The sequence below is a fragment of the Pantoea sp. SYBGC1 genome (genome assembly GCF_057197005.1).
Window position 1 is genome coordinate 119,516 of record NZ_JBXUNM010000007.1, and the last position, 57,303, is coordinate 176,818.

Sequence of the window (57,303 nt, forward strand, 5' to 3'; positions counted from 1 at the left end):
GTCAAACAGAAACACCGAGAGCGGCATCGCCTGCTCCATGCGTGCTTCAAACGCTTCTTTTCCCTCTTTACGCACCAGCGTATCGGGATCTTCGCCATCAGGCAGAAACATAAAGCGTAGCTGACGCCCGTCATTCATGTAGGGCAGGGCGGTTTCCAGCGCGCGCCAGGCGGCTTCGCGACCGGCCCGGTCGCCGTCGTAACAGCAGATCACCGTGTCAGTCGAGCGGAACAGCAGCTGAATATGTTCAGCTGTGGTGGAGGTCCCCAGCGACGCCACGGCATAATCGATGCCGAACTGTGCCAGGGCGACCACATCCATATAGCCCTCTACCACCAGCAGGCGCGCCGGCTGAGGATGGTTTTTTTGTGCTTCATACAGGCCATAGAGCTGGCGGCCTTTATGGAAAATCGGTGTTTCCGGCGAGTTCAGATACTTAGGCGTATCGTTACCCAGCACGCGTCCGCCAAAGCCAATCACGCGACCACGCTTATCGCGGATCGGGAACATCACGCGATCGCGGAAGCGATCGTAGCTGCGGCCTTTATCGTTGGTGACCAGCATGCCCGCTTCCATCAGCGACTCGCGGTCTTCCTGCTGCTCTCCGAAACGCTTCAGCACGTTATCCCAGCCGGCGGGTGCATAGCCAATCGCAAAGTGATCGATCACCTGCTGGCTGAGCCCGCGCGAGCCTAAATAGCGCTGGGCCGCCTCCGCTCCCGGACTGCGGAAGCTTTGCTGATAGAAACCATCCAGTTTCTCCAGCAGCTGGTAAAGACTCTGACGCTGATGACGCTCAATCGGGCTGGGGCCGCTGCCTGTTTCGTACGGCACTTCAAGGCCGTGCTGGGTGGCAAGTTCCTCAACGCTTTCAACAAATTCCAGACGATCGTGATTCATCAGGAAGTCGATAGCGTTGCCTTTGGCACCACAGCCAAAGCAGTAGTAAAACTGCTTTTCACCGCTGACGGTAAAAGAGGGGGTTTTTTCGTTATGGAATGGACAGCACGCGTGATAGTTCTTACCCTGCTTTTTCAGCTTAACGCGGGCATCGATAAGATCCACGATATCCGTGCGGGCAAGTAAATCATTGATAAAAACGCGTGGAATTCGTCCAGCCATAAGCCCCGATTTTTTCAGCTCTTAAACGGCAACAAGCCGCGCTTCCTTTCGGAAAGCACGGCCTCTTACTTGACTCTGTCTGCATTTAACACGCGGCGGAAGCGAACTTCCGAAAGAAATTAGTACAGACGAGTGCGGCGTGCGTTTTCGCGAGCCAGTTTCTTGGCGTGACGCTTAACTGCTGACGCTTTAGCGCGCTTACGCTCGGTCGTTGGTTTTTCATAAAACTCACGACGACGAACTTCAGCCAGAACGCCTGCTTTCTCGCAGGAACGCTTGAAGCGACGCAGTGCTACGTCGAATGGCTCGTTTTCACGTACTTTAATTACCGGCATGTAACTCTCACCTCGATAAAATTCGGTTTTTGCTGCTGACTGCGGCGTCAGCACATTTCAAAATGGTGCAGCATTTTACTCCAGCCGGGGCCGGCTTGTAAAGCACCATGGACAATTTAGAACCAACAGGAGCGTTTGCCTGTGCGGCTGCCGGTTTTTTCAGGCCGTGGAGTATAGCGCACTCTTTGTGCGGCAGAAAAACACTTTTTCCCGTCAAAGTAGTCCGGCGGCAGATTTGCCTGTGCTACACTGCGTGCCGCAAGAAGAGGGTAATAAAGCTATGCGAGTTCTGGGTATTGAAACGTCCTGCGATGAAACCGGCATCGCGATTTATGACGATGCGTCCGGTCTGCTGGCGAATCAGCTGTATAGCCAGGTGAAGCTGCATGCTGACTACGGCGGCGTGGTGCCGGAACTGGCATCGCGCGACCACGTGCGTAAAACGGTGCCGCTGATACAGGCCGCGCTGAAAGAGGCCAACCTGCAGGCCAGCGATATCGATGCGGTCGCCTATACCGCTGGTCCGGGTCTGGTGGGTGCACTGCTGGTCGGCGCCACGATTGGCCGCGCGCTGGCGTTCGCCTGGAATGTGCCGGCGGTCCCGGTACATCATATGGAAGGCCATCTGCTGGCGCCGATGCTGGAGGAGAATCCGCCGGCGTTTCCGTTTGTCGCGCTGCTGGTCTCCGGCGGACATACGCAGCTTATCAGCGTCACCGGTATCGGCGAATATACGCTGCTGGGTGAGTCAATCGACGATGCGGCGGGTGAGGCGTTTGATAAAACGGCCAAGCTGCTGGGTCTGGACTATCCGGGCGGCCCCATGCTGTCGCGCATGGCGCAGCAGGGCGTTGTGAACCGCTTCCGCTTCCCGCGTCCGATGACCGATCGCCCGGGCCTCGATTTCAGCTTTTCAGGGCTGAAAACCTTTGCGGCAAATACCATTCGCGAGCATGACGGCGACGAACAGGCGCGGGCCGATATCGCCCGCGCATTTGAAGATGCGGTGGTGGATACGCTGATGATCAAGTGCAAACGCGCGCTGGAGCAAACCGGCTTTACGCGGCTGGTGATCGCCGGTGGCGTCAGCGCCAACCGCACGCTGCGCGCGCGAATGGCAGAGATGATGAGCGCACGCGGTGGCGAGGTGTTTTATGCCCGGCCTGAATTCTGCACCGATAACGGCGCGATGATCGCCTATGCCGGCATGGTGCGTCTGAAGGGCGGTACGCGGGGCGAGCTGGGCGTCAGCGTCCGTCCGCGCTGGCCGCTGGCGGAACTGCCCGCTATCTGAAAATAAAAAACCGGCGCGCAGCCGGTTTTTTTTATCCTTTCTTTTTTTTCCGTTTCCAGACGCGATTTTCCTGTCCGCGCCAGAGCCGCTGAATATTGTCATGATGCCGCAGCAGGATCAGGCAGGAGAGCATGGAAACCGGAAACGTAAACTGCGGCTTGAACCACCAGACGTAGAACGGTGCGATCAGCGCGCTGACAATGGCGCCCAGCGAGGAGTAGCCGCTCAGCAGCACGGTCAGCAGCCACGTTCCGGTCATCAGGCCGGTAAGATCCCAGCCAATCGGCGCAATCGCGCCAAACGCCGTCGCCACCCCTTTGCCACCGCGAAAGCGGAAAAAGATCGGATAGATATGACCCAGGCAGGCAGCTATTGCGGTCAGGCCAAGATACATAGGCGTTACGTGCAGCATCCAGGCGATCCAGACCGGAACCATCCCTTTGGCCACATCAAATATCAGTACCGCCGCTGCCGACGCTTTGCCGCCGATGCGCAGGACGTTTGTGGCGCCAGGATTACCGGAGCCTGAGGTACGCGGATCGGGCAAGCCTGCGAGTTTACAGACCAGAATCGCACTGGAAATCGAGCCGCAAAGATACGCGAAAATAATCATACCAAGCGCGATAGCACTCATAGCGTCGTACCGTTCCTTTTGGGTCGTTTTGTTGCCGGTAAGCGTGGATAATACGCATAATCCGCCGGAAGTGGTATCCGGCCTGGCCAAAAACAGAGAGTGACATCATGGATATCGTATTTATAGAACAACTCACCGTGTTCACCACCATTGGCGTATATGACTGGGAACAGGGGATGCAGCAGAAGCTGGTGCTCGATGTCGAAATGGCGTGGGATAACCGGCGTGCCGCGGCCAGCGACGATGTCAGCGACTGTCTGAGCTATGCCGATGTCACCGACGCTATCCTCGCGCATCTGCAGGGAAACCGGTTTGCTTTGGTTGAGCGCGTTGCGGAAGAAATCTGCGATCTGTTGATGAATCGTTTCAAAACGCCCGGTGTGCGTATCCGGGTAGGTAAGCCGGGTGCAGTAGCCCAGGCGGCGAGCGTTGGCGTGCGTATTGAGCGCGGGACAATTCCTAAATAAACCCCCTGTGATTGCCATCACAATGAAACCAAATCAAATTATGGTGTGTCTTAGCTGAGGCCGTTGCGTTAAGCGAAACGAAGTAGCAGAAAACCCTAAGGTTTTCTTCAGAACGACGCCGGCATAATTTCAGGCGGTAGCAGTTTGCGACCGCCTTTTTACTGTTTAAAACGGATAGGGGAAAATTTTGATGGCAGATATGCATCAGCTATGGGTCGCTGCGATCCTCGGGGTCGTCGAGGGGCTGACCGAGTTTCTGCCGGTCTCATCCACGGGCCATATGATTATTGTCGGGCACCTGCTGGGATTTGAGGGCGATAAAGCAGAGACGTTTGAAGTAGTGATTCAGCTCGGATCGATTCTGGCAGTGGTCGTGATGTTCTGGCGACGTCTGTTTGGCCTTATCGGTATCCATTTTGGTCAGGAGCGTCATGAAGGCACCGGCACCGGTAAGCTGACGCTGATCCACATCCTGCTCGGGATGATCCCGGCGGTGGTGATCGGTTTACTGCTGCACGATCAGATTAAAACGCTGTTTAATCCGATCAACGTCATGTATGCCCTGGTGGTAGGCGGTGTGCTGCTGCTGGCGGCGGAGTTCCTGAAGCCAAAACAGCCAAAAGCGGTCGGCGTGGATGATATCACCTATCGTCAGGCGTTTATGATTGGCTGCTTCCAGTGTCTGGCGCTGTGGCCGGGCTTTTCCCGCTCGGGTGCGACGATTTCGGGCGGTATGCTGATGGGCGTCAGCCGCTACGCAGCGTCGGAATTCTCTTTCATTCTCGCCGTGCCGATGATGATGGGCGCGACCGTGCTGGACCTCTACAAAAGCATGGGCTTCCTGACGATGCAGGATTTCCCGATGTTCGCAGTGGGCTTTATTACCGCGTTCATCGTGGCGCTGCTGGCCATCAAAGTCTTCCTTGAGCTGATCAAGCGTATTTCGTTTGTATCGTTCGCCATCTATCGCTTTATCGTTGCAGCAGCGGTTTATGCCGTGTTTATGTAACAGCGGCTGCGCGGCGGGTTATGCCGGCCGCGCACCAATCAGCGTCTCTTCAATAGCCGCAATCCGGCGCCTGCCCAGCTCTTCCCGCACCTCTGCTCCTTTAAAGCCTGCTGCAATCACCTGCTGCACCGGTACTGCCTGCGCGAGCGCAAACGCCTGACGCAGATAGTTACCCTGCGGATAGGGCATACTTTCGAGCGTAGCGCGTCCGCGCGCGTCCGCTTCACTGGTCAGCGCCATCTTTTCCACCCGCTCCGGCTTACGCCAGGCGTCGATGCGATCAAACAGCGCTACCAGCGCCGCCGCTGACTGCCGCTCAATGGTGTGCACGATGTCATGGAACTCTGTCACGATCAGCGCCAGATCGCGTACGTGATTAGGGACGCGCAGCCGCTGGCACAGGGCGGCGACAAGCGGGACACCCGCCGGGCCATGACCGTGATGCGACGGCCACTTTTCCGGGGGAGTCAGCGCCTTGCCGACATCGTGAAACAGCGTAGCGAAGCGCACGTCAAGCTCATCAGAGAGCGCGGCCGCCAGCGTCAGCGTCATCAGCGTATGCACACCGGTATCGATCTCAGGGTGCCACTTCGGCGGGGCAGGAATGCCGTACAGATTATCGATCTCCGGAAAGAGCACCTGCAGTGCGCCACAGTCGCGCAGTGCCTGGAAATAGACCTGCGGATTGCGCGTCAGCAGCGCGTTTTCCGTCTCTTTCCAGACGCGCTCTGCCGTCAGATGCGCCAGCTCGCCGCTGGCAGCCATCTCTGCCATCAGCGCCTGCGTTTCAGCGGCAATGCGAAAGCCAAGGTGGGCATAGCGGGCGGCAAACCGCGCCACGCGCAGCACGCGCAGCGGATCTTCACTGAACGCTGCCGAAACGTGACGCAGCGTGCGGCTGGCAAGATCGCGCTGGCCGTGGCAGGGATCGATCAGGCTGCCATCTTCCGCCTGCGCGATGGCGTTAATGGTCAGATCGCGTCGCTGCAGATCCTGCTCCAGCGTGACGTCGGGCGCAAAGTGCGTGATAAAGCCGGTGTAGCCGCTGCCCTGTTTGCGCTCGGTACGCGCCAGCGCATACTCTTCACGGCTGTGCGGATGTAAAAAGACCGGAAAATCGCGGCCTACCTGCTGATAGTTCTGCGCCAGCATCTCATCAGGCGTGGCGCCAACCACCACCCAGTCACGATCTTTTACCGGCAGCTGCAGCAAGGCATCACGCACTGCACCACCGACCAGAAAGGTTTTCACTCAACAACTCCAGAGGTATTCAGATAACTGCGCGTCAGGCGCCTGTTTCGTAATTGTTGCATACTTTGGCGGAAAAGCGGGCATGCGAAAGGGGGCATCTGGCGATCCCCCCGGACAAACGGCTGGCGTACGGCAGATTAATTCATCCAGCGATCTTTCTTTTTACGGCGCGGCACCATATGTGGCAGCAACAGCCCCAGCAGCAGGCCAACGCCCAGCACGCCGCCCCCGTACATAAACCACTGCATGATAATGGTGCGCTGTTTGTCATCCAGCTGTACGTTGGCTGCGCTCACTTTTTTCTGCGCCACGATCAGCTCATTTTTGAGCTTCTGGTTTTCCTGTTTCAGGCCATCAATCGTGCCGTCGCTGTTAGCGACTTTGTTCTGCATTTCTGACGTGCGCTGATTCCAGCTGTTGTCGATATTAGCCAGCTTATCAGTCAGATCTTTAACCTGCTGCTCCAGCTGCGGTACGCGGGTGCGCAGGCTCGGGGTCGCGCTGAGCTGCGACAGCGGGATCCAGTTGGTTTTGCCTTCTGCATCGCGGATTTGCGCATACTGCGCATCGCTGTTGGTCTGCAGTACGGTAACTTCTTCCCCGGCGTTCAGCTTACCGACCAGGCGATACTGATCGCCCGGACCGCTGCGTACCCAGGTTGATAACTCATCGGAGATATAACGCTTTTCATCGGCAGCGTGAGCGGGGGTGATGGCGCTGAAAGCCAGCAAAGAAAGGGCGGCAAGTGTAATTTTTTTCATTCGATGTCGTGTTTTCTTGATAGGCGTAAATTTACCGGCACAGTCTGGAGTTGCCTCGCATAAATCTGAATGAGAACTATCCTGGTCTCAATCCGGCGCGAAAAGGGGCGTAAAAGCACAAGAAAGCCGAGACAGCGTGCTTGTGGTGCATTACTCTCGCCAGATTAACCGTATAAGTGCCAGCAGCGTAGTAAATAAAAAATTATGACCACTGAAATCGAATTAAAGTTCATTGCCACCCCGCAGGCTGCCGCCACCCTGGCAGAGACACTGGCCGCCTGGCCGCATCAGCATGAAGCCGCTCGCGAGCTGACGAATATCTATTATGAAACCGACGACAACCAGCTGCGCCGCTGGGATATGGGGCTGCGCATCCGGGGGGTGGACAAGCGTTATGAGATGACGCTTAAGGCAGCGGGTCAGACGCTGGGCGGTCTGCATCAGCGCCCGGAATACAACGTGGACATAACGGCGCCACAGCTTGATATCGCCCGGCTGCCGGCAGAGATCTGGCCGCAGGGTACCGACATTGCCACCCTGCAGCAGCGGCTGCAGCCGCTATTCAGCACGCATTTCCGGCGCGAAACCTGGACGGTAGAGGCAGGTAACAGCACCATTGAAATTGCCTTCGATCAGGGCAGCGTGGCGGCCGGTGAACTTAGCGAACCGCTGTGTGAAGTTGAGCTGGAGCTTAAACAGGGCACGCCTGCCGATCTGCTCAGACTCGCGCAGACGCTGGCAGCGGGCGGCGGACTTCGTCCCGGCAGCCTGAGCAAAGCCGCGCGTGGCTATCAGCTGGCGCAGGGCGACGCGCTGCGTCCGGTTCGGGCGCTGCCGCTGCTGAAAGTGACGCCAAAAGCGACAGTAGAGCAGGGGATGATTGCCGCGCTCAGCGCCGCGCTGGATCACTGGCAGTATCATGAAGAGGTCTGGCTGCGCGGCAATCCGGCTGCGCGACACGCCGTGCTGGAGGCGCTGGAAACGCTGCGTCAGGCGTTTTCGCTGTTTGGTGCGCTGGTGCCGCGTAAGGCTAACAGCGAGCTGCGTCAGAAGCTGACCCGTCTTGAGGAGCTGCTGCAGGATGAGGCCATCAGTGCGGAAGCCCTCTGTTTCTCTGCCACTTCAGTCGAGGCGCAGATGGCGCTGACGTGCTGGCTGGCAGAAGCGCAGTGGCAGCCGTGGATCGACAGCAAAAACCAGATCAAGCTGCAGGGCTCTTATAAACGCTTTTGCGACATCATGCTAAGCCGCGTGGCAGCGGATCTGCGGGAAACCTTTACGGATGTAAAACTGGTCAGCGAGTTTCAGGACAAGGCCACGCGTCTGCAGCGGCAGCTGCTGGCTGTCTGTCTGCTGGCGGCGGCGTATCCGGCTGAAGAGGTATGTCAGTGGATGGCGGGATGGCAGGAGCTGCAGCTCGCCATCCGGGAAAAACAGCAGCACGGCCTGATTCAGCTCGCTAAGATGGCCATGCGCCAGCCGCCATTCTGGCTGAGCAGCGGCGTCAGGCGTTAACGACACTATGTAAAATTCAGGGAGAGAGGATGCAGTTACCGTTACCTTCGCTGATGCAGGCGCAGCTGGCCGGCATCGCAGAACGCCTGCAGCTGTCGCTGCCGGCGCTGACGTCTGAACAGGCTGGCGCGCTGGCCTTTAGTGACTTTATCGCAGATAACCTGCAGCAGCAGCCAGCATGGTGGCAGCAACTGCAGCAGCAGCCTCCTCAGCCTGATGAATGGCAGCACTATGCTCTGTGGCTGCAGCAGGCGCTGCAGCATGCGGATAGCGAGGCCGCGCTGATGCGTGAGCTGCGCCTGTTCCGCCGGCATATGCTGGTGCGTATCGCCTGGATGCAGGCGCTGCAGCACGCCACCACCGAACAGAGCCTGACGCAGCTTAGTGTACTGGCAGAAAGCCTGATCGCTGCCGCCCGCGATCGCGTGTGGCAGGATTGCTGTCGCGATTTCGGCACGCCCTGCAACGAGGCGGGCGAGCCGCAGCCGCTGCTGATCCTCGGCATGGGCAAGCTGGGTGGCGGAGAACTCAACTTCTCCTCTGATATCGATCTGATCTTTGCCTGGCCGGAGAGCGGCGTCACGCGCGGCGGACGACGCGAGCTGGATAACGCGCAGTTTTTTACCCGCATGGGGCAGCGCCTGATAAAAGTGCTGGATCAGCCTGGCGTCGATGGTTTTGTTTACCGCGTGGATATGCGACTGCGCCCGTTCGGCGATAGCGGTCCGCTGGTGATGAGCTTTGCGGCGCTGGAAGATTACTATCAGGAGCAGGGGCGTGACTGGGAGCGCTACGCCATGGTCAAAGCGCGTCTGATGGGCGACGATCGCGGCGAGTGGAGTCAGGCACTGCAGCAGATGCTGCGGCCGTTTGTCTATCGCCGCTATATCGATTTCAGCGTGATTCAGTCGCTGCGTAACATGAAAGGGATGATCGCGCGTGAAGTGCGCCGTCGCGGCCTGAAAGATAATATCAAGCTGGGCGCCGGCGGTATCCGCGAAATCGAATTTATTGTGCAGGTGTTTCAGCTGATTCGCGGTGGACGTGAGCGCTCACTTCAGTCGCGCTCACTGCTGCCGGTACTGCAGGCCATTGGTGAGCTGGAGCTGCTGCGTCCGCAGCAGGTCAGTCAGCTGCATGACGCCTACCTTTTTTTACGCCGGCTGGAGAATCTGCTGCAGAGCATCAATGATGAGCAGACGCAGACGCTGCCGCAGGATGCGCTCAACCGGGCGCGTCTGGCGTGGGCGATGAACTGCGCCGACTGGGAAGCGCTGACGGCACAGCTGACGGCGCACATGGCCGCCGTACGCGCGGTGTTTGATGAGCTGATTGGCGACGATGCGCCGGACGTTGATGACCAGCCGGAACTGGCGGAATTTGCGGCACTCTGGCAGGACACGCTGGAGGAGCATGAGCTGACGCCGGTGGTGCCGCAGCTGAATGAAACGCAGCGGCAGCGCTTTTTTTACGTGCTTAATGACTTCCGGCAGGATGCCAGCCGGCGCACAATCGGGCCGCGTGGCCGGCTGGCGCTCGACCAGCTGATGCCGCGCCTGCTGGGGGAGATCGCTTCGCGTGAGGATGCCGACAGCGTACTGGAGCGCCTGACGCCGCTGCTGCTGGGGGTGCTGACGCGCAGCACCTATCTCGAGCTGCTGACCGAGTATCACGGCGCGCTGCGTCACCTGATCCGCCTCTGTGCCGCCTCACCAATGATTGCCAGCCAGCTGGCGCGCTATCCGCTGCTGCTGGATGAGCTGCTCGACCCCGCCACGCTGTATCAGCCCACTGCCACTGACGCCTACCGTGACGAACTGCGGCAATATCTGCTGCGTATTCCGGCAGAGGATGAAGAGCAGCAGCTGGAGGCGGTGCGCCAGTTCAAACAGGCGCAGCTCTTGCGTATTGCCGCAGCAGATATCGCCGGAACGCTGCCGGTCATGAAAGTAAGCGATCACTTAACCTGGCTGGCAGAGGCGATGATCGAGTCGGTGGTGCAGCAGGCCTGGCAGATGATTGTACAGCGCTATGGGCGGCCATCACATCTGACGCGTGACGATGAGCGCGGCTTTGCCGTGGTCGGCTATGGCAAGCTGGGGGGCTGGGAGCTTGGCTACAGCTCCGATCTCGATCTGGTGTTTCTGCATGATTGTCCGGAGAGTGCAGAGACCGACGGTGAACGCGTCATCGACGGACGGCAGTTTTATCTGCGTCTGGCGCAGCGCATCATGCATCTTTTCAGCACCCGCACCGCCTCCGGTATTTTGTACGAGGTGGATGCGCGCCTGCGTCCTTCTGGCTCAGCAGGCATGCTGGTCAGCACCTTCGACGCCTTTGAAGCGTATCAGCGTAATGATGCCTGGACCTGGGAGCATCAGGCGCTGGTGCGTGCGCGTATTGTCTTTGGTGAGCCGGCGCTGATGGCGCGTTTTACGCAGATCCGCCACGCTATTCTCAGCCTGCCCCGTGCGACAGCACCGCTGCGGAATGAGGTACGTGAAATGCGCGAGAAGATGCGTGCGCACCTGAGCAACAAACATAAAGGGCGCTGGGAGATAAAAACAGATGCAGGCGGTATTACCGATATTGAATTCATTGCCCAGTATCTGGTCTTAGCGTCAGCGGCGGATCGGCCGGCCCTGACGCGCTGGTCAGATAACGTGCGCATTTTTGCTCTGATGGCGGAGCACGATATTATGCCTGGCCAGGAAGCGCAGGCGCTGACGCATGCTTACGTCACGCTGCGTGATGCGCTGCATCATCTGGCCCTGCAGGCGCTGCCGGGTCACGTGGCACCGGATCGTTTTGCCCGCGAGCGCGGCATTGTCAACGCCAGCTGGCAGCGCTGGCTGGGCACGGTTGAGCCAGACAGTTGAGGCGTGCGGCGGCATCTTACCCTGCGGCGGGTATATGGTATTATCCGCGCAATATTTTGAGCGTAGTCTGGAGTCTCTGAAATGAAAGTAACACTGCCCGCGTTTGGCAAGGCCACCGTACTGGTTGTTGGCGATGTGATGTTAGACCGCTACTGGTATGGCCCGACCAGCCGCATTTCACCCGAGGCGCCGGTGCCGGTCGTCAAAGTGGATACCATTGAGGAGCGTCCGGGCGGCGCGGCCAACGTGGCAATGAACATTGCCGCGCTGGGTGCCGCATCGCGTCTGATTGGGCTGACCGGTGAGGATGATGCCGCGCAGGTACTGAGCCGCACGCTGGAGCAGGTTAACGTCAGCTGTGACTTTGTGGCGCTGAAAACGCATCCCACCATCACCAAGCTGCGCGTGCTGTCGCGCAACCAGCAGCTGATCCGGCTGGACTTTGAAGAGGGCTTTGATCAGGTCGATCCGCAGCCCATCCACGATCGTATGCGTCAGTCGCTGTCACAGGCTGGCGCGCTGGTGCTGTCAGACTACGCTAAAGGCGCCCTGAGCAGCGTCCAGACCATGATCGGGCTGGCCCGCGAAGCGGGCGTACCGGTACTGATCGACCCGAAAGGCACCGACTTTGAGCGCTATCGCGGTGCAACCCTGCTGACGCCAAACCTGTCTGAATTTGAAGCCGTTGCCGGCAAATGTAAAACCGAAGCGGACATCGTCAGCCGGGGAATGCAGCTGATCGCTGACTATGCGCTCTCAGCGCTGCTGGTGACCCGTTCTGAAAACGGCATGACCCTGCTGCAGCCAGGTAAAGCGCCCCTGCATATGCCGACGCAGGCGCAGGAAGTCTATGACGTGACCGGTGCCGGTGATACGGTTATTGGCGTCCTGGCCGCGGTCCTCGCGGCGGGGGATACGCTGGAAAACGCCTGTTTCCTTGCCAACGCGGCGGCAGGCGTGGTGGTAGGCAAGCTGGGAACCTCCACCGTCAGTACGGTGGAGCTGGAGAACGCTATTCATGCACGTCCCGAAAGCGGCTTTGGCGTGATGACGGAGAGCGAGCTGAAAACCGCCGTGGCTCAGGCGCGTCAGCGCGGCGAGAAAGTGGTGATGACCAACGGCGTGTTTGACATCCTGCATGCAGGACACGTCTCTTATCTCGCCAATGCCCGCAAGCTGGGCGATCGGCTGATTGTGGCAGTGAACAGCGACGCGTCAACCCGACGACTCAAAGGCGAAACCCGACCGGTTAATCCGCAGGAGAACCGGATGATCGTGCTGAGCGCACTCGAAGCGGTAGACTGGGTCGTGCTGTTTGAAGAAGATACGCCGCAGCGTCTGATTGCCGATGTGCTGCCAGATTTGCTGGTGAAAGGCGGGGATTACAAGCCGGAAGAGATTGCAGGCAGTAAAGAAGTGTGGGCCAACGGCGGTGACGTACGCGTGCTTAACTTTGAAGATGGCATCTCCACCACCAACATCATTAAAACGATCCGCAGTCACTGAGCAGACAGCCGGGGGCAGCAGCCACCCGGCTGATAATATTTACTGTGGCGTATCGATTTTACCGGCCGGATCGGGCGTCACCACTGCTGGCGCCGGTGCCGCCGGGCTTTCACTCTCCAGTTTCGCCAGACGCTGCTCCAGGGCTGCCAGCTTTTCGCGGGTGCGCAGCAGGACCTGAGTCTGGACATCAAACTCTTCACGGTTAACCAGATCCATACGGGTCAGCTGCGCCTGCAGAACCTGCCGGATTTTCTTCTCCACGTCGTCGCCAAAGTCGCGGATGCCTTTCGGCATCGCTTCATGGACCTGGCGCGCCAGTTGTTCAATTTTTTTTGTGTCGATCATGGTTATTTCCTGATTGCGGTGGCTGTGAGCAGCACGTTTTCCGACGGTACAAGAAGTAAGTGTAATGCCAGAACCAAAAAGGTTAAACCCGAAATCCGCAACGCATGATGTGCAAAAGCAATTGCACTTTTGTCGATTGCCCGTCCCGGTGAATAACGCTATAGTGATTTTGCTTATTCTCAGGGCGGGGCGAAATTCCCCACCGGCGGTAAATCAGCTTCTGCTGAAAGCCCGCGAGCGCTTTTGCTACCGAGCAAAAGGACAGCAGATCCGGTGTGATTCCGGGGCCGACGGTTAAAGTCCGGATGGGAGAGGGTAACGACATCAGCCGGGTTTATGCCCGCGTCACGTTTTTGCCATGTGTATTTTTCACGCACTCCTAAGCTCGCCCTGGTTCTGGTAACTCATAATATTTTAAGGTTAATTACCATGAATCAGACGCTTCTTTCTGAATTTGGCACGCCGGAACAGCGTGTAGAACGTGCACTTGACGCACTGCGCAACGGTCGCGGTGTAATGGTTCTTGACGATGAAAATCGCGAGAACGAAGGCGACATGATTTTTGCCGCAGAGACCATGACCACAGAGCAGATGGCGCTGACTATCCGCCACGGCAGCGGTATTGTCTGCCTCTGCATCAATGAGGCCCGCCGCCAGCAGCTCGATCTGCCGATGATGGTAGAGAACAACACCAGCTCTTACGGCACCGGATTTACCGTTACGATCGAAGCCGCAGCGGGGGTGACCACCGGCGTCTCTGCAGCGGACCGCATCACCACTATCCGCGCCGCGATTGCTGATAACGCTAAACCAGCTGACCTGCACCGTCCGGGACACGTTTTCCCGCTGCGCGCGCGCGAAGGTGGCGTACTGACGCGCGGCGGTCATACCGAGGCCACGCTCGATCTGGTCACGCTTGCGGGTTTCAAACCGGCTGGCGTTCTGTGCGAGCTGACTAACGACGATGGCAGCATGGCGCGCGCCCCTGAAGCGATCGCGTTTGCGCAGCAGCATGATATGCCCGTGGTGACCATTGAAGATCTGGTGGCTTACCGCCGCCAGCGTGAAACCCGTCAGGCCAGCTAAGGCTGGCATACAAAAGCAGACCAGCCGGAGGGCGGGAAATCAGCCCGCGCCGGCGGTCTGCAGCAGCGTCAGACTCAGCCCCATCACCGTCATCCCACACAGCACGCCATAGCTCGGGTTATTGTGCGGATCGATTTCGCGCGCCAGCGGCATCAGTTCATCCACCGAAAGTGCGACCATAATCCCTGCGACCGCGGCCATAATGGCGGCAATCACTACCGGCGACAGCGCCGGACCGAGCAGCAGAAAGGCAATGACGCCGCCCAGGATCTCCGCCATACCGGAAATACAGGCCCAGAACAGCGCTTTAGCTTTGGAACCGGTCGCCGCGTACATCGGCCCGGCAACCGCCAGTCCTTCAGGAATATTGTGAATGGCCACGGCTAAAGCGATGCCCAGCCCCAGCTCCATATCGCTGCTGGCGGTAACAAAGGTGGCGACCCCTTCAGGAAAATTGTGCAGGCTGATGCCCAGCGTCAGCAGCACAGCGGTTCGCTTCAGGTTAACCGGACGACCCTGAGTCGCCATCAGATCCTGCGGATGCTGATGCGGCAGCAGGCGATCCATCGCGAAATAGCCGATCAGACCGAGCATAAACATACCGTATCCCAGCATCGGTGACATTCCCGCAGTATGCAGCGCCGCTGGCAGCATCTCCATCAGCGAAATCAGTAGCATAATGCCGGCGGCGAAGCCGAGCGCAAAGGCGAGCAGGCGGTTTGATGGTTTTTGACCGAGAATGCCAAACAGGGCGCCAATAAAGGTGGCACCACCGGCCAGAATAGTGAGCAGTAAAGGCACCGACATAACAAGCTCCACGATGATAATGATTACCAGTTACATTATAATTAACCTTATAAAATATCGAGTTATTAAGCGTAAAGTTATGTCGGCTGCACTTGTTCAAATTTGCTGACAGACATTATCACGCATCTCCGCGTTTAAGTGGCCAGGCAAGCGCGTATTGTGGCGCTCATGAAAGCAACAGCGATGAGGTGTGAAAATGCGTGATGGCCGTATGCCTGCTCTGTTTCTGGGTCATGGCAGCCCGATGAACGTGCTGGAAGAGAACCGTTATACCCGGGTATGGCAGCAGCTGGGCAGAGATCTGCCGCGCCCGCGCGCTATCCTCGCGATTTCCGCGCACTGGTACACGCGCGGAACGCGCGTCACAGCCATGGAACAGCCGCGCACTATTCACGATTTCGGCGGATTTCCGCAGGCGCTGTTTGACGTGCGTTACCCGGCACCCGGATCGCCTGCGCTGGCGCAGCGCGTAACGGAGCTGCTGCCGGCGGCAGAAAAAGATGAGAGCTGGGGGTTCGATCACGGCTCGTGGGGCCTGCTGGCTAAAATCTATCCTGAGGCGGATATTCCGCTGGTGCAGCTCAGCGTGGACAGTACCCGGCCCGCCGCATGGCATTTTGAGGCCGGACGTAAACTGGCTGCGCTGCGCGATGAGGGGATCCTGCTGGTGGCGAGCGGCAACGTGGTGCATAACCTGCGCAAGCTGCAGTGGCAGGGGAGTGCGCCGGCGTATCCGTGGGCCGAAGCGTTTAACCAGTATGTGCGCGATAACCTGCACAGCGACGCGCCGGCAGCCGATCATCCGCTGGTTAACTATCAGCAGCATCCGGGCGCGGCGCTTTCGCATCCGACGGCTGAACACTATCTGCCGCTGCTCTATATTCTGGGCGCACGCGCAGCGGGTGAGGCGGTCAGCGTGCCGGTTGAGGGCATGGAGATGGGCGCCATCAGTATGCTGTCAGCGCAGGTGGGATAACGGCCCGCGTTGTCGCAGGCCGGAAAGGGGCGCACCGGAACGCGCCACCAGGTTAGCCGATAAAAGTATGCGGATAGAAGCGCGACAGATCCTGGGTGATCAGCGCCCGATCTTCGCGTAAGCCAATCCCCGCCGGCTGATCGTCTATCAGCCAGCTGCCAATCAGCGTATAGCTGTCGCCAAATCGGGGCAGCGCGCAGAACTGCTGGATAATCATGCCCTCTTCGCCATAGGGACCGTCAGCGCGCGCAATTTCGTTGCCGTTTTCAATAATACGGATATTGGCACCCTCACGGGAAAACAGCGGCTTCACCACATATTTATCCATCTGCGGCGCCTGGCTGTCATCTGCAAACCAGGCGGGCAGCAGATTGGGATGATCCGGGAACATCTCCCACAGTAGCGGCAGCAGGGCTTTATTGGAGAGAATGCTTTTCCAGGCGGGTTCCAGCCAGCGTACGCCGGCATCGGCCAGCTTGGTCGAGAACACCTCGCGCAGCATGAACTCCCAGGGGTAGAGCTTGAACAGGTTGCTGATGACGCGATCGTGCTGGTCGGTAAACTGGCCTTTTTCGCCCAGTCCAATCTCGTCGATATAGAGAAACTCGCCGGGAAGCCCCGCTTCTGTGGCGCAATCCTGCAGATACTGTACCGTCGCGCGGTCCTCTTCCGTATCACGGCAGCAGGCAAAGTGCAGCCAGTTAAAGCCGTGCTGCTGCTGCAGGACCGCAAACCGCTCAATCAGCTTCTCCTGCAGGCTGTTGAACTGATCGCTGCCCGCCGGCAGATTGCCCGCTTTAAGCTGATCTTCGAGCCAGATCCACTGAAAAAAAGCGGCCTCATAGAGTGACGTCGGCGTGTCGGCATTGTTTTCCAGCAGCTTGATCTCACCGCTGCCATCCCACACCAGATCCAGACGGGAATAGAGCGAAGGCTGACGCTGAGCCCAGGATTCGCGGACAAATTCCCAGGTGTGTTTCGGAATACAGAAGCGGGTCAGCAGCGCATCGCTGTTAACCACTTTTTCCACCGCCTGCAGGCACATCTGATGCAGCTCTGCCGTAACGCTTTCCAGCGCCTCTACCTGTGCCAGCGTGAACTGATAATAGGCCTCTTCACACCAGTAAGGCTCACCATACATCGTGTGAAACTGAAAGCCATATTCAGTGGCTTTTGCGCGCCAGTCCGGGCGTTCGCTGATAGCAATACGTTGCATACGGCGCTTAGCCTCCCAGCGAGCGACTGCTGGTGCCGCTGGCGCTGCTGCGCTGCATACTGTTTTGCTTCGCGACCGTTTCGCCAAAGCCACCGCGGGTAATGGTCGAGGTCGTAGCCGGTTTAGGTGCCATGGCGGTTTTAGGCACGTTCATGGTGCGGCCAGAGGTCGCTGAGCCATAGTTTTTACCGGCGGCGTCTACGAACTGTCCGTTAGCCGGGCTGGCAGGGGTTTTAGGGGAAAACAGCGGCTGCTGAGCAAAACCGGCGCCGCCGCCCATCATACGTCCCATCATGTAGCCCGCCATCAGCGGCATCCAGAAGCCGCCGCTGTGCTGTGCTTCGGCATTGTTTGCGGTGGTGCCCGCACCCGCCTGAGCCGGTGCCTGCTGGCACTGATTTTCGCCAAATTCCGCCACGCAATCTTCGCGTGAGGCATATTTAGGCGCGGTGCGCTCCGCCTCTTTCAGCGCATTGTTATAAGCGGCTTTACACTGACCGCTCTGATCCGGATTGGCTTTCGCACAGTCGTCAGCATTCTGATAGAGCGAAACTGTTTCATCGCTCTGTTCACAGCCTGCCAGCATAAATACTGCGGTGACCGCCAGCGCGACGGGCGTAAGATGACGTGCCTGCCAGCCTTTACGAAAAGCGGCATGACGGATATTTTTTGTCCGTTTCATAATGATTATCCTGTACCCAGAGTTGCAGTCAGGATAGGTGATGCGAGGGGGGATTTAAAGCGCGAAGCCTGACAGGGCGCGGATCTTTACGTAGCTATACGTTCAAATGCGAAAGGGGCCGCAGGGGCCCCTTTCACTGTCAGCGGCTGAATGGATTGCCGCTGTTGCGCGCTGCCGGCTGAGCAGACGCCGCCGGAGCGGACGCTGCCGCCTGCGGTGCGCTGTCGGCCTGTGCAGTCTGCTGGCTGTTTTCCGGCGCGACGACTTCAGGTGAGGTCGTCACCTCTTTGCCCAGCGCGCTGTTCAGCTGCTGCAGGTCCTGTTCATTGAGGGTGCCCAGCGCATATTTGATATTCAGCTGGTTAATCAGATAGCTGTAACGCGCGTTAGAGAGCTGCTGCTTAGCGTTAAACAGCGTAGTGGTCGCGTCCAGTACATCAACAATCGTACGGGTACCCACCTGATAGCCCGCTTCAGAGGCGTCGAGTGAGCTTTGCGCAGAGATCACCGCCTGTTTGTACGCGTCGATGCTGCTGATTGACGCATTCACGTTGTTAAATGAGGAGCGCACGGTCTGCACCGCGCTGCGATGCGCGCCTTCCAGCTGTTCGCTGGCGGCGACAAAGTTGTACTGCGCCTGTTTCACCTGTGAGGTCACTGAACCGCCGCTGTAGAGCGGTAATGAGAAGCTCAGGCCCACCTGATTTGAACCCGAGATTGAGTCGTTGTTGGTGATGCTCTGATTCGCCCGGCTGCCGCTATATTTATTGTTAGACAGACCGGTCGACGCCGTCAGATCCAGCGTAGGCATATGGCCCGATTCAGCATAGCGGATCTGCTCACGTGCCAGATCCTGGCTCAGGCGCGCAGAGAGCAGGTTAAGGTTGCGGCTCTCAGCCTGCTTCAGCAGGCTGGCGACCGCATCAGGCCGGGCTGTTTTAAAGCGGTCAATGCTCAGCGATGCCAGGGAGAGGTAGTCCATCCCGGTGATCTGACGCAGCGATTCAACCGCATTATCCAGCGTGTTTCGTGCCGTTACTTCGTTCGCCAGCACGCTGTCATACTGTGCGCGGGCGTTCTGGACATCGGTAATCGCCACCAGGCCAACATTAAAGCGCTGCGTGGTTTGATCCAGCTCGCGATAGATGGATTGTTTCTGCGCTTCGGTATAGGAGAGCGTGTCAATCGCATTCAGCACGTTGAAATAGGCGGTAGCGGTATTGAGGATCAGATCCTGCTGCGCAACCTGGTAGGTGACATCCTGAATGCCGGCAGTTTTTTCCTGCAGCGTCAGGCTACGCCACTTTGACATATCAAAAATCGTCTGCGTTAATTGCAGCGAGGCGCTTTTAGTGGTGGTGTTCAGGCCGCTGCTATCACGATAGCCGTTGTTATAGGTGTAATCTGCACCCAAGCCCAGCTGCGGCAGTAACGGGCTGCGCGCTTCGTTGATCTTTTCAAACGCAGCGTCGCGATCGGCGGCAGAGGCACGCAGATCGGGATTGCTCAGGCGCGCCTGCTGATAAACCTGCAGCAGGTTTTCTGCCTGGCTGGCAAGGCTGAATCCGCCCAGGCTCAGTCCAATAAAAAATGGGAGCAGTTTTTTCATTTGCATTCCTTTTGTTGCAGCCTGTGACGTGAAAAGTGCTGCTGCTAAGCCAAAAAATAATCGCCGATTTTACAGAGGCGCTGTCAGAGATAGGTTGGCTGAACGTGCCTTCTTTCCCTAATTTACGTAAATAATTCATAAAGAACCACTCGGATGGAGCACAAGGGTTGGCTTTTCGATGCTCTATCCCAATCTGCATAAGGAACCAGACGATGGCGGGCGAAAAAAAATCCCCTGTGACTTTCACAAAAAACGATGTAGAAATTATTGCACGCGATACCCGTTATGACGGTTTTTTTTCCATCGTCAGCTATCGCTTTCGCCATCGCCTTTTTAATGGCGGAATGAGTGGTGAAGTGGTGCGTGAAGTTTTCGAGCGCGGACACGCCGCCGTGCTGCTACCCTATGATCCCCTGCGCGACGAAGTCGTCTTAATCGAACAGATCCGCATACCGGCTCTTGATTCCAGCGCCACACCCTGGCTGCTGGAGATGGTGGCAGGTATCATTGAGCCCGGAGAAACGCCGGAAGAGGTCGTACGACGCGAAGCACAGGAAGAAGCGGGCCTGAATGTCGGGCGCGTGAAACCGGTTATCAGTTATTTAGCCAGCCCCGGCGGCACCTCTGAACGGTTGTCGGTGCTGGTGGGTGAAGTGGATGCCAGCCTGGCAGAAGGGAACCATGGGCTGGAGGATGAGAATGAGGATATTCTCGTACATGTGGTGAGCCGCGAACAGGCTTATCGCTGGGTGGAAGAGGGGATTATTGATAACGCAGCTTCTGTCATTGCGCTGCAATGGCTGGCGTTGCACCATGAAACACTACGACGTGAGTGGAAGGTAAAATGAAACAGCGCTATACCCCTGATTTTCCCGAAATGATGCGCCTGTGCGAAACGAACTTCGCACAGCTGCGTCGCCTGCTGCCGCGCAGTGATGAAGCAGGCGCCTCGGTGCTCTATCAGGTCAACGGCGCCCGTTATCAGCTGACGATTGAAGAATCAACGCGTTATACCACGCTGGTTGAAATCCGGCAGGTGGCGCCGGCGGTAAGCTACTGGAGCCTGCCCGCGATGTCAGTGCGGCTCTATCATGATGCGATGGTCGCTGAAGTGTGTTCCACACAGCAGATCTATCGCTTTAAAGCACGCTATGATTATCCCAATAAAAAATTGCATCAGCGTGATGAAAAACATCAGATTAACCAGTTTCTGGCTGACTGGCTGCGCTACTGCCTGGCGCACGGTGCTCTGGCCGTGCCTGTTTGCTAAACGCGTCTGACGCATTGATGGCGTGGAGATTAAGGAAACGCTTTGGATAGCCTGCTCACATTTCCTGCGGCACCAGGATCCGCAATCCGGATCCTGCAGATCACTGATACCCATCTCTTCGCGGGGAAGCACCAATCTTTGCTGGGGGTTAACACCTGGGCGAGCTTTGATGCGGTGCTGGATGCCATCGCGGCACAGCAGCACGAATATGATCTGATTATCGCGACCGGCGATCTGGCGCAGGATCATACCGTGGAAGCGTACCAGCATTTTGTTGCCGGTATTGCCCGTCTGCAAAAGCCATGCGTCTGGCTGCCCGGTAATCACGATTTCCAGCCAGCCATGGTGAACACTCTTGCGGAAGCAGGAATAGCGGCAGATAAACACGTTCTGCTGGGGGAGCAGTGGCAGCTGCTGCTGCTCGATAGCCAGGTCTCTGGCGTGCCACACGGCATGCTGAGCGACTACCAGCTGGAGTGGCTGGCAGCGTCACTCACGCGGTTTCCTGAGCGGCACTCGCTCATCCTGCTGCACCATCATCCGGTGCCTTCCGGCTGTACCTGGCTCGATCAGCACAGCCTGCGCAATCCGCACCAGCTGGAAGCGGTGTTACAGGCTTTTCCGCAGGCGCAGCATCTGGTGTGTGGCCACATTCATCAGGAGCTCGATCTTCACTGGCAGGGGCGCCGGGTTCTGGCCTCGCCTTCTACCTGCGTCCAGTTCAAACCGCACTGCACCAGCTTCACCATTGACACGCTGGCCCCCGGCTGGCGCTGGCTGACATTAGCGGCAGATGGCTCACTGGAGACAGAAGTGAATCGTCTGCAGAGCGATATGTTTCGGCCGGACCTTGACTCAGATGGGTACTGATTGATGGCCACGCTGCTCTATCTGCACGGATTTAATAGCTCGCCGCAGTCAGCCAAAGCGACGCAGCTGCAGGCGTGGTGCGCCGCAGCGCAGCCGCATATAAATGTTCTGGTGCCTCAGCTGCCCGCTTTTCCGGAGGAGGCCGCCAGCCTGCTGGAAGAGTTAGTGATGCAGCATACCGGCGAACCGCTGGGGCTGGTTGGCTCATCGCTGGGCGGCTATTTCGCGACCTGGCTGTCGCAATGTTTTATGCTGCCAGCGGTGGTGGTGAATCCGGCGGTACGCCCGTTTGAGCTGCTGACGGATTATCTGGGCGAGAACCGTAATCCCTACACCGGCCAGCAATATGTGTTAGAGTCACGCCATATTTACGATCTGAAAGTGATGCAGATTGACCCGCTTGATGCGCCCGATCTGCTCTGGCTATTGCAGCAGACCGGCGATGAGATCCTCGACTATCGCCAGGCACTGAATTACTACAGCGCATGCCGGCAGACGGTTGAAGCGGGCGGCAATCACGCCTTTATCGGATTTGAACGCCATTTTACGCAGATAGTAGATTTTCTGGGTTTATCCCTCTCCTAAGCTGCGTCATGGGCTCCTTTTCCTCTTGTTCATCAGACAAATACAATGAGCCAATCAAACTATAATGCTGACGCAATTGAGGTCCTGACCGGCCTTGAGCCTGTGCGTCGCCGCCCGGGTATGTATACCGATACCACCCGGCCAAATCATCTGGGTCAGGAAGTTATCGATAACAGCGTCGATGAAGCGCTGGCGGGCCATGCCAGCCGGGTCGAGGTGATCCTGCACGCCGATCAGTCACTGGAAGTGATCGACGACGGACGCGGTATGCCGGTGGATATCCATCCGGAAGAGGGCGTACCGGCCGTTGAACTGATCCTGTGCCGGCTGCACGCAGGCGGTAAATTCTCCGGTAAAAACTATCAGTTTTCCGGTGGCCTGCACGGTGTGGGCATCTCGGTTGTCAACGCGCTCTCCACACGGGTGGAAGTGACCGTACGGCGTAATGGTGAAGTATATCGTATCGCTTTTGAGCATGGCGAAAAGGTTGAAGACCTGAAAGTGATAGGTACGGTCGCCAAACGTAACACGGGCACCAGCGTGCATTTCTGGCCTGACGTCAGTTTCTTCGACAGCCCGCGCTTTTCCGTATCGCGCCTGAAACATTTGCTCAAAGCGAAAGCGGTACTCTGTCCCGGCGTAGAAATTGTCTTTAAAGACAAAGTGAATAACAGCGAGCAGACCTGGCTCTATCAGGATGGTCTGACCGATTATCTGAGTGAGGCGGTCAACGGGCTGCACACGCTGCCGGAAACGCCGTTTACAGGCAGCTTTGCCGGCGACGTGGAAGCGGTAGACTGGGCGCTGCTGTGGTTACCGGAAGGGGGCGAGCTGCTGACGGAAAGCTACGTTAACCTGATCCCGACTATGCAGGGCGGAACGCACGTAAACGGTCTGCGCCAGGGACTGCTGGATGCCATGCGCGAATTCTGTGAATACCGCAATATTTTACCGCGCGGCGTTAAGCTGTCAGCGGAAGATATCTGGGATCGCTGCGCCTACGTATTATCAGTAAAAATGCAGGATCCGCAGTTTGCCGGTCAGACCAAAGAGCGTCTCTCCTCGCGCCAGTGCGCGGCCTTTGTGTCGGCGGTGGTGAAAGATGCGTTCAGCCTGTGGCTGAATCAGAACGTGCAGGCGGCAGAAATGCTGGCTGAGCTGGCGATCTCCAGCGCCCAGCGCCGTATGCGCGCGGCAAAAAAAGTAGTGCGTAAAAAACTCACCAGCGGGCCGGCGCTGCCGGGCAAGCTGGCAGACTGCACCGCCCAGGATCTGAATAAAACCGAGCTGTTCCTGGTAGAGGGTGACTCAGCGGGCGGTTCGGCTAAGCAGGCGCGCGATCGCGAATACCAGGCGATTATGCCGCTGAAGGGAAAGATCCTGAATACCTGGGAAGTCTCTTCTGATGAGGTGCTGGCGTCGCAGGAGGTGCATGACATTTCCGTGGCGATTGGTATCGACCCGGATAGCGAAGATCTGAGCCAGCTGCGCTACGGCAAAATCTGTATTCTGGCGGATGCGGACTCCGATGGTCTGCACATCGCCACGCTGCTGTGCGCGCTGTTTGTGAAGCACTTCCGTTCACTGGTGCAGCAGGGACACGTCTATGTTGCGATGCCGCCGCTCTATCGTATCGATCTCGGTAAAGAGGTCTATTATGCGCTGGATGAAGATGAAAAAGAGGGCGTGCTGGAGCAGCTGAAGCGGAAAAAAGGCAAGCCGAACGTACAGCGTTTTAAAGGGCTGGGTGAAATGAACCCGCTGCAGCTGCGCGAAACCACGCTCGATCCGAATACCCGGCGTCTGGTACAGCTGACCATTGCCGATGAGGATATTGAGCAGACTCTGCGCGTAATGGATATGCTGCTGGCGAAGAAGCGCTCCGAAGATCGCCGCAACTGGCTGCAGGAGAAAGGCGATCTCGCCGATCTTGACGTTTAATGACGGCAGCGCGCGCTGAGGATAACACGGTGAAAATTACTCTCGAAGAGCTGCGCGCCTGGGTGGCGGTGGTCGACAGCGGTTCAATCACCGCCGCTGCAGAACAGCTGGAGCAGACCACCTCCGGTATCAGCCGCGCGCTCAGCCGGCTGGAGAGTAAGTTGCAGACCACGCTGATGCACCGCACCACGCGCCGCCTGGCGCTGACCGATGAGGGCGCGGTTTTTCTTGAGCACGCCCGCCAGATCCTCACCTCCGTTGAGCGGGCCGAAGAGCAGATAGCCCGCCGCCGTGAGACGCCTGCCGGGCGACTGCGCATTAACGCCAATACCCCCTTTATGCTGCACGTCATCGTGCCGCTGCTGGCGGAGTTCCGGCAACGCTATCCGCAAATTGAACTTGAACTCAACACAGATGATATCGTTATCGATCTGCTGGAACAGCAAACGGATATCGCTATTCGCATTGGCGAACTGCGCGACTCGACGCTGCGCGCCAGAGTGTTAGGCAGCAGCGCGACGCGACTGGTAGCCAGTCCGGACTATCTGGCAAAACATGGCATACCCGATAGCGTAGCCGCGCTGAGCCAGCACCAGCTGATCGGGTTCAGCCAGCTGGATACCCATAACATCTGGCCCGTCTGGCAGCAGGAGGAGGAGTTTCTGCGTATTAAACCGACCCTGACCGCCTCCAGCGGCGAAACGCTGCGCCAGCTCGCCCTGCAGGGGCTGGGTATTGTCAGACTCTCTGATTTTGTCAGCCGGGAAGATCGCGAACAGGGGCGGCTGATTGATGTGCTGGCGAGCGAAACCCGGGAGCTACGTTTGCCGGTGCACGCCGTCTACTATCGCAACCAGACGCTGAGTTCGCGCGTCACCTGCTTTCTCGATTTCCTGCAGGAGAAAATCCAGCGTCAGCAGCTGATTTAAGCATTCGGGCGGCAGACGCTCCGGCATAGCCAGAGCGTTGCCTGAGGAGAGGATCAGCTGGCCGGTTCCAGCACCAGGATTTTCACATCCACCACATCGTCTTTAATGCGGGTGCGGTGTGCATCCATATGCGGCATCTGCTGATGCTGCTCCAGCGCCCGCAGCGAGGCCCACTGCTCCAGCATAAAGATGGAGTCAGGTGAGTTTTGCTTCCACGGCACCTGCGCCTGGTGGTCGAGCAGCGCATCATACTGATGGCAACCCTCCTCCTGTAGTACCGCCGGAATCAGCTCATTGATGGCATCCAGCACCGCCTGACGACGGCCCGGTTTAACACAAATTTCAGCGACGACTGTTAACATAGCGCTTCCTCTTTTCCCGTTGTGCTTACAGTTAAGCAAAGATTGCGCTGAGATGAGTCCGATAACGCGCAATATCGCGCGGCACATCGGGCTGTTTGATAACGTCGTTGCAGATAAAGGTAGGCAGCGCCTCCATTCCGAGGAACTGATTGGCCTTATGGAAGTGCAGATAAAGACCATCCACGCCCACGCCTTCAAAGAACTGATCGGCTTCAGTAAAGGCTTCCAGCGGCGCGTTCCACGTCAGCGACAGCATATATTTTTTACCCTGAATCAGGCCGCCGGAACCATACTTTTTGCTGGCGTCGCTGCGTGAGCGGCCATCGCTGGCGTAAAGTTTGCCGTGACCTTCAGTAAAGACCTCATCGATATATTTCTTCACCGTCCACGGCTCGCCCATCCACCAGCCCGGCATCTGATAGATCACCACATCGCTCTCCAGATACTTCTGAATCTCCTCTGCGACGTCGTAGTTACTGTCAGCCAGCGTAACAGAGACCTGATGACCAAGATCGCGCAGCTGGCTGGCCGCAACGTCAGTCAGCGTATGGTTGAGTTCACCTTTTGAGTGAGCAAAGGTTTTGCCACCGTCAATGATCAGAATATTGCTCATACTGTTTTGCACCTGAATGTTAGTTTGATACGGCACACTCTACGCGCGAAAGCTGCGGGGAAAAATGTGTCACGGGTCACAATACTGTTGCTTATAAAGCAATAATGCTCCGGCGTATGAAACACTCTGTGCGCAACCGGAAATTAAACTAAGAAGAGGCTATGAAAAAACAGGTCACTATCGCGCTGCTGCTGGTGGCGGGCACGGCTCAGGCGCAGTCACGTCTCGATCTCATTCAGCAGCAGCAGACGCTGCGCGTCTGTACCACTGGCGACTATAAGCCCTACAGCTTTCTGCGCAGTGATGGAAAATATGAAGGGCTGGATATCAGCATGGCGGAGTCGCTGGCCGCCAGCCTGGGCGCCAGAGTCGCCTGGGTGCCAACCACCTGGAAAACGCTGAGCGCTGATTTTGTTGCCCGCCAGTGCGATATCGCGCTGGGCGGCGTGTCGGTCACGCTGAAGCGCCAGAAAATCGCCTGGTTTGCCCGGCCGCTCGGCACTGATGGCAAAATCCCGCTGGTGCGCTGCGAGGACAAAGCGCGCTATCAGACCATTGCGCAGATCAACCGGCGTGAGGTGCGGGTCATCGAGCCTGCCGGAGGCACTAATGAAGCGTTCGTGCACAGTCATCTGCCGCAGGCTACGCTGCAGCTGGCAGAGAATACGACCATCTTTCAGCAGCTGGCGGATAAAAAAGCGGACGTGATGATCACCGACGCGTCTGAAGCGCAGTTTCAGCAACAGCACTATCCGTCGCTTTGCGCCATCAATCCGGATAAGCCGATGCAGTATGGTGAAAAAGCTTACATGCTGCCGCGCGATGATATGAGCTGGAAACTCTACGTGGATCAGTGGCTGCATCTGGCGACTGCCACAGGCGAATATGCGGCGATCCAGCAAGCGTGGCTGGGCAAAGCGCCCTGATGCGGTGCGCCGTCATAGCGGGTTTTCTGCAGCAAAATCAGCGGCTTTATTAGCGGGAAAAAGCGGCCGGATCCGCCTGCTGCGCTGCTGTTTTTTAACGCAAACCTTTCTGCCGCAGAGACACGGCTTCTCTGTGACTAACTCGCGTGAATAAGGTACTATCCTCGCCAAATGACCCGCCGGTGCGGGCCACGAAGTGAGGATGCAAACGTAATGAGCGAAATGACGCAGGATGGTGCAGAGCGTCTTGCCCTGCACAAGTTTACCGAAAAAGCGTACCTGGACTACTCCATGTATGTGATTATGGATCGCGCGCTGCCCTATATCGGTGACGGTCTGAAGCCGGTGCAGCGCCGTATCGTCTACGCCATGTCAGAGCTGGGCCTGAGCGCCAGCGCCAAATTTAAGAAGTCAGCGCGCACCGTCGGTGACGTGCTGGGCAAGTATCATCCGCATGGCGACAGCGCCTGTTACGAAGCGATGGTATTAATGGCGCAGCCGTTCTCCTACCGTTATCCGCTGGTCGATGGTCAGGGTAACTGGGGCGCACCGGACGATCCCAAATCCTTTGCCGCAATGCGCTATACCGAATCGCGCCTCTCTAAATATGCGGAAGTGCTGCTCAGCGAGCTGGGTCAGGGCACGGTTGATTACATCCCGAATTTTGACGGCACGCTGCAGGAACCCAAAATGCTGCCGGCGCGGCTGCCCAACATTTTGCTTAACGGCACCACCGGTATCGCCGTCGGCATGGCAACGGATATCCCGCCGCACAACCTGCGCGAAGTGGCTGAAGCTGCAGTGCGGTTGATCGACAAACCCAAAACCACGCTGGATGAGCTGCTGGATATTGTGCAGGGTCCTGACTATCCGACGGAAGCAGAGATCATCACGCCGCGTGAAGAGATCCGCAAGATCTACCAGAGCGGGCGTGGATCGGTACGTCAGCGCGCCGTCTGGAAAAAAGAAGAGGGTGAGGCAGTGATTACTGCGCTGCCGCATCAGGTCTCCGGCGCGCGCGTGCTGGAGCAGATCGCCGCCCAGATGCGTAACAAAAAGCTACCGATGATTGAGGATCTGCGCGACGAATCCGATCACGAAAACCCGACGCGGCTGGTAATTGTGCCGCGTTCTAACCGCGTCGATCTCGATCAGGTCATGCACCATCTCTTCGCCACCACCGATCTGGAGAAGAGCTACCGCGTTAACCTGAACATGATTGGTCTGGATAACCGTCCGGCAGTGAGAAACCTGCTGGAGATCCTCTCTGAATGGCTGGTCTACCGGCGCGATACGGTCACGCGCCGTCTGAATTACCGGCTGGAGCGCGTGCTGCGCCGCCTGCATATCCTTGAGGGGCTGCTGGTCGCGTTTCTGAACATTGATGATGTGATCCACATTATCCGCAGTGAAGATGAACCCAAAGCGGTCCTGATGTCGCGCTTTGCAATCAGTGAAACGCAGGCGGAAGCGATTCTGGAGCTGAAGCTGCGTCATCTTGCGAAACTCGAAGAGATGAAGATCCGCGGCGAACAGGCCGAACTGGAGAAAGAGCGCGATCAGCTGCAGGGCACGCTGGCGTCTGAGCGGAAAATGAACAGCCTGCTGAAGAAAGAGCTGCAGGCTGACAGCCAGGCGTACGGCGATGAGCGCCGCTCGCCGCTGCACGAGCGCGAAGAGGCGAAAGCGCTGAGTGAAAATGAGCTGGTGAGCGCTGAGCCGGTAACCATTGTGCTGTCGCAGATGGGCTGGGTGCGCAGCGCCAAAGGGCACGATATCGACCCTGCCGGTCTGAGCTATAAAGCGGGAGACAGCTATCGGGCGGCGGCGCGCGGCAAGAGCAATCAGCCGGTGGCGTTTATCGACTCCACCGGACGCAGCTATACGCTCGATCCCACCTCGCTGCCGTCGGCGCGCGGGCAGGGGGAACCGCTGACCGGCAAGCTGACGCTTCCGCCGGGCGCAGTGATGGAGCAGGTGCTGATGGAAGCGGACGATCAGAAGCTGCTGATGGCCTCTGATGCCGGCTATGGCTTTATCTGTACCTTTGCCGATCTGGTATCGCGCAACCGCGCCGGTAAAGCGCTGCTGACGCTGCCGGAGAATGCGCGTGTCATGACGCCGCTGGCGGTCAATTCCGGCGATGACATGCTGCTGGCAATCACCCAGGCGGGCAGAATGCTGATGTTCCCGGTGGCTGACCTGCCGCAAATGTCTAAAGGTAAAGGCAACAAAATTATCTCAATTCCTGCCGCAGATGCTGCCTCCGGTGCCGACCGGCTGCAGTGGCTACTGATTCTGACGCCGGGCAGCACCCTTACCCTTTATGTGGGTAAACGTAAGCTGATCCTGCGCGATGAAGATCTGCAGAAAGTGCGTGCCGATCGCGGCCGTCGCGGCAGCGTATCACGCGGCCTGCAGCGTATTGACAGCGTTGAAGTCAACGCGCCGGCACGCCCTAAGCGTGACGCAAGTGCAGAGTAATCGGGTTATCTGCGAAGGAGTACTTTTTTGAGGACGCTATGTTACTGATTTTACGCGCGATAATTATTATCATCTATTCCGTACTGGTCTGTGTCTTCGGCAGCATCTGGTGCCTGTTTTCGCCGCGCAACCCGCGCCATGTCGCGACGTTTGGCCATCTTTTTGGCAAGCTCTCCGGGGTGCTGGGCGTCAAAGTTGAACTGCGTAAGCCGCCGGAGGCGGCGAATTACGGTAATGCTATCTATATTGCAAACCATCAGAACAACTATGACATGATCACGGCGGCGAAAATCGTACAGCCGACCACCGTTACCGTGGGCAAAAAGAGCCTGCTGTGGATCCCGTTTTTCGGGCAGCTCTACTGGCTGACAGGCAACCTGCTGATCGATCGCGACAACCGTGCAAAAGCGCACGGCACTATCGGAGAGATCGTCGGGCAATTTAAAAAGAAGCGTATCTCGTTCTGGATGTTCCCGGAAGGCACGCGCAGCCGCGGACGCGGTCTGCTGCCGTTTAAGACCGGCGCGTTTCACGCTGCCGTCGCCGCTGGCGTACCCATTATCCCGATCGTCGTCTCCAATACGCATGGCAAAATTAATATGAATCGCTGGAAGAATGGCCTGGTGATTGTAGAGATGCTGCCACCGGTCGATACCGCACAGTTTGAGACCACTTCTGTGCGTAAGCTGGCGACCCACTGCCGTGAAATAATGTCTGCTAAGCTGGAAGAGTTAAACGCAGAAGTCGCTGAACGCGAAAAAAACGGTAAAATCTGAGCCTCATCCGGGGGGGGTGGATGCCGCCCCCGTGCACCACAGCAAAATTAACAACAACAACATGGACACGGCGTTTTACGCCCCGCTCAAAAGGTCTGAAGTTTTATGTCTTGCAGCAGACGTCACTTTATTCAGCTTTCTGCCGGCGTTGCGCTGGCCTCTTCGGCATTGCCTTTTTCAGCCCGCGCCGCTGCTCCGGCTGGCGATGTCCCACTGCCGGTCCCGCCGCTGATTGAATCCCGCCGCGGACAGCCGCTGTTTCTGACGCTGCAGCGCAGCCACTGGTCATTTACGGGCAGCGGCAGCAAAGTTCCGGTCTGGGGCATCAACGGTCTCTATCTGGGGCCGACGGTGCGGGTCTACAGCGGTGATGACGTCAAGCTTATCTACAGCAACCGGCTTAATGAGCCGGTGGCGATGACGGTCAGCGGCCTGCAGGTGCCGGGCGCGCTGATGGGCGGGGCGCCGCGCATGATGTCAGCGGGCGCTGACTGGTCGCCGGTGCTGCCTATCCGGCAGGGGGCGGCGACGCTGTGGTATCACGCCAGCACACCGAATCATATGGCACCACACGTCTATAACGGCCTGGCGGGAATGTGGCTGATTGAAGATGACGTGAGCAAATCTCTGCCGCTGCCTAAGCACTACGGCGTGGATGATTTTCCGCTGGTGATTCAGGATAAGCGCCTCGATAACTTCGCCACCCCGGTCTATAACCCGCCGTCAGAGGGCGGGTTTCTTGGTGATACGCTGCTGGTTAACGGCGTGCAGAATCCCTATGTGGATGTTTCCCGCGGCTGGGTGCGCCTGCGCCTGCTGAACGCCGCCAATGCGCGCCGCTTTGACCTGCGTTTTTCAGACGGTCGTCCTTTTACCGTCATTGCCAGCGATCAGGGCTTTCTGCCCTCGCCGGTTGCGGTACAGACGCTCTCTCTGGCGCCTGGCGAACGGCGCGAGGTGCTGGTGGATATGTCGCAGGGTGATGAAGTCTCAATCACGGCGGGCACGGCGGCAGGGATTATGGATCGCCTGCGCGGCCTGTTTGAACCCTCATCCATTCTGACCAACACGCTGGTGCTGACGCTGCGCCCCACCGGGCTGCTGCCGCTGGTCACCGATAACCTGCCGATGCGGCTGCTGGCCGATCAGATCCTTGACGGCGTCGCGGTGCGGACGCGCGAGTTTCGTATTGGCGATAGCGTACCGGGCATTAACGGCGCGCTGTGGGATATGAACCGCATCGATACCACCACGCAGCAGGGAACGTTTGAGCGCTGGATTATTCACGCCGATCGCCCGCAGTCGCTGCATATTCAGGGCGTCATGTTCCTTATCAAAAGCGTCAACGGCGCGCAGTCGATGGGCGAAGATCGCGGCTGGAAGGATACCGTCTGGGTTGATGGCAGTGTGGAACTGCTGGTGAGTTTTCCGCAAAGCGCCAGCGATCACTTCCCGTTTGTCTATTACAGCCAGACGCTGGAACTGGCCGATCGCGGTACGGCAGGGCAGATGGTCGTTAATCCGCTCTCCTGACGAAGAAAAAGGCCGCCGTGAGGGCGGCCGCAATTGTCGTGCTGCTCTAGCCGTTAAACGTCTCCGGATCGGGACCCAGACGCTGGCCCTTATCCAGTTTAGTGATTTCGCTGATCTCACTTTTCTCCAGCCGGAAATCGAAGACGTTAAAGTTCTCCTCAATGCGTGCCGGCGTCACTGATTTCGGGATCACCACCAGGCCGCTGTCCAGATGCCAGCGGATCACAATCTGCGCCGCGCTCTTGCCATACTTTTTCGCCAGCGTGCGGATAATCGCCTGATCGAACACCCCTTCGCCGCCCTGCGCCAGCGGGCTCCAGGATTCAGTCTGGATCTGATGCAGTGCGTTCCAGGCGTGCAGCGTACGCTGCTGCAGCATCGGATGCAGCTCAATCTGATTCACGACGGGCGTTACGCCGGTTTCATCAATCAGGCGTTTCAGGTGCGCCTCATGAAAGTTGCAGACGCCGATGCTTTTGGTCAGACCCTGCTGCTGCAGCTCAATCATCTTCTCCCATGCCGCAACGTAGTGATCTTTTTCCGGGCAGGGCCAGTGCATCAGGTAGAGATCAACGCTGTCGAGCTGCAACTTCTCCAGGCTGGTCTCCATCGCCTGCTGCACATTCTGCTGGTCATCATTCCACAGCTTGGTGGTGACGAAGATATCGTTGCGCGCGACCGGCGTATCCTTCAGCGCCCGGCCAATCGCCTCTTCATTTTTATAGGCGGCAGCGGTATCGATTGAGCGATAGCCCACTTCCAGCGCTTTCAGTACGGCGGTATGCGCCTCTTCCTGACTTGCCTGCCAGACACCGAGGCCAAGCTGCGGCATCATATTGCCGTCGCGCAGTTTGATAATAGGTTGATCTGCCATTGGGGCTCCTTTTTCATTGCGATCGCTGAATGGAAAACTGTGTGCTTAAGTCTAGACAACAAACGTGCAGTGCGGATCGCTCTGCCAGAGCGGACTCTGACCCTTTTCTGCAAAAATCTTGCCTGATTCTCCAGGGGAGTAGAGCTTTGTGCAGCGTTACGGCACACTGAATTTTTTATCCGGAAAGCCGCCATGTCCCATGACGCCCTGTGTCGCCAGCTTGCCCGCCGGGTGGTCGCGCTAATGTGCGACCCGCAAAAACCGCACTGTGCAGTGAAAAATGTCCGGCTCATTTACGCCAGCGAAACGCTGCCGCGTACACCGATGATGTATCAGCCCGGCATTGTGATCCTGTTTCAGGGACGCAAAACCGGCTATCTCGGCAGCACGGTCTTTCACTATGATGCCAGTAAATATCTGATGCTGACGGTGCCGCTGCCGGTTGAGTGCGAAACGGAAGCCACGCCCGATGCGCCGCTGGCGGGCATGTGTCTGAGCGTGGATACCGCTTCACTGCAGGATCTGCTGCTGGATATCGGTGATGATGAGCAGTTTCAGCCCGCGGCGCAGACCTCGGGTATTCATTCCGCCTGGCTGAGCGAAGAGATGCTGTGCGCCGCAGAGCGGCTGCTGGATGTGATGAGCCATCCGCGCGATGCACGGGTGCTCGGCCCGCAGCTGGTACGGGAAATCCTTTATTATGTACTGACCGGTCCAATTGGCGGTGCGCTGCTGTCGCTGGTTAACCGGCAGACGCAGTTCAGTCAGATTGCGCGCGCGCTGCGGCGGATTGAAACGCACTTCGCCGGCAGCCTGAGCGTTGAGACGCTGGCGGCCGAGGTCAACATGAGCGTATCCGCTTTTCACCACAATTTTAAGGCGGTAACGCAGACGTCGCCGCTGCAGTACCTTAAACGCTATCGCCTGCATCAGGCGCGGCTGATGATGCTGCAGGATGGCGTAAAGGCGAGCGCAGCCGCGCTGCGGGTAGGGTATGAGAGTCCGTCACAGTTTTCCCGGGAGTTCAAACGGCTGTTTGGCACAACGCCGGGTGAAGAGGTCAGCCGCGCGCGTCAAACGGTGCAGTCGCTGCCGTTTGACGCGGCGTGATAATTACGAGGTTTTCTGGCGGCGTTTTTTCCAGATTACTACAATGCTGCCGGCCAGCCCGGTAAACAGCAGCACTAGCGGCAGGATCATCAGAATAGCCATAACCTGATCTTCATGCCGCTTAATAAACGGCACCTGGCTGATGCCATAGCCCATCGTAACGACAATACCGACCCACAGCACGCCGCTCAGCCAGTTAAACAGCTGAAAACGGCTGTTACGCAGCCCGGAAATACCCGCCATGGTAGGCAGCAGCGTGCGCACAAATGCCAGGAAACGGCCCACCAGCAGCGCCATCAGTCCGTGGCGGTTAAACAGATGCCAGGCGCGCTGATGGTACTGTGCGGGCAGATGCATCAGCCAGCTTTTGACCAGCCGGGTATTGCCCAGCCAGCGCCCCTGCAGATAGCTCAGCCAGCAGCCGAGGCTGGCGGCGGTGGTCAGGATCACCATGGTCGGCACAAAGTCCATTACGCCTTTAGCAATCATGGCACCCGCCAGCAGCAGCAGACTGTCACCTGGCAGAAACGACGCCGGCAGCAAGCCATTTTCCAGAAACAGCGTCAGAAACATCACACCGTAGACAATCCATACTACATCCGGATTGGCCAGCGCAGCAAAATCCTGATGCCAGAGCGCCTGGACAATCTCATGTAAAACACCCATCTGCTATCCCGTCGAGTTACAAGGCTTCTATAGTAGCCCTCCGCGGCCGCCTGCGCGTTGATCTGATATGGCGAGCCACGGATGGTTGAAGGTTGGTTTAATTCGTTAAGCGGTCAAAACCCGCCTGCAGATCGGCCAGCAGGTCGCTGACGTGCTCCAGACCGATATGCAGACGTATCAGCGTGCCCGTAAAGTCGACGCCGCCTGCCGGGCGAATTGCCGCCAGCTCTTCTGGCTGGCTGGCCAGGATCAGCGACTCATAACCGCCCCACGAATAGGCCATGCTGAAATGATGGAAGCGATCGAGATAATTTGCCAGCCGCTGCGCATCCAGCCGCTCATGCAGCACAAATGAAAACAGGCCGCTGCTGCCGCTGAAGTCGCGCTGCCAGAAACGGTGCCCCGGGCTTTGCGCCAGCGCCGGATGATTGACCCGTGCCACTTCAGGCCGGCCAGTCAGCCACTCCGCCACCTGCAGCGCGCTCTCTTCGTGCTGGCGCAGGCGGGTGCCTAAGGTGCGCAGACCGCGGCTCGCCATATAGGCCGTATCCGCATCGACCATCTGCCCCATCAGGTAGGAGTTTTCGCGCAGCTGCGGCCAGCAGCGGGCGTTGGCCACCGCGGTGCCGATCATGGCGTCACTGTGACCAATGATATATTTGGTGCCGGCCTGGATAGAGATATCAATCCCGAACGCCAGCGCGTTAAACAGCACGCCCGCCGCCCAGGTGTTATCCAGCATGATAATCGCCTCGGGCGCTTTGGCACGTACGGCGGCAACAATGGCCGGAATATCCTGCACTTCCATCGTCACCGACGCCGGCGACTCAAGAAAAACCACGCGGGTATTGGGCTGCACCAGTTCACCGATCTCACTGCCAATGCAGTGATTAAACCAGGTGGTGGTGACCTGCATTTTGGTGAGGATTTTGCTGCAGAAATCCTGCGTCGGTTCGTAGACCGCTCCGCTCATCAGCACGTGATCGCCCGCTTCAACAAACGCCAAGATGGCGTTGGCAACGGCGGCTGCGCCGCAGGGATAGAGCGCACAGCCTGCGCCACCTTCCAGTTCAGTCATCGCATCCTGCAGCGAAAAGTGCGTAAGGGTGCCGCGGCGGCCATAAAAGAGTTCGCCTTCAGCCCGCCCGGCGGTGGCGCGTTGTTTATCCGCGACGGTATCAAAAACCAGGGATGAGGCGCGCTGTATTACGCTGTTCACCGCGCCCTGCGTATAACGTTTATTACGTCCTGCGCTCACCAGCGCGGTATCCAGTTTTTTCGTAGCCATCACTGCCTGTCCTGACCCATCTTACAAAGCATTCACGTTACCACGAATCAGGGGAGGGGTTGAGCCTGTTTACCGATTATCAGAGTGGCGCCAGCCCGGCGGCAAAGGCACTGCCGCCGCCGTCACTGCTTTGTAAATAGTAATGAGAACGACTATCACTTAGATCCTTTTTTTTGCTATGATCGTCTCTTCAGTCGTGAACTCTACAACAGAATCTGGAGATGCAGCGTGGTAGCCAGTGATTTAATGCAGACAGACCTCTCCGTCTGGGGGATGTACCAGCATGCCGACATCGTGGTTAAAATTGTCATGATTGGCCTGTTGCTGGCATCCGTCGTGACCTGGGCTATCTTTTTTGGCAAATATGCTGAACTGAGCGCCGCGAAACGTCGCCTGAAAAAAGAGCAGCAGGCGCTGGGCGCAGCACGCTCACTGGCTGACGCTTACCGTGCGGCAGAGAGCTTCAAAGCCGGCAGCCACAGTGCTGTACTGCTGGCCGATGCGCGCGAGGAGCTGACGCTGTCAGCGGGCACAGACGATCTGGCGGGCATCAAGGATCGCACCAGTTTTCGCCTTGAGCGTCGCGCAGGGGCGTTCAGCCGTCATGCCGGACGCGGCAATGGTTTTCTGGCAACCATCGGTTCCGTGGCGCCTTTTATCGGCCTGTTCGGTACCGTATGGGGCATTATGAATAGCTTTATCGGCATCGCTAAAACGCAGACCACCAATCTTGCTGTGGTCGCGCCCGGCATTGCCGAAGCGCTGCTGGCAACAGCGGTTGGTTTGGTTGCCGCTATTCCTGCCGTGGTTATATACAACGTCTTTGCACGCATGATTGCCAATTATAAAGCGTCGCTGGGTGACGTTGCGGCCCAGGTGCTGCTGCTGCAAAGCCGCGATCTGGATCTCGGCACGGCGCACGTCGCGGCGGAAACCAGCCGTCCGGCTGCTACGCATAAGCTGCGCGCAGGATAATCATTATGGCGATGCGTTTAAACGATGAGGCCGCTGGCGACAGCGAAATGCATGAGATTAACGTCACGCCGTTTATCGACGTTATGCTGGTGCTGCTGATTATCTTTATGGTGGCGGCACCGCTGGCAACAGTGGATGTGCGCGTTAATCTGCCAGCGTCCACCAGCGCACCGCAGCCGCGTCCGGAGAAGCCGGTCTATCTCTCAATCAAAGCGGATAAGCAGATCTATATCGGCAATGATGCGGTGACGAAAGAGACGCTGGTAAACGCGCTGACTGCGCAGACCGCGGGAGATAAGCAGACCACTATCTTCTTCCAGGCCGATCAATCAGTGGACTATGCCACGCTGATGGCGGTGATGGACCAGCTGCGCGCGGCGGGCTATCTGAAGATTGGCCTGATGGGAATGGAAACGGCCGGCAAATAGCCGGACTGTTTTGCCGGAGAGAAAGCCGCTGATAACAGCGGCTTTTTTTATCCCTGCTTTCTGCAGAGCAGTGGTCAGAACCGCGCCACATTGTTAATTTCCTGTTACCTTTTGTCAGTCTTTGTAAAGCACAATGGTGATTCAGATCACATTCATTCCTGGCTGAGCAGGCTACAACGGGTAAAAAACCAGGAAGGACAGTATGAGCAGCCAGCTATCTCTGCAAAAACCTGCGCGCAGCGGGGCGAAAACCATCTTTAGCGTTACCAGCGGTAACTTCCTTGAGATGTATGATTTTATGGTCTTTGGCTACTACGCCACCGCCATCGCGAAAACCTTTTTTCCCGGCGACGATCCCTTTGCCTCACTGATGCTGACGCTGATGACCTTTGGCGCCGGATTTCTTATGCGTCCGCTGGGCGCCATTGTGCTGGGTGCCTATATCGACCATCACGGCCGGCGCAAAGGCCTGCTGCTGACGCTGGGGCTGATGGCGATGGGTACGCTGACCATTGCGCTGGTGCCGGGGTACGCCACGCTTGGTGCCGCGGCACCGATTTTGATTCTGCTCGGACGCCTGCTGCAGGGCTTCTCTGCGGGGGTAGAACTCGGCGGCGTCTCGGTCTATCTCGCAGAAGCTGCGCCCGAAGGGCGTAAAGGATTCTGGGTCAGCTGGCAGTCGGGCAGTCAGCAGGTGGCGGTAATTTTCGCCGCGCTGCTGGGACTGGGGCTGAATCATTTGCTGGCGAAAGAGGCCGTTACCGAATGGGGCTGGCGTATTCCGTTTGTGGTGGGCTGTATGATTGTGCCGTTCCTGTTCTGGATCCGCCGCATGCTGGAAGAGACGGAGGCGTTCAGCCAGCGTAAAACGCATCCCTCCATGCGCCAGATTGTGCGGTCAGTTGGACAGAACTGGGCGCTGGTGCTGGCGGGCATGCTGATGGTGGTCACCACCACCGTTATGTTCTACATGATCACCGCTTTCACGCCGACCTTTGGCAAAACGGTGCTGATGATGAGCGATAAACAGAGCTTTCTGGTAACGCTGTTTGTCGGGATATCCAACCTGTTTTGGCTGCCGGTTATGGGGGCACTTTCCGATCGGGTCGGGCGGCGGCCGCTGCTGATTATCTTTACCGTGCTGATGATCCTGACGGCGTGGCCGGTGCTGCACTGGCTCACTGGCTCCGCGAGCTTTGCGCATCTGGTCGAAGCGGAGCTGTGGCTCTCTTTTCTCTATGCCAGCTACAACGGTGCCATGGTAGTTTACCTGGCGGAGATTATGCCGGCAGAGGTGCGCGCATCCGGCTTTTCCCTGGCCTACAGCCTGGCGACCGCACTGTTTGGCGGCTTTACGCCAGCCATCTCCAGCTACCTTATTCATGCCACTGGCGATAAAGCGATGCCCGGCGTCTGGCTCTCATTTGCTGCCGTCTGCGGACTGGCAGGCACGCTGCTGATTGGCCGGATGGTGAGACAGTATCAGCAGCGCCATGCGGTAACGCCCGCCAGCGCCTCACTCTGATGCTTTTCCGGCCGCGCTCTGCGGCCGGCTCTTATCCCTGCTAAAACGCCACGTCCACTACCACGTTATCCGTATAGTTTCCGGCTGCCGGCGTCGCCTGCGTCGTCAGTATCCGGGCTGTATAGGTAAAGTTGCGCGTTACCGTATCGGGATTCAGCGAGGTTGACGTTGTGCTGCTCCAGCGATCGCTGCCGGAGGGGCCCCAGCGCGAGGTGGTGGCCGCGTCTTTATAAATGTCATAGGCCAGCCGGCTGGCGCCGTTTGCCATCTGCCGCGCGGTGCCGCTGAAATTATTGCCGTTGCTCAGCCCGACGCTATAGGTGCTCCCTTTAGAACAGACCACGCTAATAGTCTGCTGGACGGCAGAGAAGCTGCCCGCCAGCGGCGCGCTGCCAAAGTTGAGGTTCGGGGCGGTAATGGTGGTGCAGTCGTTGGTGACCACCAGCGTCACGGTCAGCGGCAGGGCGGTGCCGCTGCTGGTTTGCACGGTTCCCAGACAGATACCGGCCACGCCAGCGCTGGTACAGACGCTGTAGCTGACCGTCAGCGTCAGGGTGGTGGTGTACGTGCCTGCCGCAATCACCTGGCCTGGCACGGTGCGGAAATAGAGCGGGATAGTAAAGTTGAGGCTGTTGCCCAGCGCCAGCAGCGCCGAGGCGTTCCAGCGGTAGCTGTTGCCCTGACGCAGCTCGGTGGCGCAGGCGCTATCGATACAGAGCTGAATCGGGACGTTGTCGTTGCCACCGGCGCTCGCTTTCAGCGTGGCGCGGGTCCCGTTCAGGTAGCTGGCAGCGGTAAACGCATAGGCAATATAGTCGTTGCCCAGCAGATTAAGCGTGGCGGAGCCGCAGTTGACATTTGTATTGGCGGAGGTGGGGATAACCTGGGATTGCACAGAAAAGGTGGTCTGGCTGCCAAAGCTGGCCGGCGAAGCGGAGAGCGGGCAGAGCGCATAGCTGGCGCCAGGCAGCAGCAGTGCCAGCATCAATAGTAACTTAATCATGTTGTACTCCTGCTGAGGGTGTCTGCGCCAGCGCACCGGCGCCGGGCTGCGGGAGAGGTAGCGCGCAGACCAGCGGGCCATAGGTTTTCAGCGCTTCTGGTTCGCCGCGCGCGACGCTGAACGTGGTTTCGCACTGGCGGCCATCGGGCGTGATAACCTGCAGCGTATTACGCGCTTGCAAATTCTCCAGCCAGACGATGCCGTCCCAGCCCACATAGCTGCTCTCTTTACCAGCGCGCAGCACCTGACTGGCAAGCGGCAGCGGCTGACCGCGCGTGTCCTGCAAAATAACGCTGGCGGCGCGCAGCGGCTCAATCGGGAAGTCGAGCAGAAAACCGCTTTTACGCTTCACGGCAATGCGCTGCTCCACCCGGGACGCGGCGACACTGGCAGGCAGATCCAGCGTATCGATATCATATTTTGCGCCGTAGTAGCTGCTGACCGCCGGCACCAGCAGATAGCCCTGGTCGTCAGTTTTCCCCATCGCCTGGTTCTCATAGCGCACGGTAACGCCGGGATAGCGGGTCTTCACCAGCACAAAGGCGTCGTTGATATCGTTAGCAGCAAAGAGGCGGTTATCCATCAGCACCAGCGCGCCGGAGAGATCTGCCCATTGGGTTGTATTGTCATCGTCGCCCCAGAATCCGGCTGATGTATCGATCCGGTTGTTGCGATAGCGCAGGCTGCCCTGACGATAATCGCCGCTGTCGCCCCCCTGACGTGCCCAGGAGGCGTCCCAGGCAATGCCACCCTCGGTGGGCATTGCCCGCGAGGCATACAGCCGCTGGTTACTGCGCCCCTGGCGATCGCGCTCCACGCTGACAGACGCACTGCTCTGTTCGCCAAACGGGATCACCAGGGAAATCGCCCCGTCCCAGCTGCCGAGATCGCGATCGCGGCTGGCTGAAATATAGAGGCTGCTGTTGCCCCACAGGTTTTTGCTCCAGGTCAGGTTCCACAGACGCGTGCGCTCACCGTAGCCGCCGCTGATATCGAAATAAGCGAGCCCCAGGCTGCCGTAGTCACTGAGCGACAGGCTGGCCGTATACTGTGCGCTGCGACGCGCGAGTGAATAGCGGCTGTCGGCGCTTTCACTGCGGCTGCCGATCAGCGCCAGATTACTGAACGTGGTATCGCGCAGAATGTGCTGGGTGCCAAGGCTGAACCAGCTGTTGTTGTACTGATATCCCCAGCTGTACTGCGTGCCGCTCTGACCCTGCGCGTCGCTCTGCGCCACCGCCGCGTTGATGACGCCCAGACTTCCCGCTTTCAGCAGGCCGCCCGCACCGCCCATGACAACCTCATTACTGCCCTCGGCGTGCGACTCCAGCGTCAGCCAGTCGCTGATACCGTAGCGATAGGAGCCACTGGCAGCGGCGGCGCCGTAGTCGGCACTCTTCACACCATAATTTTGCCGGACAGCGCCGGCAGAGAAGGCGTAATCAGCCAGGCCGCTTTTTAACAGGCTGGCCGACACGTAAAAGGGCAGCGTGGTGGTGACCTGACGCCCCAGCGCATCGGTGGTGGTGATTACCGCATCCCCGGCACCATTGACAAAGGGGATGTTGGTCAGCGACCACGGACCGGGCTGCACCGCCGTTTGCGCACTGCGATAGCCGTTGATAAACAGATCGACCGAGGAGGGCACCGCCGCCTGGCCGCTAAAGGCGGGCAGCGGCCAGGTCACTAAATCGGGACGTACGCTGAAATCACGCGCTATCTGAACCCCGCCCAGCCGCACGCTGTTGCTCCAGCTCAGGGCGTCAGTGATAAGGTCGCCCACCCGCCAGCTGAGCACGGCGTCTTCATTCTCATTGCTGAACCAGGTGTCGTAACGCAGATATCCCTCCTGCTGACCGCTGAACGATCCATTCAGCTGCTGCGTATAGACGCCGTTAGAGGAGAACTGTCCTGCCGGGCCGAACAGCCGTAACTCATTCCACGAGGAGAGGCGTGAGCCGGCCCGATCGGTGTGGGTCAGATAAAAGTCGTAATTCAGCAGCGCGCCGTTGCTGGCGCGCGCCGGAAAGCGGGGACGTTGCTCAGCCTGCCCGAGCCGCTGCGCCGGCAGCCAGGCTGGCGGCACCGTCAGCAGCAGCCGCTGCCGGGTCTCATCATAGGTAACATCCGCGCCGGGTAGCTGCCGGAGATCAACCCGCTCATCCGGCAGCTTTTCCGCCGCTATCCCCGCCTGCAGCAGATCGCTGCGGCGCAGCCAGAAATGATCCTGCTGATGTTCAACGGCAACGATATCGCCGCGCGCGCGCTGATTAATAATTAACTCCAGCATCAGCTGCTGCCCCTGTGCGCTGCTCTCCAGCGCGGGCGGAGGCGGCAGACCAGACCAGCTCTCCGCACGCCCGGACGCAGGCAGGATCATCAGTACGCTGCCCAGCAGCAGATAACGCGAGGGCGCAGGCGTCATTAGCGTGCGGCAGTGCTGCGCCAGGCGCGGTTATTGACATCGGCTGCCAGCTCTCCGCGCAGAGGCTGGCTGACCGGCCAGCGCTGGCTGCTGTGTGCCAGCACATAGCCGAACAGGCCGTTGCCCAGGGCGGTTCCGCCGGCGCGGACATTGCTCAGGCGCGCATGGCCGCTGCCGCTGTTGGTCAGCTCCAGCCAGCGCCTGCCGCCGCTGCTGACTTCTCGCCAGCTCAGTACCGCTTTCGCGCTGTCGCGCGTCAGGCCGCTGCCGTAGACAAACAGCGGAACGGAATAGCGCATCTGAAAGTTAAGCCCGGCCTGATTGTCACCAGGCTTACGCGGTGACGGGATCTCATCGAGTACCACGCGATAGGCGCTCTCCTCACCGGCAGGTGGCGGCGTCTGTTTGATCAGGCGCACCAGCTGTTTTTGCCCCGGCTCCAGCCGCACCATAGGCGGACTGGCGGCGACCTGCTGCTGCGTCTGATACTGCTCCTGCCCCTCGCGCTGCTGCCAGGCAAAGATGCGTACCTGCATAATGGTGCTGCTACTGCCGCGGTTCTCCAGCCAGAGCTCGCTGGCTCTATCTTCAGAAGCTATGGCAGGGTCAATGGGCCAGATCATCAGCGAGTTAGCAGCCTGCACTGAGGGAACGATTAATAACAAAAGCAGCGCGCACAGGTTTCTCATGGTTCATCCTTTTTTTTTCAGCGTCACCAGCTCAGGGTGACGGTCAGCGTGTCGGTATAGGTTCCGGCTCGCGCTGCGCCGGGCAGCGTCAGCTGACCATAAACAGGCAGCGTAATCGTATTCGCATTGCTATAGTTCAGCGCTATAGCGCTGTTGATGGGTATAGGCACAGTCAGCGCAGCATTGCTGAAGAGCCGGTAGGCAATGGTATTGCTGCTGCTGGTATGTTTGAGATTGCGGAGAGAGGTGTAGTTAGCGCCGCCGTTAATACTCATGCTGACGGCGGTGCCTGGCGTGCAGGCCAGATTCAGCGTCGTGCTCTGCAGATAGCTTGCGCTGAGGTTTCCCGTGGCCACGCCGGACTGCGTGCCAAAATTAAGCGTACCAAACACGCCTGTGTTGCTGCCCGACACCACGCAACCCGCCACGATGGACGCAGCGACCTGAAAGTTTGCCGTGGGCAGCGCGTGTGCCGGCAGGCAGGCGAACGGCGCAATCAGCCCCGCCGCCCGCCAGAGATCCACGGATAGTCTCACTGCGTGTACACCCGTGCTCAGTAATTCACCGCCACGTTTATGGTGTCAGTATAAGTACCCGCCGGGATCAGCGGATTGAAGCCGCCGCCGACGACCCGACCATAAATGGCATAGTTGGTGCCCAGCGTCGGATCGGTGGTGCCGCTGGCGGCAATGTTGGTATTGTTTGCTATCGCGGTAGTAAAGGCGGCGTCGCTGTAAAGGGTATAGGCGATGCCCTGCGTATTATCCGAGCCCAGAATGAGATAGCGCGGCTGGCCGCTGACGGTGCCGTAAACCGTGCCCGGCGCGCCGTTGCTGCTGGTGACCTGTACATTAAAGGTCTGTCCGGTTGTGCAGCGCACATAGATACCGCTGCCGGCTGCGCCTACCAGCGTGGCATTCAGCGTATCAAAGGTGGCTGCGCTGCTGCCAAAATTCAGGGTACCGAAATTGACGCCGGTGGTGGCTGACTGACCGTTGACCAGACAACCGGTCGTCAGCGTAAGCGTGGCGTTAATCGCCCCGGTGGTGGTGGCTGCCAGGGCCGTTACGGATGTCAATCCTGTGTACAGGCCTGCGGCCATAAGAAAAAGCTTGATTTTCATAATCATTCCTTACTGATTATCCGGAGTCGATGCTTTTCCACCTGGCCTGTTAATAAAAACGAACCCGTAAAATGCCGTTGGCAAAGAGAATTAAGACGATATCTATCGCTGGCCTCATATGAGTATTGAGGTTGCTTTATGATTTACATTAGTTTTGTTTACTATAGTTCAGAGCGGTAGTACGTCTAATAGCTGATACACATTTTTTACTCATTATTTTTGCTGCCAGGCCGATAATGCAGTCATAACAGTGGCTGGCCCATGCTGCCAGCCTGCTGTCGTCTGGCGCGAAAAAAGAGCTGGATTTCTGCCTCGTTCAGGAAGGGCGATAGCGGTTTACAAGCTGCAGGGATGCTGTTTGCACGATTTTATAGCTGGAAACAGCGTTAATCCGGACTTCCCTATGCTGGTAACGTCATACGACTCATTTACGGTTATCGTTTCAATTGTTGTCGCCATGCTCGCCTCCTTTACTGCGCTGGATATGGCAGGCCGGGTCGCCTCCTCGTCAGGTCGCGTCGCGCTTATCTGGCTGCTGGGTGGCGGTTTTGCCATGGGCGTAGGAATCTGGGCGATGCATTTCATTGGCATGCTCTCCATGAATCTCGATATGGAGATGAGCTACGATCCCGTGCTCACTGCGGCATCCATGCTGGTCGCTATTCTCGCCTCGATTTTCGCCCTGCGGCTGGTCTGCATGGGGGAGCTGCCCTGGCAGCGACTGGCTGGCGGGGCGCTGGTTCTGGGATCGGGCGTGGTGGCCATGCACTATACCGGCATGGCGGCGCTGATGTTTCTGCCGGGTATTATCTGGAACCGGGGCTGGATCGCCGTTTCAGTGCTGATTGCACTGCTCGCATCAGGAGCGGCGCTCTGGCTGGCCTTTCACCTGCGTCATAGCTATGGCCGGGTGACGCTGTTGCGTTTTGGCGCCTCGGTTGTCATGGGGTGCGCCATTGCCGGCATGCACTATACCGGTATGGCGGCGGCCGGATTTCCGGCGAGCAGCCACGTCACACATCACGGGGTGAACAGCGACTGGCTGGCGATGATTGTCACCGTGGTGACGCTGGCGATACTCGGCATTACGCTACTGGTCTCTATGCTGGATGCGCGTATGCAGGCGCGCACGTCAATTCTGGCGCGCTCGCTGGCAGAGGCGAACCGTGAACTGGCGCAGCTGGCGCTGCATGACAACCTGACCCGGCTGCCCAATCGCATTTTGCTGGAAGATCGGCTCGATCAGGCGATCAACAAAGCTAATCGCGAGAAGTCGCAGTTTGCACTGATGTTTATGGATCTCGATGGCTTTAAAGCGGTTAACGACGCGTTCGGGCATCATATCGGGGATAAACTGCTGGTGAGCGTGACGGAGCGTATGATGGGCCAGATGCAGGGGCACTATACGCTGGCGCGGATGGGCGGAGATGAGTTTGTGCTGCTGCTGGAGATTGACGATCCCAACGACGCCGCCTCAGTGGCCGATACGCTGGTGAAGGCCGTTGACCGGCCGTTTGCCATATCGCGTTATGAGCTGATGGTCTCTTTAAGTCTCGGGATTGCCGTCTATCCCGGCGACGGCAGAGATGAGCGTGAGCTGATGTTTAACGCCGATGCCGCGATGTACCACACCAAACACAATGGCCGCAACGGCTACACCTTTTTTCAGCCCTCAATGAATATTCTGGCGCAGTCGCAGCTGCAGCTGAATAACGATTTGTGGCAGGCGCTGGATAACCATGAACTGCGGCTGTTTTACCAGCCGAAGTATTGTGCCCCCGGCGGGCCGATTCTGGGGTTTGAAGCGCTGCTGCGCTGGCAGCATCCACAGCGCGGGCTGCTTATGCCTGACGTCTTTCTGCCGGGTGCAGAAAAAACCGGTTTGATCATAAATATAGGGAACTGGGTGATCAACGAGGCGTGCCGCCAGCTGCACTGCTGGCATCAGGAGGGGCATACCGCCTGGTCAGTTGCAGTAAACCTCTCTGCGCTGCAGTTTGAGCAGTCCGGGCTGATTACCACCGTGACGCAGGCGCTGAAAACGCATCAGATCCCGGCAGAGCAGCTGACGCTGGAGGTAACCGAAACCACGGCGATGCGCGATCCGGAAGAGAGCGTACGTATCCTGACTGAACTCACCAGCATGGGGGTAAAGGCGTCGATTGATGACTTCGGAACCGGCTACTCCAGCCTGCTCTATCTGAAGCGGCTGCCCGCCAGTGAACTGAAGATCGACCGCGCGTTTGTGAATGAGCTGCAGGCAGATTCTGAGGATGCCACTATCGTTTCCGCTATTGTCGCGCTGGCGCAGTCGCTGGATCTGAAAGTGGTCGCGGAAGGGGTGGAGACGCCCGATCAGCAGGCTTTTCTGACCAGCCTCGGCTGCGACACGCTGCAGGGATATCTGCTCGGCAGGCCGCTGCCTCCGGAGCGCGTAAATGAGCTGCCCGATTTTGTCAGCAGCCAGTGCGATCTGGATAAAACCGCCTGATTGCGCGTCCGTAACCTCTTTGCCTGACCGCGATCGCCGTCACAAACCGGCAGCGCCGGAAAATAAAATTTGGCTTAAGTAACTAAGTAACTCATTAACAGGGATTTTTTAAGATATTGCCACATTGCATTGCCGCCTGAAATTGCCACAATTAATTAACATTATTTGTCGGAGCACGTTCATGGCGTCCTGTTCTTCCAGCCTGCTGTTATCGATGTCGTTTGCTGCCGGCACCTTTTCAGCAGGCGCCTCCTTTAACCCGCAGCACCTGCGGCTCTCTCACGCCAGCGGCGGCGTGCCAAACAGCCCGCTGCCGCTGATCATCTGGCCGCGTGTGGTGCCGGATGACACGGAAGATAGCGCCCGCTGGTTTGAAACGACCTTTACCGCCAGCGGCTGGCCTGCCGCATGGCGCGCGCCGGTATTCCCTTATACCCACTATCATCCGAATACGCATGAGGTGCTGGGCGTCGGGGCGGGCTGGGCTGAGATCCTGCTGGGCGGCGACAGCGGGCGCATGGTGGTGCTGCGTGAAGGTGATGCCGTGCTGATCCCGGCAGGTGTCGGGCATAAACAGGTTTACGCGTCAGACAATTTTTTCATGGTGGGCGCTTATCCGGAAGGAATGACGCCCGAGACGGTACGCGATGAACCCTCGCGGCTGCGTGCAGCCAGAGAACAGATTCAGCGCGTTCCTCTGCCCCCGCGCGACCCGCTTACCGGTGGCAAAGGGATGATGACCGACCTGTGGCTGCCGGTTATGCAGCAGCTGGCAGCCCGATAGGCCAGCAACAGCGCCTCGCCTCTCTGCCCATACCGGCGCTCTCCGGTATGCGGCTTCCCTGCATGCTCTTCCCCGACTGACCTGCCATAAATAGCAGGTAGCCCCGGGAAATGATGCATTTCTCTGAACGTTTTCTCGCCACTGCCGATAACACTCCTGCCAGATGTTGTCTGAAATCGATTAGCGCTTGTCAGCGCTGCACTTTTGCGTTTAAGTCTGAAATAATTAAGAATATTCTGAAAGGCCGATGCTGTATCAGGCCGGAACAGGCACAAAATATGAACAATAACTCTGATGTAATGTATCGGCTGCTGGTGCAGAGCGTCGTAGATTACGCCATTTACATGCTCAAACCTGACGGTACCGTTGCTAACTGGAATCCTGGTGCGCAGCGCGCCAAAGGGTATACGCCAGATGAGATCGTTGGTAAAAATTTTGCGCTGTTTTACAGCGAAGAGGATCGCAAAAACGGCGCGCCGCAGCGCGGTCTCTCCGTTGCCGCCGCAACCGGTAAGTTTGAAACCGAAGGCTGGCGCTATCGCAAAGATGGCAGCGCGTTCTGGGCTCACGTCGTAATTGACGCTATCCGGGATGAGCAGGGCGAACTGCTGGGTTTTGCCAAAATCACCCGCGACTGTACCCAGCAGCAGGCGCATCAGCGCAGGCAGCGTGAACAGGAGCAGCGCTTTCGTTTACTGGTAGAGGGCGTAACCGACTATGCGATTTACATGCTGGATCTGGAGGGCAACGTTGAGAACTGGAATGCCGGGGCTCAGCGAACAAAAGGTTACGTGGCAGAGGAAATTGTCGGACAGCACTTCTCCCGCTTTTACAGCGCGCAGGATCGTCTCAACCATATACCGGAAAAAAATCTTACAACCGCATTTAAAACCGGACGGTTTGAAGATGAGGGTTGGCGCTATCGTAAAGATGGGTCCGCTTTCTGGGCGCACGTTATCATCGACGCGATTCGCGACGACGCCGGCAAACTGATTGGCTACGCAAAAATTACCCGCGACTGCACTGAACAGCAGGCGCTGCTGCGCCAGCAGCGCGAACATGAAAAAACGTTTCGGCTGCTGGTGGAAGGCGTCACCGATTACGCTATCTACATGCTGGACCTGAAGGGGCGAGTCGTTAACTGGAACGCCGGGGCGCAGCGCGCTAAAGGATATCGCGCAGATGAGATTGTGGGGCAGCACTTCTCACTCTTTTACAGCGCGCAGGATCGCCAGCGCCATCTGCCGGATGCAAACCTCGGCATTGCGCTAAAAACCGGGCGGTTTGAAGATGAGGGGTGGCGCTACCGGAAGGATGGATCGGCTTTCTGGGCGCACGTGGTAATTGACGCGATTCATGATGAGAGTGGACACCTGATCGGGTTTGCCAAAATCACGCGCGATGTGACGGAGCGGCGTGAACATGAACAGCAGCTTCTGCGCGCGCGTGATCTGGCGCAGGCGCAGAGCAGCAGAATGTCGGAGCTGTCGACCTTTCTCGACACCATCATCAGCAACATCCCCTCCTGCGTGATCGTGGAGGATGCCATCAGCCGCGAAATTCTGATGGTGAACGCCAAGGCTGAGCAGCTGTTTGGGCTGAGCCGATCGCTGCTCATGCATAAGCGTCCGCATGAGTGCATGTCTGCCGAACTGAGCGACTACTTTAATAGCCTGGCGGATATTGCGCTGCGCAGTGAAGGCATTCACACCCGCGAGCAGCTGCTGCTGACCGCCAGCGGTGAGCGGGTACTGCATACGCGCGCCACCACCATCACCGGCAAAGATATGCGGCAAAATTATGTCATGCTGATCGTTGAAGATGTGACTGACCAGCGTGAAGCGGATGCGCGTATCCACCATATGGCGCATCACGACAACCTGACCAGCCTGCCTAACCGTATTCTGTTCCGGCAAAAACTCAGCGAAGCGCTGCGTAACGACACGGCCCAGAACCAGATCAGCGCCACGCTGTGTCTTGACCTCGATAATTTCAAAAACGTGAATGATGCGCTTGGCCACCAGATTGGTGATGATCTGCTGCGCGCGGTGGCTAAGCGGCTGCGCAGCGTACTGCGTGAGCGTGATACGCTGGCCCGCATCGGCGGCGACGAATTTGCTATTGTACTGCCCGATATCCATAACGCTGACGAAGCGGCCACGGTGGCGCGGCGCCTGATTGAGGCGATTCAGCCGCCCATGAATATCGAAGGGCATAATCTTACCGTAGGCCTGAGCGTGGGGATCGCCCTGACCACCCAGGCCGTCAACACGCCGGAACATATGCTGCGCTGCGCCGATATGGCGCTCTACGAGGCGAAGCGTAACGGCCGTAATCGCTATGAGCACTTTACGCCAGAAATGGATGACCAGGCGCGCAGCCGGCGCATCATTGAAAACGATCTGCGTGATGCGATTACCGGACGGCAGCTCAGACTTTACTATCAGCCCATTACCAGTCAGAGCGGTATTATTGGTTATGAAGCGCTGATGCGCTGGCACCATCCGGTCAAAGGCTTGATCATGCCGGTGGATTTCATCCCGATTGCTGAAGAGACCGGGCTGATTCATATGCTGGGTGCCTATGCGCTGTATGAGGCGTGCCGCGAAGCGCAGAGCTGGAACACCGAACAGTCCGTTTCGGTGAATCTCTCACCGCTGCAGTTTAAAAACAGCTCGCTGGTGTCGGTAGTAGAGGGGGCGCTGAAAGAGTCAGGTCTGGCACCGCATCGGCTGGAGATGGAGATCACGGAGTCGGTGCTGCTGGACGATACGCTGGGCAATATCCGGACGCTGCAGAACCTTAAAGCGCTCGGCGTACAGATTGCGCTGGATGATTTTGGCACCGGCTACTCTTCGCTGAGCTATCTGCGCTCATTCCCGTTCGATAAGATCAAAATCGATAAGTCTTTTATCAACGATATGGGCGACAGCCGCGAAGCGCTGGCGATCATCCGGGCAATAACCGGCATGAGCCGCAGCCTGGATATTCAGATCACGGCGGAAGGCGTGGAGAACAGCGAACAGTTTGCGAAGCTGCGTGAAGAGGGCTGCACGCTGTTTCAGGGTTACCTGTTTGGCCGCCCGCAACCTTCAGAGCTGCGACTGAAAGCGCTGGAGTAAGATGTCGGCCATGGGTGGCAACGTGACAACGCACAGGGCGCATGTATGCGCTTCTGGCCGTCTGAGCGCACGATTCCAGCATAAAAAAACGCCCGGCAAAACCGGGCGCTACTGCTTGCTGTATGTCATCTTTTTTTATTATTGACCGTGACCTTCCACGTTCATACGGCCCAGGTCCTTGTCCACCAGGAACAGACCTTCACCTTTGTTACCCACCAGCGCCAGTTTATCGAGCACGGTTTTAAACAATTTCTCTTCTTCATGCTGCTCTGCCACATACCACTGCAGGAAATTAAAGGTGGAGTAGTCCTGCGATGTCAGCGCGGTATGCACCAGCTCATTGATTTTCTGCGTGATCAGCTGCTCATGCTTCAGCGCTTCGCTCAGCACGTCGCTCAGAGAGTTCCAGCTGACAGCCGGTGCCGCGATGCTGCCCAGCACCGGCATGGAACCCGCGTCGCTGACGTAATCAAACAGGCGCTGCATATGCTCCATCTCTTCACGCGAATGCATTTTCAGGAAAGAGGCGGCCCCTTCAAATCCTTTATCGCTGCACCAGGCACTCATCTGCAGATAGAGGTTGGCAGAGAAGAACTCCAGATTAAGCTGGTCGTTCAGGCGAGAGGTCATTTCAGCAGTTAACATAGCTGCGTCCTTATTAAGCAGTCAGAAAAATTACGGCGAATTATGCAGCAATATCAGCGTTTATGTGAAGGGTTTTTTGTACAATATTTTAATTTATATCATTGAATATAAATGGAATTATTCAACATTCTGAATGCGACGAATTCTCATTGTTAACTGATTGCCATTCGCCTGCTATGACCGGATGCGGACGGAGCCGGAAGGGGTTACCTGCGCGCTACAGTCGTGATTTCCCCGCCTGCTGAAATATTGTATGCTATGCCGCCTCAACGCTGACCGGATAACCGGAGCACCGCCAGCGCAGCCGCGAACCGCTGCTGTGCAGTGACGCCACGGCGTTGCCACTGGCACTGTTACCCACCGGACAGGTTCCGGAACGATTTATCTGCCGCGCGTTACAGACGCGCCGCCCTGAAGAAGAACGCACTCATGTCTAATGCTCCCTTTTTAGAAGAAGTGGCGCGCCGCCGTACCTTTGCGATTATCTCGCATCCGGACGCCGGTAAAACCACAATCACCGAAAAAGTCCTGCTGTTCGGACAGGCTATCCAGACTGCCGGTACTGTTAAAGGTCGCGGCTCCAGCCAGCATGCTAAATCAGACTGGATGGAAATGGAGAAGCAGCGTGGTATTTCAATCACCACCTCGGTGATGCAGTTTCCCTATCGCGAAAGCCTGGTCAACCTGCTGGATACGCCGGGGCATGAAGACTTCTCGGAAGATACCTATCGCACACTGACCGCCGTTGACTGCTGTCTGATGGTTATTGATGCCGCGAAAGGGGTTGAGGATCGTACCCGCAAGCTGATGGAAGTAACCCGTCTGCGCGATACGCCCATCATCACCTTTATGAACAAACTGGACCGCGATATCCGCGATCCGATGGAGCTGCTGGATGAGGTTGAGAGCGAGCTGAAGATCGCCTGCGCCCCCATTACCTGGCCAATCGGCTGCGGCAAGCTGTTTAAAGGGGTCTACCACCTTTATAAAGATGAAACCTACCTCTATCAGAGCGGTAAGGGCCATACCATTCAGGACGTGCGCGTTGTAAAAGGATTGAATAATCCCGATCTCGACGCGGCGGTGGGCGAAGAGCTGGCGCAGCAGCTGCGCGATGAGCTGGAGCTGGTGCAGGGCGCCTCACACGAATTTGAGCAGTCGCTGTTCCTGAACGGCGAGCTGACGCCGGTGTTCTTCGGCACTGCGCTGGGCAACTTTGGTGTCGATCATATGCTGGATGGCCTGGTCTCCTGGGCACCTGCGCCGATGCCGCGCAAAAGCGATACCCGTACTGTGGAAGCGCGTGAAGAGAAGTTCAGCGGTTTTGTCTTCAAGATTCAGGCGAATATGGATCCCAAACACCGCGACCGTGTTGCGTTCATGCGTGTGGTATCGGGTCGTTATGAAAAGGGCATGAAACTGCGTCAGGTGCGTACCGGCAAAGATGTGGTGATCTCCGATGCGCTGACCTTTATGGCAGGCGATCGTTCGCACGTTGAAGAGGCGTTCCCGGGCGATATCATCGGCCTGCATAACCACGGCACGATTCAGATTGGCGACACCTTTACCCAGGGTGAAGCGATGAAGTTCACCGGCATTCCGAACTTTGCGCCAGAGCTGTTCCGCCGCATCCGCCTGCGCGATCCGCTTAAGCAGAAGCAGCTGCTGAAAGGTCTGGTTCAGCTCTCTGAAGAGGGCGCCGTGCAGGTATTCCGTCCGGTGCATAACAACGATCTGATTGTTGGCGCCGTCGGCGTGCTGCAGTTTGATGTAGTTGTCGCCCGCCTTAAGAGCGAATATAACGTTGAAGCGATCTATGAAGCGATCAACGTCTCCACCGCCCGTTGGGTAGAATGCAGCGACGCGAAAAAGTTTGACGACTTCCAGCGTAAAAATGAGGTCAATCTGGCGCTGGATGGGGGAGATAACCTCACCTATATCGCGCCGACAATGGTTAACCTGAACATTACGCAGGAGCGCTATCCTGACGTGGTTTTCCGCAAAACCCGCGAACACTGATCCCGCCTCGCTATCAGGACCAGTCATTACTGGTCCTGCTTTTTTTGTTACAGACTCCTCTTAATTACGCTGCCATTCTCACTTTCTGGCGAGATATCAACCACAAAAGCCAGCAAAAGCTGTAATCCCTACTATGATTATTCTGTCGGACGAAAAAACAGGCCTGCGAGTTTGGTTACGTCCATCAAGGCAACGGCGCCGTTGGCTGTTGTGCATTCGCGCTTGCGGGTGAATTAACTGATAGAAGGATCATATCGATGAATAAGACTAAGATTGCCAAGACCCTGATTGCTGCACTGGCCGGTACGGCGCTGTTAAGCGGTGCGGCATTTGCTGCTGATACCAGCTCGACGGGTTCCAAAATCGATAGTTCTATGAAAAAAGTCGATGGTTTTATGGATGACAGTGGCATTACAGCCAAAGCCAAAGCGGCGCTGGTTGATGATGACGCGATTAAAAGCACGGATATCTCCGTCAAAACGCAGCAGGGTGTGGTGACATTAAGCGGTTTTGTTGCCTCGCAGGATCAGGCTGAAAAGGCTGTTGCCCTGGTGCAGAAGGTTGAAGGAGTGAAATCCGTCAGTGACAAACTACACGTCAGAGACAATAAAGAAGGATCGCTGAAAGGTTATGCCGGTGATGCCGCCACAACCAGCGAAATTAAAGCTAAGCTGTTAGCAGACGACATTGTTCCATCGCGCAATGTGAAGGTGGAAACCACCGATGGCGTGGTTCAGCTGTCAGGAGAAGTTGCGAATCAGGCACAGTCTGAGCGTGCTGAGAAGATCGCAAAAGCCATTGAAGGCGTGAAAAGCGTGAAGAACGACCTCAAGGTGAAATCTTAACGCAGCCGGAACGGCATCGCTCTGATGCTGTTCCGCAATAAAACAGTGAAGTGAAGAATAAGCAGTTCGATTTCTACTATGGTAAAGGAGAGGCTTATGTTTCGTTGGGGTATTATCTTTCTGGTCATTGCACTGATCGCGGCAGCTTTAGGATTCGGCGGTCTGGCAGGTACGGCAGCATGGGCAGCTAAAATTGTCTTTATTGTCGGTATTATTCTGTTCCTGGTTAGCCTGTTTACCGGGCGCAAAAAACTCTGACCAGACACATCTATGCAGTAACCCGCTATTGATGTAAAGCGGAGGCCAGTCATTGACGGCGCTGTCTGCCGTCGCAGCTGCCCGTGCAGTGGGTCAGGGAGTGACAATGACTGGTTCTCCGGGATGCCGCTCTGGCCTCCCTCAGAGCAGCAACTACTGAGGGTACGCCATTGGGTATACGCATTCCGGTCTCGCTCGGTTCGTTCGAACCACTGGCGCTTCAGCCATTTAAATCCCGCAAAATTGCACTCGTCTGTGAAGGTGGCGGCCAGCGCGGAATATTCACCGCAGGCGTACTGGATGCGTTCCAGCGTGCCGGCTTTAACCCTTTTCATCTGATGCTGGGCACTTCCGCTGGCGCGCAAAATCTTTCCGCCTTTGTCTGCGCTCAGCCGGGCTATGCCCGACGTGTGATTACCCGCTATACCACCAGCAAGCAGTTTTTCAATCCGCTGCGCTTTGTGCGCGGTGGCCACCTTATCGATCTCGACTGGCTGATTGACATTACCCGCAGTAAATTTCCCCTGGCGTTCAGCAGCGCGCAGAAACTGTTTGCCAGTGGCAGCGAATTTTATATGTGCGCCTGCCGCAGTGATGATTATCAGGCACACTATTTCAGGCCTGATGAGCTGACCTGGCATGACATCATCAAAGCGTCCAGTGCCATTCCTGGCTTTTATCGCAGCGGCGTGCTGATGGATGGCGTCAGCTATCTGGATGGCGGCATCAGCGACGCGATTCCGGTGCGCGAAGCCGCGCGGCGTGGCGCGGATACCGTTGTGGTGATCCGAACCACGCCTTCGCAGATGTTCTATACGCCGCAATGGTTGCAGCGGATGGAGCGCTGGCTGGGTGACGGTGCGCTGCAGCCGATGATCAATATCCTGCATCATCACGAAGCGAGCTATCGCGAGATCCAGCAGTTTATTGAACAGCCGCCGGGTAATCTGCGCATTGTGGAGGTTTGCCCGCCTCGTCCTCTGGCCAGCATGGCGCTTGGCAGCCGCGTTGCCGCGCTGAACCACGATTATCATCTTGGCCGGCGCAGCGGACGCTACTTTCTGGCTACGCTGGGGCAGTGGTTAAGTGACGCAGAGCCGGCCCGCAGGCCGCTGCCGATTGCACCGCCCGCCGCCGCTGCCAATGCACTGCACACGCGACCGCTACACACGCCGCCGCTGGCGGGGAACGATGCTGCCTGGGATGAAGGATCGCTGGCATGAAATTTATCGACACGCACTGCCATTTTGATTTCCCGCCATTTGTTGATGATGCGGTCGCAAGCATTGCCCGCGCCGCCGCCGCCGGCGTTGAGCGCATTATTGTGCCCTCGACAGAAGCGAGCCGTTTTGCACGCGTCAGGCAGCTGGCAAAAGATTATACGGCGCTCTATGCGGCGCTGGGCCTGCATCCGATCAATATTGCCCGCCATCAGGACGATCATCTGGATCTGCTCGCGCAGCATCTGGCAGAGGCAGACAGCAACTGCGTAGCGATCGGTGAGATCGGACTGGATCTCTATATGAACAATCCCGATTTTGACAGGCAGACGCGGCTGCTGAACGCGCAGTTCACTCTGGCAAAACGTTTTGATCTGCCGGTGATCCTGCACTCCCGCCGCACCCACGATCAGCTGGCGATGCTGCTGCGACGACATAATCTGCCGCGGCGTGGCGTTGTGCACGGCTTTGCCGGCAGCCAGCAGCAGGCAGAGCGCTTTATCCAGCTTGGCTATGCTATCGGCGTGGGAGGCACCATTACCTATGAGCGCGCCAGCAAAACCCGCCATACCATTGCCAGCCTGCCGCTGGCGTCGCTGCTGCTGGAAACAGACGCTCCTGATATGCCGCTGCAGGGTTTTCAGGGAGAGCCCAACCGGCCTGAGCGGGCGCGTAATGTGTTTGAGGTGTTGTGCACGCTGCGTCCTGAACCGGCTGACGTGATTGCCGATGCGCTGTGGCAGAACAGCCTGCGTATATTTGCATTTCCTTCCCAGGCGTCGTCCGGCCATCTATCAGACTGATACCATTCAGCACGCGATTTTGTGATAATAATTACATCTGCATTGCGAGCCGCTTAGCCATCCATTCACGTTAAAAAGAGATCTGTAGCCGCTTTTCCATGTAATTTCGGGCAGCTATCTCTTTTTTATGTGATCTGATTCGCAATGGCAGTTCCCGACAATTGTTAAAATAATCACATTATCCGGCAGCTTGCTGCTGGCCTGACATCCGGAGCCTGTTATGACTGACCTTAATGCTGCCGCGCAGCGCGCGCTGCAACTGATGGATCTCACTACCCTGAATGATGATGACACTGATGAAAAAGTCATTGCGCTGTGTCATCAGGCCAAATCCCCCGCGGGCAACACTGCCGCTATCTGCATCTATCCGCGCTTTATCCCGATTGCACGTAAAACGCTGCGCGAACAGGGTACGCCTGAGGTGCGCATTGCGACCGTGACCAATTTTCCGCACGGTAATCCGGATATTGAGATCGCTCTGGCGGAAACGCGCGCCGCTATCGCTTACGGCGCTGACGAAGTGGATGTGGTATTTCCCTATCGCGCTCTGATGGCCGGCGACCGCGATACCGGCTTTGCGCTGGTCAAAGCGTGCAAAGAAGCGTGTGCGGCAGCGGGCGTGCTGCTGAAAGTAATTATTGAAACCGGCGAGCTGAAAGATGAGGCGCTGATCCGTACGGCATCAGAGATTGCGATTGATGCCGGCGCTGATTTTATTAAAACCTCAACCGGTAAAGTGCCGGTGAACGCCACGCCGGAAGTTGCCGCCATTATGCTGCAGGTTATTCGCGATAAAGGCGTGCAGCAGCAGGTTGGTTTTAAACCGGCCGGCGGCGTGCGCACCGCAGAAGATGCCGCTCTGTATCTGAAGCTGGCTGACGACACCCTCGGTGAAGGCTGGGCTGACGCCCGTCATTTCCGCTTTGGTGCCTCCAGCCTGCTGGCAAACCTGCTCAGCACGCTGGGCCACGCAACCAGCGGCAGCAAAACGGGTTACTGATAGCGGCCCGGGTTGAATCCCGTCGCGGCGTCCGGCCCGGGGCGCATTAATGCGCCCCCTACGGGTACAGAATCCAATATTGGCGTAGGGGCCGCATTGATGCGCCCCGGGTTAAATCCCGTCGCGGGGTACGGCCAGGGGCGCATGAATGCGCCCCCTACGAGGTACGGAATCCAACATTCTCGTAGGGGCCGCATTAATGCGGCCCGGATTAAATCCCGTCACGA

52 protein-coding genes and 1 riboswitch (1 of these 53 running past the window's edge) are annotated in these 57,303 nt (G+C 57.7%); of the genes, 31 read left to right on the forward strand and 21 right to left on the reverse strand.

From position 1 onward, the window contains the following. Positions 1-1,122 carry the 5' portion of a DNA primase gene (gene dnaG, locus AC2CF9_RS13155; RefSeq protein WP_484557212.1) on the reverse strand. It extends 624 nt beyond the left edge of the window, so 1,122 of the gene's 1,746 nt are visible here — the first part of the coding sequence; its start codon is at positions 1,120-1,122; its stop codon lies off the left edge, out of view. A gap of 119 nt (positions 1,123-1,241) precedes the next feature. After that, the gene (gene rpsU, locus AC2CF9_RS13160; protein ID WP_001144069.1) at positions 1,242-1,457 is read right to left on the reverse strand and encodes a 30S ribosomal protein S21; all 216 of its coding nucleotides are present in this window, start codon (positions 1,455-1,457) and stop codon (positions 1,242-1,244) included. A 280-nt stretch (positions 1,458-1,737) separates the two neighbouring features. On the opposite strand from rpsU, the gene tsaD reads away from it, so the two are divergent. Further along, on the forward strand, positions 1,738-2,751 hold the full coding sequence (gene tsaD, locus AC2CF9_RS13165) for a tRNA (adenosine(37)-N6)-threonylcarbamoyltransferase complex transferase subunit TsaD (RefSeq protein WP_484557213.1): 1,014 nt from the start codon (positions 1,738-1,740) through the stop codon (positions 2,749-2,751). A gap of 31 nt (positions 2,752-2,782) precedes the next feature. On the opposite strand, the gene plsY is transcribed toward tsaD, so the two are convergent. Continuing rightward, a complete protein-coding gene (plsY, locus tag AC2CF9_RS13170) occupies positions 2,783-3,385 on the reverse strand; it encodes a glycerol-3-phosphate 1-O-acyltransferase PlsY (RefSeq protein ID WP_484557214.1) in 603 nt (200 codons plus the stop codon). A 107-nt stretch (positions 3,386-3,492) separates the two neighbouring features. Between plsY and folB the strand changes: the two genes are divergently transcribed. Together folB and bacA are read left to right on the forward strand one after the other, a co-directional pair. After that, positions 3,493-3,852 (forward strand): bifunctional dihydroneopterin aldolase/7,8-dihydroneopterin epimerase, encoded by a 360-nt coding sequence (gene folB, locus AC2CF9_RS13175; protein ID WP_150018034.1) that lies wholly within the window; start codon positions 3,493-3,495, stop codon positions 3,850-3,852. A 190-nt stretch (positions 3,853-4,042) separates the two neighbouring features. Beyond that, positions 4,043-4,861, forward strand: a complete 819-nt coding sequence (bacA, locus tag AC2CF9_RS13180) for an undecaprenyl-diphosphate phosphatase (RefSeq protein ID WP_039380233.1) — start codon at positions 4,043-4,045, stop codon at positions 4,859-4,861. An 18-nt stretch (positions 4,862-4,879) separates the two neighbouring features. Here bacA and AC2CF9_RS13185 read toward each other — a convergent pair whose 3' ends face one another. Both AC2CF9_RS13185 and AC2CF9_RS13190 read right to left on the reverse strand, forming a co-directional pair. Next, complete coding sequence (locus tag AC2CF9_RS13185; RefSeq protein WP_039380231.1) at positions 4,880-6,112, reverse strand: multifunctional CCA addition/repair protein; 1,233 nt, start codon at positions 6,110-6,112, stop codon at positions 4,880-4,882. Between the two features lie 137 nt (positions 6,113-6,249). Further along, positions 6,250-6,873: a TIGR04211 family SH3 domain-containing protein gene (locus AC2CF9_RS13190; protein WP_094110976.1), complete on the reverse strand. Its 624-nt coding sequence runs from the start codon at positions 6,871-6,873 to the stop codon at positions 6,250-6,252. Between the two features lie 204 nt (positions 6,874-7,077). Here AC2CF9_RS13190 and AC2CF9_RS13195 point away from each other — a divergent pair, with 204 nt between their 5' ends. From AC2CF9_RS13195 to hldE, 3 genes are all read left to right on the forward strand, one after another. Beyond that, on the forward strand, positions 7,078-8,388 hold the full coding sequence (locus AC2CF9_RS13195) for a CYTH domain-containing protein (protein WP_484557215.1): 1,311 nt from the start codon (positions 7,078-7,080) through the stop codon (positions 8,386-8,388). A 29-nt stretch (positions 8,389-8,417) separates the two neighbouring features. Continuing rightward, positions 8,418-11,267: a bifunctional [glutamate--ammonia ligase]-adenylyl-L-tyrosine phosphorylase/[glutamate--ammonia-ligase] adenylyltransferase gene (gene glnE / locus AC2CF9_RS13200; protein ID WP_484557216.1), complete on the forward strand. Its 2,850-nt coding sequence runs from the start codon at positions 8,418-8,420 to the stop codon at positions 11,265-11,267. Positions 11,268-11,348: 81 nt separating this feature from the next. Further along, positions 11,349-12,773, forward strand: a complete 1,425-nt coding sequence (gene hldE, locus AC2CF9_RS13205) for a bifunctional D-glycero-beta-D-manno-heptose-7-phosphate kinase/D-glycero-beta-D-manno-heptose 1-phosphate adenylyltransferase HldE (RefSeq protein ID WP_039380223.1) — start codon at positions 11,349-11,351, stop codon at positions 12,771-12,773. A gap of 39 nt (positions 12,774-12,812) precedes the next feature. On the opposite strand, the gene ubiK is transcribed toward hldE, so the two are convergent. Beyond that, complete coding sequence (ubiK, locus tag AC2CF9_RS13210; RefSeq protein ID WP_034828368.1) at positions 12,813-13,118, reverse strand: ubiquinone biosynthesis accessory factor UbiK; 306 nt, start codon at positions 13,116-13,118, stop codon at positions 12,813-12,815. 171 nt (positions 13,119-13,289) lie between these two features. After that, positions 13,290-13,439, forward strand: a riboswitch (FMN riboswitch). A gap of 108 nt (positions 13,440-13,547) precedes the next feature. Here ubiK and ribB point away from each other — a divergent pair. After that, the gene (ribB, locus tag AC2CF9_RS13215) at positions 13,548-14,204 is read left to right on the forward strand and encodes a 3,4-dihydroxy-2-butanone-4-phosphate synthase (RefSeq protein WP_150018030.1); all 657 of its coding nucleotides are present in this window, start codon (positions 13,548-13,550) and stop codon (positions 14,202-14,204) included. Between the two features lie 39 nt (positions 14,205-14,243). On the opposite strand, the gene zupT is transcribed toward ribB, so the two are convergent. Beyond that, entirely contained in the window at positions 14,244-15,011 is a 768-nt protein-coding gene (gene zupT / locus AC2CF9_RS13220) for a zinc transporter ZupT (RefSeq protein ID WP_039380219.1), read from the reverse strand. Between the two features lie 196 nt (positions 15,012-15,207). Here zupT and ygiD point away from each other — a divergent pair, with 196 nt between their 5' ends. Further along, positions 15,208-15,987, forward strand: coding sequence for a 4,5-DOPA-extradiol-dioxygenase (gene ygiD / locus AC2CF9_RS13225; protein ID WP_190315021.1), 780 nt, complete (start codon positions 15,208-15,210; stop codon positions 15,985-15,987). Between the two features lie 52 nt (positions 15,988-16,039). Here the strand turns inward: ygiD and AC2CF9_RS13230 are convergent, their stop codons facing one another. From AC2CF9_RS13230 to tolC, 3 genes are all read right to left on the reverse strand, one after another. After that, on the reverse strand, positions 16,040-17,203 hold the full coding sequence (locus AC2CF9_RS13230; protein ID WP_484557217.1) for a glutathionylspermidine synthase family protein: 1,164 nt from the start codon (positions 17,201-17,203) through the stop codon (positions 16,040-16,042). A 7-nt stretch (positions 17,204-17,210) separates the two neighbouring features. After that, on the reverse strand, positions 17,211-17,885 hold the full coding sequence (locus AC2CF9_RS13235; RefSeq protein WP_039380215.1) for a DUF1190 family protein: 675 nt from the start codon (positions 17,883-17,885) through the stop codon (positions 17,211-17,213). 139 nt (positions 17,886-18,024) lie between these two features. Next, positions 18,025-19,494 carry an outer membrane channel protein TolC gene (tolC, locus tag AC2CF9_RS13240; RefSeq protein ID WP_484557218.1) on the reverse strand — a complete coding sequence of 490 codons (1,470 nt, stop codon included), beginning with the start codon at positions 19,492-19,494 and terminating at the stop codon, positions 18,025-18,027. 212 nt (positions 19,495-19,706) lie between these two features. Between tolC and nudF the strand changes: the two genes are divergently transcribed. From nudF to AC2CF9_RS13270, 6 genes are read left to right on the forward strand one after another with little or no spacing between them, the layout of a single operon-like run. Further along, entirely contained in the window at positions 19,707-20,342 is a 636-nt protein-coding gene (gene nudF, locus AC2CF9_RS13245; protein ID WP_150018027.1) for an ADP-ribose diphosphatase, read from the forward strand. Then, a complete protein-coding gene (locus AC2CF9_RS13250) occupies positions 20,339-20,764 on the forward strand; it encodes a DUF1249 family protein (RefSeq protein ID WP_039380208.1) in 426 nt (141 codons plus the stop codon). The genes nudF and AC2CF9_RS13250 overlap by 4 nt, the downstream gene beginning before the upstream one ends. A gap of 42 nt (positions 20,765-20,806) precedes the next feature. Further along, complete coding sequence (gene cpdA, locus AC2CF9_RS13255; RefSeq protein WP_150018026.1) at positions 20,807-21,634, forward strand: 3',5'-cyclic-AMP phosphodiesterase; 828 nt, start codon at positions 20,807-20,809, stop codon at positions 21,632-21,634. 3 nt (positions 21,635-21,637) lie between these two features. Further along, the gene (yqiA, locus tag AC2CF9_RS13260) at positions 21,638-22,219 is read left to right on the forward strand and encodes an esterase YqiA (RefSeq protein ID WP_039380202.1); all 582 of its coding nucleotides are present in this window, start codon (positions 21,638-21,640) and stop codon (positions 22,217-22,219) included. 45 nt (positions 22,220-22,264) lie between these two features. Beyond that, positions 22,265-24,160 (forward strand): DNA topoisomerase IV subunit B, encoded by a 1,896-nt coding sequence (gene parE / locus AC2CF9_RS13265; protein ID WP_484557219.1) that lies wholly within the window; start codon positions 22,265-22,267, stop codon positions 24,158-24,160. Positions 24,161-24,189: 29 nt separating this feature from the next. After that, positions 24,190-25,089 carry a LysR substrate-binding domain-containing protein gene (locus AC2CF9_RS13270; protein WP_484557220.1) on the forward strand — a complete coding sequence of 300 codons (900 nt, stop codon included), beginning with the start codon at positions 24,190-24,192 and terminating at the stop codon, positions 25,087-25,089. A gap of 53 nt (positions 25,090-25,142) precedes the next feature. On the opposite strand, the gene AC2CF9_RS13275 is transcribed toward AC2CF9_RS13270, so the two are convergent. Together AC2CF9_RS13275 and AC2CF9_RS13280 are read right to left on the reverse strand one after the other, a co-directional pair. Next, positions 25,143-25,451, reverse strand: coding sequence for a putative quinol monooxygenase (locus AC2CF9_RS13275; RefSeq protein ID WP_484557221.1), 309 nt, complete (start codon positions 25,449-25,451; stop codon positions 25,143-25,145). Between the two features lie 31 nt (positions 25,452-25,482). Beyond that, positions 25,483-26,064 carry an NAD(P)H-dependent oxidoreductase gene (locus AC2CF9_RS13280; protein ID WP_150018023.1) on the reverse strand — a complete coding sequence of 194 codons (582 nt, stop codon included), beginning with the start codon at positions 26,062-26,064 and terminating at the stop codon, positions 25,483-25,485. Positions 26,065-26,225: 161 nt separating this feature from the next. Here AC2CF9_RS13280 and AC2CF9_RS13285 point away from each other — a divergent pair, with 161 nt between their 5' ends. The 4 genes from AC2CF9_RS13285 to ftsP all read left to right on the forward strand — a co-directional run bounded on the left by AC2CF9_RS13285 (position 26,226) and on the right by ftsP (position 31,783). Continuing rightward, entirely contained in the window at positions 26,226-26,990 is a 765-nt protein-coding gene (locus tag AC2CF9_RS13285; RefSeq protein WP_484557222.1) for a transporter substrate-binding domain-containing protein, read from the forward strand. A gap of 213 nt (positions 26,991-27,203) precedes the next feature. Then, a complete protein-coding gene (gene parC / locus AC2CF9_RS13290; RefSeq protein WP_484557223.1) occupies positions 27,204-29,474 on the forward strand; it encodes a DNA topoisomerase IV subunit A in 2,271 nt (756 codons plus the stop codon). Positions 29,475-29,512: 38 nt separating this feature from the next. After that, positions 29,513-30,250: a 1-acylglycerol-3-phosphate O-acyltransferase gene (locus tag AC2CF9_RS13295; RefSeq protein WP_150018020.1), complete on the forward strand. Its 738-nt coding sequence runs from the start codon at positions 29,513-29,515 to the stop codon at positions 30,248-30,250. Positions 30,251-30,355: 105 nt separating this feature from the next. Then, positions 30,356-31,783 (forward strand): cell division protein FtsP, encoded by a 1,428-nt coding sequence (ftsP, locus tag AC2CF9_RS13300; protein WP_150018019.1) that lies wholly within the window; start codon positions 30,356-30,358, stop codon positions 31,781-31,783. Positions 31,784-31,829: 46 nt separating this feature from the next. On the opposite strand, the gene dkgA is transcribed toward ftsP, so the two are convergent. Beyond that, a complete protein-coding gene (gene dkgA / locus AC2CF9_RS13305; RefSeq protein ID WP_150018018.1) occupies positions 31,830-32,657 on the reverse strand; it encodes a 2,5-didehydrogluconate reductase DkgA in 828 nt (275 codons plus the stop codon). Between the two features lie 192 nt (positions 32,658-32,849). On the opposite strand from dkgA, the gene AC2CF9_RS13310 reads away from it, so the two are divergent. Then, a complete protein-coding gene (locus AC2CF9_RS13310) occupies positions 32,850-33,767 on the forward strand; it encodes an AraC family transcriptional regulator (protein WP_150018017.1) in 918 nt (305 codons plus the stop codon). Positions 33,768-33,770: 3 nt separating this feature from the next. Here AC2CF9_RS13310 and AC2CF9_RS13315 read toward each other — a convergent pair whose 3' ends face one another. Both AC2CF9_RS13315 and metC read right to left on the reverse strand, forming a co-directional pair. After that, on the reverse strand, positions 33,771-34,433 hold the full coding sequence (locus AC2CF9_RS13315; protein ID WP_150018016.1) for a DedA family protein: 663 nt from the start codon (positions 34,431-34,433) through the stop codon (positions 33,771-33,773). Positions 34,434-34,530: 97 nt separating this feature from the next. Continuing rightward, a complete protein-coding gene (gene metC, locus AC2CF9_RS13320; RefSeq protein WP_484557224.1) occupies positions 34,531-35,721 on the reverse strand; it encodes a cystathionine beta-lyase in 1,191 nt (396 codons plus the stop codon). A gap of 246 nt (positions 35,722-35,967) precedes the next feature. On the opposite strand from metC, the gene exbB reads away from it, so the two are divergent. From exbB to tcuC, 3 genes are all read left to right on the forward strand, one after another. Beyond that, positions 35,968-36,696: a tol-pal system-associated acyl-CoA thioesterase gene (gene exbB / locus AC2CF9_RS13325; protein ID WP_190315024.1), complete on the forward strand. Its 729-nt coding sequence runs from the start codon at positions 35,968-35,970 to the stop codon at positions 36,694-36,696. A gap of 5 nt (positions 36,697-36,701) precedes the next feature. Continuing rightward, positions 36,702-37,124: a TonB system transport protein ExbD gene (gene exbD, locus AC2CF9_RS13330; RefSeq protein WP_039380171.1), complete on the forward strand. Its 423-nt coding sequence runs from the start codon at positions 36,702-36,704 to the stop codon at positions 37,122-37,124. Positions 37,125-37,326: 202 nt separating this feature from the next. Continuing rightward, on the forward strand, positions 37,327-38,649 hold the full coding sequence (gene tcuC, locus AC2CF9_RS13335; RefSeq protein WP_484557225.1) for a tricarballylate/proton symporter TcuC: 1,323 nt from the start codon (positions 37,327-37,329) through the stop codon (positions 38,647-38,649). Between the two features lie 40 nt (positions 38,650-38,689). On the opposite strand, the gene AC2CF9_RS13340 is transcribed toward tcuC, so the two are convergent. From AC2CF9_RS13340 to AC2CF9_RS13360, 5 genes are read right to left on the reverse strand one after another with little or no spacing between them, the layout of a single operon-like run. Beyond that, complete coding sequence (locus AC2CF9_RS13340; protein ID WP_484557226.1) at positions 38,690-39,652, reverse strand: Csu type fimbrial protein; 963 nt, start codon at positions 39,650-39,652, stop codon at positions 38,690-38,692. Further along, positions 39,645-42,077, reverse strand: coding sequence for a fimbria/pilus outer membrane usher protein (locus AC2CF9_RS13345; RefSeq protein WP_484557227.1), 2,433 nt, complete (start codon positions 42,075-42,077; stop codon positions 39,645-39,647). The genes AC2CF9_RS13340 and AC2CF9_RS13345 overlap by 8 nt, the downstream gene beginning before the upstream one ends. Next, positions 42,077-42,766: a fimbrial biogenesis chaperone gene (locus AC2CF9_RS13350; protein WP_484557228.1), complete on the reverse strand. Its 690-nt coding sequence runs from the start codon at positions 42,764-42,766 to the stop codon at positions 42,077-42,079. The genes AC2CF9_RS13345 and AC2CF9_RS13350 overlap by 1 nt, the downstream gene beginning before the upstream one ends. 23 nt (positions 42,767-42,789) lie before the next feature. Further along, positions 42,790-43,290, reverse strand: a complete 501-nt coding sequence (locus tag AC2CF9_RS13355; RefSeq protein ID WP_370513343.1) for a Csu type fimbrial protein — start codon at positions 43,288-43,290, stop codon at positions 42,790-42,792. 29 nt (positions 43,291-43,319) lie between these two features. Continuing rightward, positions 43,320-43,889, reverse strand: a complete 570-nt coding sequence (locus tag AC2CF9_RS13360; protein WP_150018009.1) for a spore coat protein U domain-containing protein — start codon at positions 43,887-43,889, stop codon at positions 43,320-43,322. 403 nt (positions 43,890-44,292) lie between these two features. On the opposite strand from AC2CF9_RS13360, the gene AC2CF9_RS13365 reads away from it, so the two are divergent. The 3 genes from AC2CF9_RS13365 (at position 44,293) to AC2CF9_RS13375 (ending at position 50,286) form a co-directional block, all read left to right on the forward strand. After that, complete coding sequence (locus tag AC2CF9_RS13365; RefSeq protein ID WP_484557229.1) at positions 44,293-46,380, forward strand: putative bifunctional diguanylate cyclase/phosphodiesterase; 2,088 nt, start codon at positions 44,293-44,295, stop codon at positions 46,378-46,380. Between the two features lie 181 nt (positions 46,381-46,561). Further along, the gene (locus AC2CF9_RS13370; protein ID WP_150018007.1) at positions 46,562-47,164 is read left to right on the forward strand and encodes a hypothetical protein; all 603 of its coding nucleotides are present in this window, start codon (positions 46,562-46,564) and stop codon (positions 47,162-47,164) included. A gap of 278 nt (positions 47,165-47,442) precedes the next feature. Beyond that, positions 47,443-50,286 (forward strand): sensor domain-containing protein, encoded by a 2,844-nt coding sequence (locus tag AC2CF9_RS13375; RefSeq protein WP_484557230.1) that lies wholly within the window; start codon positions 47,443-47,445, stop codon positions 50,284-50,286. 138 nt (positions 50,287-50,424) lie between these two features. Here AC2CF9_RS13375 and ftnA read toward each other — a convergent pair whose 3' ends face one another. After that, complete coding sequence (gene ftnA / locus AC2CF9_RS13380) at positions 50,425-50,931, reverse strand: non-heme ferritin (RefSeq protein WP_039380152.1); 507 nt, start codon at positions 50,929-50,931, stop codon at positions 50,425-50,427. 429 nt (positions 50,932-51,360) lie between these two features. Between ftnA and prfC the strand changes: the two genes are divergently transcribed. The 6 genes from prfC (at position 51,361) to deoC (ending at position 57,076) form a co-directional block, all read left to right on the forward strand. After that, complete coding sequence (gene prfC / locus AC2CF9_RS13385) at positions 51,361-52,950, forward strand: peptide chain release factor 3 (protein WP_150018005.1); 1,590 nt, start codon at positions 51,361-51,363, stop codon at positions 52,948-52,950. A gap of 257 nt (positions 52,951-53,207) precedes the next feature. Beyond that, positions 53,208-53,795 (forward strand): molecular chaperone OsmY, encoded by a 588-nt coding sequence (gene osmY, locus AC2CF9_RS13390; RefSeq protein WP_065648196.1) that lies wholly within the window; start codon positions 53,208-53,210, stop codon positions 53,793-53,795. Positions 53,796-53,891: 96 nt separating this feature from the next. After that, positions 53,892-54,053 carry a DUF1328 domain-containing protein gene (locus tag AC2CF9_RS13395; RefSeq protein ID WP_065648197.1) on the forward strand — a complete coding sequence of 54 codons (162 nt, stop codon included), beginning with the start codon at positions 53,892-53,894 and terminating at the stop codon, positions 54,051-54,053. Positions 54,054-54,223: 170 nt separating this feature from the next. Further along, positions 54,224-55,276, forward strand: a complete 1,053-nt coding sequence (locus AC2CF9_RS13400; RefSeq protein ID WP_484557231.1) for a patatin-like phospholipase family protein — start codon at positions 54,224-54,226, stop codon at positions 55,274-55,276. Continuing rightward, complete coding sequence (locus AC2CF9_RS13405) at positions 55,273-56,076, forward strand: TatD family hydrolase (RefSeq protein WP_484557232.1); 804 nt, start codon at positions 55,273-55,275, stop codon at positions 56,074-56,076. The genes AC2CF9_RS13400 and AC2CF9_RS13405 overlap by 4 nt, the downstream gene beginning before the upstream one ends. A gap of 220 nt (positions 56,077-56,296) precedes the next feature. Further along, positions 56,297-57,076, forward strand: a complete 780-nt coding sequence (gene deoC, locus AC2CF9_RS13410) for a deoxyribose-phosphate aldolase (protein WP_484557233.1) — start codon at positions 56,297-56,299, stop codon at positions 57,074-57,076. Positions 57,077-57,303 lie beyond the last annotated feature (227 nt).

Coding starts and splice junctions, on each gene's coding strand:
- rpsU (WP_001144069.1), bottom strand. CDS start 1,457: ATGCCGGTAATTAAAGTACGTGAAAACGAGCCATTCGACGTAGCACTG.
- tsaD (WP_484557213.1), top strand. CDS start 1,738: ATGCGAGTTCTGGGTATTGAAACGTCCTGCGATGAAACCGGCATCGCG.
- plsY (WP_484557214.1), bottom strand. CDS start 3,385: ATGAGTGCTATCGCGCTTGGTATGATTATTTTCGCGTATCTTTGCGGC.
- folB (WP_150018034.1), top strand. CDS start 3,493: ATGGATATCGTATTTATAGAACAACTCACCGTGTTCACCACCATTGGC.
- bacA (WP_039380233.1), top strand. CDS start 4,043: ATGGCAGATATGCATCAGCTATGGGTCGCTGCGATCCTCGGGGTCGTC.
- AC2CF9_RS13190 (WP_094110976.1), bottom strand. CDS start 6,873: ATGAAAAAAATTACACTTGCCGCCCTTTCTTTGCTGGCTTTCAGCGCC.
- AC2CF9_RS13195 (WP_484557215.1), top strand. CDS start 7,078: ATGACCACTGAAATCGAATTAAAGTTCATTGCCACCCCGCAGGCTGCC.
- glnE (WP_484557216.1), top strand. CDS start 8,418: ATGCAGTTACCGTTACCTTCGCTGATGCAGGCGCAGCTGGCCGGCATC.
- hldE (WP_039380223.1), top strand. CDS start 11,349: ATGAAAGTAACACTGCCCGCGTTTGGCAAGGCCACCGTACTGGTTGTT.
- ubiK (WP_034828368.1), bottom strand. CDS start 13,118: ATGATCGACACAAAAAAAATTGAACAACTGGCGCGCCAGGTCCATGAA.
- ribB (WP_150018030.1), top strand. CDS start 13,548: ATGAATCAGACGCTTCTTTCTGAATTTGGCACGCCGGAACAGCGTGTA.
- zupT (WP_039380219.1), bottom strand. CDS start 15,011: ATGTCGGTGCCTTTACTGCTCACTATTCTGGCCGGTGGTGCCACCTTT.
- ygiD (WP_190315021.1), top strand. CDS start 15,208: ATGCGTGATGGCCGTATGCCTGCTCTGTTTCTGGGTCATGGCAGCCCG.
- AC2CF9_RS13230 (WP_484557217.1), bottom strand. CDS start 17,203: ATGCAACGTATTGCTATCAGCGAACGCCCGGACTGGCGCGCAAAAGCC.
- AC2CF9_RS13235 (WP_039380215.1), bottom strand. CDS start 17,885: ATGAAACGGACAAAAAATATCCGTCATGCCGCTTTTCGTAAAGGCTGG.
- tolC (WP_484557218.1), bottom strand. CDS start 19,494: ATGAAAAAACTGCTCCCATTTTTTATTGGACTGAGCCTGGGCGGATTC.
- nudF (WP_150018027.1), top strand. CDS start 19,707: ATGGCGGGCGAAAAAAAATCCCCTGTGACTTTCACAAAAAACGATGTA.
- AC2CF9_RS13250 (WP_039380208.1), top strand. CDS start 20,339: ATGAAACAGCGCTATACCCCTGATTTTCCCGAAATGATGCGCCTGTGC.
- yqiA (WP_039380202.1), top strand. CDS start 21,638: ATGGCCACGCTGCTCTATCTGCACGGATTTAATAGCTCGCCGCAGTCA.
- parE (WP_484557219.1), top strand. CDS start 22,265: ATGAGCCAATCAAACTATAATGCTGACGCAATTGAGGTCCTGACCGGC.
- AC2CF9_RS13275 (WP_484557221.1), bottom strand. CDS start 25,451: ATGTTAACAGTCGTCGCTGAAATTTGTGTTAAACCGGGCCGTCGTCAG.
- AC2CF9_RS13280 (WP_150018023.1), bottom strand. CDS start 26,064: ATGAGCAATATTCTGATCATTGACGGTGGCAAAACCTTTGCTCACTCA.
- AC2CF9_RS13285 (WP_484557222.1), top strand. CDS start 26,226: ATGAAAAAACAGGTCACTATCGCGCTGCTGCTGGTGGCGGGCACGGCT.
- parC (WP_484557223.1), top strand. CDS start 27,204: ATGAGCGAAATGACGCAGGATGGTGCAGAGCGTCTTGCCCTGCACAAG.
- AC2CF9_RS13295 (WP_150018020.1), top strand. CDS start 29,513: ATGTTACTGATTTTACGCGCGATAATTATTATCATCTATTCCGTACTG.
- ftsP (WP_150018019.1), top strand. CDS start 30,356: ATGTCTTGCAGCAGACGTCACTTTATTCAGCTTTCTGCCGGCGTTGCG.
- dkgA (WP_150018018.1), bottom strand. CDS start 32,657: ATGGCAGATCAACCTATTATCAAACTGCGCGACGGCAATATGATGCCG.
- AC2CF9_RS13310 (WP_150018017.1), top strand. CDS start 32,850: ATGTCCCATGACGCCCTGTGTCGCCAGCTTGCCCGCCGGGTGGTCGCG.
- AC2CF9_RS13315 (WP_150018016.1), bottom strand. CDS start 34,433: ATGGGTGTTTTACATGAGATTGTCCAGGCGCTCTGGCATCAGGATTTT.
- metC (WP_484557224.1), bottom strand. CDS start 35,721: ATGGCTACGAAAAAACTGGATACCGCGCTGGTGAGCGCAGGACGTAAT.
- exbB (WP_190315024.1), top strand. CDS start 35,968: ATGCAGACAGACCTCTCCGTCTGGGGGATGTACCAGCATGCCGACATC.
- exbD (WP_039380171.1), top strand. CDS start 36,702: ATGGCGATGCGTTTAAACGATGAGGCCGCTGGCGACAGCGAAATGCAT.
- tcuC (WP_484557225.1), top strand. CDS start 37,327: ATGAGCAGCCAGCTATCTCTGCAAAAACCTGCGCGCAGCGGGGCGAAA.
- AC2CF9_RS13340 (WP_484557226.1), bottom strand. CDS start 39,652: ATGATTAAGTTACTATTGATGCTGGCACTGCTGCTGCCTGGCGCCAGC.
- AC2CF9_RS13345 (WP_484557227.1), bottom strand. CDS start 42,077: ATGACGCCTGCGCCCTCGCGTTATCTGCTGCTGGGCAGCGTACTGATG.
- AC2CF9_RS13350 (WP_484557228.1), bottom strand. CDS start 42,766: ATGAGAAACCTGTGCGCGCTGCTTTTGTTATTAATCGTTCCCTCAGTG.
- AC2CF9_RS13360 (WP_150018009.1), bottom strand. CDS start 43,889: ATGAAAATCAAGCTTTTTCTTATGGCCGCAGGCCTGTACACAGGATTG.
- AC2CF9_RS13365 (WP_484557229.1), top strand. CDS start 44,293: ATGCTGGTAACGTCATACGACTCATTTACGGTTATCGTTTCAATTGTT.
- AC2CF9_RS13370 (WP_150018007.1), top strand. CDS start 46,562: ATGGCGTCCTGTTCTTCCAGCCTGCTGTTATCGATGTCGTTTGCTGCC.
- AC2CF9_RS13375 (WP_484557230.1), top strand. CDS start 47,443: ATGAACAATAACTCTGATGTAATGTATCGGCTGCTGGTGCAGAGCGTC.
- ftnA (WP_039380152.1), bottom strand. CDS start 50,931: ATGTTAACTGCTGAAATGACCTCTCGCCTGAACGACCAGCTTAATCTG.
- prfC (WP_150018005.1), top strand. CDS start 51,361: ATGTCTAATGCTCCCTTTTTAGAAGAAGTGGCGCGCCGCCGTACCTTT.
- osmY (WP_065648196.1), top strand. CDS start 53,208: ATGAATAAGACTAAGATTGCCAAGACCCTGATTGCTGCACTGGCCGGT.
- AC2CF9_RS13395 (WP_065648197.1), top strand. CDS start 53,892: ATGTTTCGTTGGGGTATTATCTTTCTGGTCATTGCACTGATCGCGGCA.
- AC2CF9_RS13405 (WP_484557232.1), top strand. CDS start 55,273: ATGAAATTTATCGACACGCACTGCCATTTTGATTTCCCGCCATTTGTT.
- deoC (WP_484557233.1), top strand. CDS start 56,297: ATGACTGACCTTAATGCTGCCGCGCAGCGCGCGCTGCAACTGATGGAT.